The following is a 41,694-nucleotide window of genomic DNA, read 5'->3' as shown; positions in this document are numbered from 1 at the left end:
TTTGAATGCTTGTCCGTATCGAGCCACTGTCGTCCTTCATCGCCGCCCCCAGGTTCTTGGTTCTATCGGGGCGACAACTATTCTGACGCGGGGGGAGGGCGACTCTTCACTGCAACCCATACAAGCACGCTTGCGCCGATTCTCCTCGGCAAGCCTTGCAATTTCTCTGTTCAACCAACGGATTCCACAAATGGCCAACAGGATTCCAACAAGCATGAATACCTTGAGCAGATCTGGCGCCGACATTTGAACTCCTGGTTGAACACAATCGTTGAAAAATATTCTAGGCGTCCATGCTCAGAAAGCAAGCTAAGCGCAGCGGAAAAGCGTGCTCCTGCGAATGTCATCGCAACTTGGTTTGTTGAGCATTGGCAACGGGCCCCTAGATTTTTCATTCACCCGATGTACTCCGCTTGCCAGCGGCCTGCAGGTCGAGCTGCAGTCGACGAAACATTGACCGCGCGGCCTTGACATCAGGGCCTCTTGTGCGAACTTGGTCTGACCAATCCACACGCAAGAGGAACGAATGACTCCCACTCTCCAAGAAGCGATTCGGGCCACGGCCTGGCGCCAAACCCTCAGACAGCACTTCGACGTTGCCGCGCTGAATCGATCTATCACCGGGGCGCCCCACTGGCTCTTGAAGTCGGTGTGCGGACGCAACCTGCTCGTGCAGAAGCTGCGTCAATTGCGGCCCGGCCTGGGATTCTCGCTCTGGGCAACCCGCAGTGCATTGGATCCCCTGCTCGAGGCCATGGTCGACGAGCTTGGGCTGCGCACGATGCCGGAACCTAGCAACCTGCATGAGCAGATCTGCTTTCTGCGTTGGGCCGCTGCACGAATTATCTCGAGGGAGCCACTGCGCTTGCTTGGCCGAGGTTCCCTCCTCACAGGAGCTCGGGCATGAACTCCACTACCTGGCTGATGCTCGGATTCTTGATTTTTGTTGTCTGGATCGCGTATCAAGGCAACAGCAGCGCGAGAGGCCGATCATCACACTCTGATGACGACGATGACGACCCCTACAAGCAGATTCAGGATCAGATGGAGGAGGACCACTTGTACCGCCTCTGGCAGGACAGCGACTACTGATTCAGCCATGACAAAACCATCACACATCAGCACAAGCCAGGTGACATCTGACTTGGTTCCTGCGAAACATGCCACCGTCCGGACCGCAGGGATGCCATGAAAGAAGAACGGCAATCACTGCTCGTGAAGTGTTTAAGCGAGATGCAACAGGGAAGCCAGACCAGGGGTGCAGGGCGCACAGCCCTTCAAACAGGCGAAAACGCGATGGATCCCGGCGTACAAACCGCAGAGGATCTGGACCAACTTGCCGTCACGGCGACCCGGCTGGCCTACCGGCACCGCCAAAAAGTCACCTTCAATGACCTCCTGGCAATTCCCGTGCTGTTCTGCGAGACGGACCATGTGGTCGTTAATAACGGCCCAGCTCTGCGGCCGCGCTCAACACATTGGGACATGGTTCAGGAGGCCCTGCAAAATTGGGCACCCGAAGGCGTACGCACAAGTGTCCTGCACCGGCTACCGTGGGTAACCGATCTTGAGCACTGGGAACCTGAGACCACCCGCTTCTTGCTGGAACACGCGCTGCCCGGAGGTGCGACGTTTCAGCATGAGCTCGCACTACCAGCACATCAACCTGCACAAAGCCCAGCATCGCGCCTTGGCTTCATCCTGCTGGTGGCAAGCAGTGAACGAGGCTGGCCAACGCGATGGCTGCGCCGTGTGCAGGAGGGCGCACGTCTCAAAGCTGTCCTGAAATTTTTGCTCGAATTCGAAGGGGCATGTGTCGCGCAAGTGGGTGCGGTGTTACCCGCATCGGAAGCACTGACACAGGGAATCTGCGACTGGTTGACGCTGGAGGTCGAGCTCTCAGGCCACAACGCCTGGGACCTTCATCTCGACCGATACGACGCGGATCGCAGGTGGATCCATCTCGCGCGAGCAGGCGAGCCAGCGTCCCAGCTTCGCGTCCCCCTCCGGTCCCATCTGATTGGTTCGACCGGCCTGTCACGAATCGCGTCCCACATGGGCCTACTAGCCCCACGCCACCCAGAGGTACGGCAGTGAAGCGCAGTCTTGAGATGTATCTGCTGGCGATTGGCATCTGTGGACTTACGCTTGGCTATGTGGCTTGGCCGGGGACTGCATGGGGAGGCGCCCTCAGCGTCGTGCTGCCTTTCATGTGCGGACTTCAGCCAACGCGGCTGCGAGCTTTGGCAATCTCCGCTGGCTATTACCTTGGCGCGCTCGGCCCGTACCTTTGACCAAGCTGCAGGGCGCTTCATTGAAGAGAATGCGCATATGGCGTCAGTGGAGTCGTCTGGCTATCACCTGAAGGCCGTGATGCCCTACATTGGCGACCTTCTGCTTGAGCAAGTTCATTCAGGAACACTGCAGCCTTTCATTGATGCTCGACGCGAGGCAAAGATCTCACACAAATCGATCAATTTGAGCCTGGGCGCGGTGCGTCGAGTCCTCAATCTGGCAGCGGGAACTTGGCGCGATCCCGAGTCGGGCAAACCTTGGCTGGTCTCTGCCCCCCTGATCACCATGTTGCCTTTGATAGGTCATCAGCGTCCTCCACGGCCGATCACTTGGGACGAGCAGGCGCATTTGCTGAAGGAGTTGCCGAAGCATCTTCACGACATGGCGCTGTTTACTCTGCACAGTGGCGTGCGAGACGATGTGGTTTGCAATCTCCAATGGGCTTGGGAGATCCCAGTGCCGGAGCTCAACATCTCAGTTTTCGAGACCCCGCCAGAAAACGTCAAGGGGCGCCGCACTTCAAAGCTGGTGGTGTGCAACAGCATTTCCCAGGCCGTGATTGAAGAAGCGCGGGGGCACCACCCGACCCACGTTTTCGCGATGTCTTGGCGCCACCGTGAACTTGGACCAATCAAGGCCATGAACAACAGCGCGTGGCAAGCAGCGCGCTCAAGGGCGGGTCTGGGCGATCTGCATGTCCACGACCTTCGCCATACGGTGGGCATGCGACTGCGTGAGGCTGGCGTCAGTGAGTCGACCCGGCGGGACGTCCTGTGGCACAGCAATCGCTCCGTTACGGACCACTACTCCATGGCCCAGATCCGAGAGATTCACGAAGCTCTGGAGAAGATCACAAAGCCGACCAACGGCTGGAACAAGAGCCTCCAGGCGCTGAAAGCGGAGCATGCGCTGCGGAAAGCCGGCACACGAACTTGAGCCTCGGATGCTGATGATCAATTCCGAGTCCCGCAAAAGTCCCGCAGCAAAGAAAAACGGGCTAGCTCTTTTGGAGCTAACCCGTTGTTCTAGAACGATGTTCTGGTGCGGCTGGCAGGAATTGAACCCACGACCCCTTGGTTCGTAGCCAAGTACTCTATCCAACTGAGCTACAGCCGCGAAGCCTTGAATTATAGCAGCATTTTTTGCGCTTCCCTACCTGGCGTAACTCAGCGGAAGCGCTGTCGTGAATTTGAGCTGTTCCATGGCGAAGCTGGAGCTGACATCCGAGACCTGATTGCCTGCGATCAGACGCTTGTAGACCTTGTCATAAGCGGCGATGTCAGGGACGACGACCCGAAGCAGGTAGTCGACATCACCGCTCATCCGATAGAACTCCACCACCTCCGGAATCAGCGAAACGGTCGCCCGGAAGCGCTCGAACCATTCCTCGGAGTGAATGCTGGTTCGCACAGCAACGAAGACGGTCACCCCCACGTTGACGCGCAGCGGATCGAGCAGCACGACGTTCTTCGCGATCACACCGCTTTCCTTGAGACGCTGGACACGCCGCCAGCAGGGCGTCTGTGTGAGGCCCACCTGCTCTGCGAGATCGGCGATCTGCATCGTCGCGTCCTCCTGGAGCAGGGCAAGAAGCTTGATATCTATGGAATTCAATTTCATGATTTCTATTATCAGAAGAATTTGATTCCATTTTTTCAACCATATAAAAGAATTTTGCACTCAGTTTCTCCAGCAGCACTTCGACAATGCCGGCCATGGACATCTATCTCGACTCCAATGCGACCACCGCCGTGCTGCCCCTGGCTCGTGAAGCGGCCATGAAAACCATGCAGGATGCGTTCGGCAACCCGAGCAGCGTCCACAGCGCTGGGTTGCGAGCCCGTTCGGTTCTGGACGCGGCACGTACCAGCGCGCGTCGCGTTCTCGGCATGCCAACGGGCCGCATCCTGTTCACGAGTGGCGCCACCGAGGGCATCCAGACCGCTGTCCTTTCATGCCTCAACGCCTGGCGGGAGAAGCGCGACAGCGGAGAAGCACTGCCAGGGTTGTTGCTGTATGGGGCAACCGAACACAAGGCAGTGCCTGAAGCGCTCAAACACTGGAACAAGGTCCTTTGCCTGGGGCTGAACGTCCAGCCCATTCCCGTGGATCGCAACGGACGCCATGCACTGGAATGGCTGCGGCATCACGCTCCGCAGGCCGCCATGGTGTGCACGATGGCGGCCAACAACGAAACCGGGGTCGTGTCTGATCTCGACGGAATCGCGTTGGCAATGAATGGGAGCCCCGCCTTGTGGCTCGTGGACAGCGTGCAGGCTCTGGGCAAGCTGGATCTCCGGCTGGCCGAGCGGCGAATCGACTACGCGCCCTTCTCCGGCCACAAGCTTTACGCCCCCAAGGGGGTCGGCATGCTGTACGTGCGCGAAGGTGCACCCTTTACACCCTTGATGGCGGGTGGCGGCCAGGAGAATGCCGCGCGGTCGGGCACTGAAAACATGGTCGGCATCGCCGCACTCGGCGCGGTGCTGAAGGAGCTGGAACGCGGCCGGGCATTTCACCCTTCGTCCGTCCTCGAAGCCTATCGGAAGCAGCTCGTCCATGCATTGCGCACCGCCTTTCCCGATCTGGTGCTGAACACACCTCTGGCAATGGCGCTGCCGACCACGGTCAATTTTTCCGTGCCTGGCGTGACATCACGTCTGCTGCTGGAGGTCTTCGATGCTGCCGGGCTGCGCATGAGTGCTGGCTCAGCCTGTGGATCGTCACGCGCGCAACCGAGCTACGTGCTGGAGGCCATGGGCCTGGAAGCCTGGCGCGCAGCATCTGCAGTGCGGCTCTCCTTTGGAGCCGCCGATACCGAAGACACCATCGAAGAGGCCTGTAGACGCATACGCCAGTGTGGGCTGGCACTCAAGGCCAGCCGCCTGCTTCCCGACGTTGCGGCGGGAACCGATGCACACAGCGTGGTGACACGCTTCGCCGCAGAGGGTGAATGCACCTACGTCGTGACAGACCCGGGCCAACGGCGTTGCGTCGTCATCGACCCGCGTGCCGAACAGGTTGAACCCATACTGCAATGGATGAGGTGTCGTGGTTGCTCGCTGGTGGCCGTGCTCAATACGGCACACGATGACGGCAAGCAGTCGGGGGCCGCTTCGCTGAAGCATGCCGCCCGAGCACTGGCGCAACCGGCCCCTACCCCCTGCGACCCGCTGGGTTGGCCGCTCGCCCAGGACCTCATTGCGCTCGGTCCATGGCAATTGAGACGCCTCCAGGACGGCGTTCTCGAACTGTGGGAGCACGGTGCGCTGCGCTACAGGTTCGGTGCTGACGCAGCCAAGGCGATAGATGTGGACGGCGACATCGTCTTCGATTTGCCGCGCCACGACCCCGACGCCCGATTGGCCATTGTGGCGGGCCGGTCGATCACGGAGCCGTCGTCCGAGCCCCTCGAGCTCTCGGTGAGCGGACTGCACACCTTGCTTCAGCAGGCACCCGCCATCCGGTTGGTGGATGTGCGCGAGCGGGTGGAACAGGCCGTCGGAGCCCTGGTGCCGGGAGATACCAGGCTTCGCGTCGATCGCGCGCCCATGAGCGAAATCATCAACGCGTTGCCTGGCTGGCTCGGACAAACGGCGGAAATACCGCTCGTCCTGGTCTGCCGCAGTGGCAACCGCAGCGCTCAGGCGGCCAGAGCCTTGCGCGGCATGGGACGGCAAAACACCTGGAGTCTCGCGGGCGGCGTCGCGCTGTGCGGACAGGATCTGTTCAACACCGCCATGCCGGAACAGGAAACAGGGATTGGTAGGCCGTGTTGGACTTGAACCAACGACCAAAGGATTATGAGTTGGCTTGCAACGGTGTGTACCTAGGGAAGTGTACCGGAAGCAACCGTAGCCAAGAAGAGCTGAAAGTACTTTGGTGACAGTAACTTAGCGAATTCTTCCGAAGGCAGCGTTAGCTGATGGCTGTACCGCTCGCGTACCTCAAGAACACAGGCCACCCAGGAGCCTAGGCGGATGGCATCAGAGGCGAAACAGCTTCCTGATCTCACCTTCGGCCTTGAGCGGCAAGCCCTCAGCCTCGTATCGCTTGGCGTTCTGGACGATGACCTTGGCGCGAGTGATCTCGTTGTTGACCCTCTGCGTGTACGAGAAGTCCGTGCTCAGGGCATCGATCACCGCGAAGAAGTAGTCCCGCTGGTTCGATGCGAACCAGAACGACAGGCCACAGACCCACTTTTCCATCTCGAAGGATGGAAAGACGTAGCCACTGGCCGCGTTCCAGAACTTGAACAGACGGATCGTCGGCTTGATCAGCGAGCGGTGCTCTTTGTTCTTGGATTCCAGCGTCGTGTTGAAGTCGTTGGGATTGGTGACCTGCCAGCCACCTGAACCGTTCGGGATTTGCAATTGGCCGAACCAGTCCGTGGTGGCCGGCACCAGGTCGAACTTGATATGGTTCAGCTCCAGGACGATGGTCGGCTGTGACTGGTAAATCTCGGAGGTGCCGTAGCGCCGTTCAACGAAGGACCGGAGGCGGTTCAGGTACGTCTGCGGCGTGGCGCTGGCATCGTTGAACACGATCATGTAGTCGACATCGGACTGCTCATCCATCGACCTCGGTAGGATGGTCCCGCGCGTGGACGACCCGAAGCGGAAGTGCTGCTTGATGGCGCCAGCTTGGAAGTGCAGGCCGAGTCGGCTCTCCAGCGTGCTCACCGAGGTATTGATGGACTGTTGCTCGGTGCCGGACAGCACCGCGCTACTGGCCAGGTCGGTCAGAAAGCTCAGGACGGACATCGCTCAAACCCCTTCATCAACTTTGTGCGTGGCTTCGCCCTCCTCAATGCCCTTGCGGGCAGCGACGAACGCACGGCGAGGGATGCTGGGGCTCTTCTGGTTCAGTTCATTCCTGGCGGCTGAGAGTGCCCTTAGCTTGTCGGGTAGCTCGGCCAGGCGATCGAGCTGCAGCAGTTCGATCTCCCGAAAGAAGCGAGCCTCATTGCGAAGGGCTAGGAACTGACCCGCTGCGGCCCGATGCAGTGCAGCACGCTCATTGGGCTTCAGGAAGGTCATCAGGCCGGTCAACAGGGAGGCGAGCAGCGTCATCGCCATGGCCCACTCGGGATAGCTCTTGATCAGCGATGCGCCCGCGATCACTCCCAGCACCGTGGCCGGAACACCGAGCCAGTAGTTGCGCTTGACCCAGGTGTCTTCGGCGTTGAAGTGGCCCTTGCTGGAATAGGTGGCGTCCTCTTCGATCCGCTGCGCTTCGCGCCGAAGTGCCTCGATGGTCGCGGCGTCAGTCCCGCTGCCAGCCTTGGTGTCCGTCATTTCATCTTCCCTGATGTGTTGTTGATCTGTTGCTTCAGCATCCCGTCTTCACAGGTGGGCTGTCAGCCTCAGATTCCAGTTGCCGCCATGTCGGCACATAGGCGCTCATCAGCGCCTTGAAGACCCGCCCGTGGTTGGCATATCGCATGTGCAGCAGCTCATGCACGATCACGTAGTCCTGGAACTCGTTGGAACGGTCCACGAGGTCATGGGCCAGCGTGACGGTGCCTTGGGACGTGCAGGATCCCCACTTGTGCCGCATGTCCTGCACCCGGATGACACGCGGATTGACCCGCAACTTCACGGCCCAAGCCAGGGCGCGCTGCCTCAGGTCCTGAACGGGGTAGCCCGAGCCCTTGCGACGGCGCTGGGCGGGTTGCTTGCGATGATTTGCCGTCGCCATGTCAGCCATCCGAATCTTTCAGCAGCACCGCGATCATGGCGTCCACCACGCGCGCGCGCGCTGTGGCAGACAGCTTGAGCAGCGGGTGGTAAAGCGATGCCCGCAGTCGGCGCTTCTCGTCGGAGTTCACTACCGAGTTCGGGAATTTTCCAAGTTGGATCTCGGCCTCCCGCGCCAGCGCCATGGGATCGATGCTGGCCTCCTTCAGGTCTGCATCCGCCCGTAGCGTCCAGTAGACGTTGAAGGCCCGGCCGGACAGTCCGCTGTCCGCTGCGGCCTGCATCGCAGCCTCCTTCTCGGCCGCCAGCGCGGCGAGCTGGTCCATCGCGGCCAGGCCGGTGGTGCGCCTCTCCTCCATGTCCTTCAGGATGCGCTCGGCGCGGTCCTTCAGCGGCTGCAGCACGGGGGCTGCGTTGGCGTCGTCGTCAATCTCCTTCTGTAGGCCGCGCACCAGGTTGAACACCTTGCCCTCGTCGGTACCCGCGTCGCCACGCAGCGACTGCAAGGTCTTGGTGTCGAAGGTGATGCTCTTGGTCAGCCGCCCCAGGCCCTGCTGGGTGGCGTTCTCCTCGATCAGCCGGCGGGTCTTGTAGGCCAGGTCCGCGACGAAGCCAACCTTGTCGGCGTAGGCGTTGCGCACGGCGGCGTACAGCACAGAGAGCTGCTTGTACGTGGCGATGTGGTCACGCAGCTCAGGCGACGGCGACAGGATTTCCCACAGCGCTTCGATCTCCTTGTAGCGCTCGAAGAAGGTCTTGCGCACGTCGGTCGCGAGGAATCGACCATAGACCACCTTTTCCAGCTTTTCGTCGGCGCCGCCATCACCCACATCTACCAGATAGTCCGCCTTGACCAGGACGATCTTCTGCTGGAAGTCGGCCATCAGCACGTCCAGGTCCTCGATGACGCCGCTCACATCATCAGAGTCGAACTTCAGGGCCTTCTTCAGCTCGCGCAGCACGCCCACGAAGTCCACCACCAGGCCGACCTTCTTGCTGACGCCCTGGGCATCCACATAGGGGCGGTTGACCCGTGCAATGCTCTGCAGCAGCACATGGTCGCGCATGGGCTTATCCAGGTACAGGCAGTACAGCGGCGGAGCGTCGTAGCCCGTGAGCAGCTTGTCCGTGACGATCAGGATCTTGGGCTCGCGGTCCGCCTTCTTGAACAGCAGGCGCACATCCTCCTCGCGCTCGGGGCTGATCTGCAGCTCGGCCACCAGCGGCCGGTCCACGATGTCGGCCGCGTTGTCGGTGTAGACCGGCACGGTCCACTCGGGGGGCAGCAGCTTGTCCAGGGCGCGCTTGTACTTGGCGCAGGCCTCGCGGTTCACCGCGACCACGAAGGCCTTGTAGCCTAGCGGCATCACGTTTTCCTGGAAGTGCTGCGCCACGAAAGCCGCAACGTTCTCGATGCGATCGTCAGCACACAGGAAGGTGCGCAGGCCGACCGAGCGGTCCAGCACCTTGTTGAGTTCATCGATGTCGGTGATGCCCTCAGCTTCGGCCAGCTCGAAAAACTCTTTGTCCAGCCGTTCCGCAGGAACGGTCATCTCGGACGGCGCCATCACATGCTTGATCGGCAGCGTGGTCTCGTCCTCGATGGACTCTTTGATCGAATACTTGTCTAGGTAGCCCAGGTCATCCTGCGCGCCAAAGATCTTGAAGGTGCCTTCGCCCTGTGCGTTGTTGGCGATAGGGGTGCCGGTGAAGCCCAGGATGGTGGCGTTGGGTACCGCAGCCATCAGGTAGGTACCGAGGTCCTTGGCCACCGAGCGGTGTGCCTCATCGATGAACACATACAGGTTGTCGCGGGTGCAGCTCGCCTTGGAGATGCCCTCGAACTTGTGGATCATCGAGACGATCAGGCCCCGGAAGTCAGCGTCCAGCAACGACTGCAGCTCGGCCTTCGAGTTGGCCCGCTTGGTCGCGATGTCCTGTTTCTGCATCTCGCCCAGCAGCCGCTCCACCCAGCCTTTGAGCTGGCCTTCCAGTTCGGTGCGGTCCACCACGAGGATGACGGTGGCGTTCTGGAATCGGGCCTTGTCCTCCAGGATGCGCTTGGCCGCCGTCAGCAGCGTGAAGGTCTTGCCGGAGCCCTGGGTGTGCCAGATCAGGCCACGCGTCTTGGCGGGATCGGCGCAGCGGTCCAGCACGGCCTGGATGGCGCGCTGCTGATGCTGCCGCAGCACCGACTTGCGCGTTTCGCCATCCTGCACGTAGAACAAGATCCAGTGCTGCAGCGTGCGCAGGAAGTCGGTCGGCTCGAAGAATGACTGCACAGCGAATCGGTAGGTCTCCTCGGGCACCTGCTTCCACCGCGCCATGTCGCGGCGCGTGACGTTCCAGGTCACGCCGTACCAGTAGTCCAGCAGGTGCGTCACGTTGAAGAGCTGGGTGCTGGCCAGCAGCTCGGGCGTCTCCAGCTCGTAGCGGCGCAGTTGCTTGATGCCGCGCTCGATGGCGTCGCCGTCCTTCGGGTTCTTGTGCTCGACGATGCACACCGGCACGCCGTTGACGACGAACATCACATCGGCCCGGTTACCCTTGCGGGCAGGCGGCTTGATCCGCCACTCCCAGGTGACATGGAAGTCGTTGGCGCCCGGCGTGCCGAAGTCGATCAGCGTGATGCGACGGTGGCGCTTCTCGGCCTCGTCATACCAGCCATGCTCGCCACGCAGCCAGGCCAAGAGCTGGCGGTTGCCCTCGATGGTGGGCGGCAGCGCCTCCAGCGCGTCGATCACGCCGCGCACACCCTCATCACTGAGCCACGGGTTGAACTCGGCCAGCTTGTGGGCGAGCGTGCCGCGCAGGAAGCTGCCGGCCTCCCCGCCGCGTCGGTACAGCGCCTCTTGCGGCGTCAGCGGTGTCCAGCCGATCTCGACCGCGTGGTCCACCATCGGAAACTGGACGCTGCCGGCTTCACTGATCTTGAGTTCACTCATGGGGCAGGAGCTTTCAGGTTGCAGGCCGTCACTTCTTGGGGCTGGCCAGCTTGGAGGTCTGCTTCGGCAGCTTCTTCGCCTCTGACTTCAGGCGGCGCTCCAGCTTCTTCACGTCCTCGGCGGCCGGTAGCTCCTCTGGAACGATGTCGCGGTCGGTCAGGAGTTTGCGCACGTCGCGGTTGTTCTTGACGTGCTCGTGGGTGATGCTGGCCTCGCCGCGCAGGTCACGCTGCTTCACCTGGGTGTTGGTGATTTCGTTGGCGAAATCCTTCGCCTTGATGGTGATGGTGGGCAGAAAATCAGCCAGCGGGCGGCCCTCCGGTACAGCCAGCCTGCCCTTCATGTTCTGCGTGCTCAGGCCGCCGAACAGGGCCGCGTCGCCCTTACTGAGGATGCGGCCGAAGCCTTGGCTGTCGATACCGCGCTCGTACAGCACGCCGGACAGCTCCTTCTGCGACAGCGTGAGCTTCTCGCGCGCCTGAAGCCGTTCCCACTCGGCGATGCGGGTCTCGATCAACTCCTGCTTGCGCGTCTGCACCGCGAAGTAAGTCATCGCGAAAGCGATGGCATCCTTGCGCGGGTCGCCGTTTTGCGCGATCAGATAGCAGGCGTAGCGCGTGAGGGCGATGTCCTCCACCGGGCGCTCGGCCTGAGAGCCGATCTCGACCATTTTGCTGACGTCAGCAAAATGGTCGGCCACCGGCTGCCCCGCGTTCTGGCAAGCGATCTTGGCCTTCTCCACCACCAGCTCGAAGTTGCGCCACTGCGCGTAGCCCAGCAGCTCCTGCAGCTCGCGCGCCAGCCAGAACTCCACGCCATCCTTCTGATGGGCGCAGTCCTCGAAGCTCTTGTGCAACTTGGTGATCAGTTCCTTCTTCATCTTCTTCTCTCCCTTCGGCTAGTCGGTTCAGGTGGCAGGCTGCAGGGCGCTGAGGTCCAGATCGTTGACATCGATCTCGCCGGTCATCAGCTTGTGTAGCAGTGCCTTGAACAGTTCTTCGAGGACGGCTTGCTTCTGCTGATGCAGGGCCATCTTTGCGTCGATTGCGTCGAGGACTTCAGCGATTTCGTTCTGCTCTGCCAACGGCGGCAAAGGGACTGGCAAGCTGCGCAGGAACGCACAGGTCAACGCACCTTTAGTGCTTCCGCCACCAGCGCCGACTTGCCGCAGATAGTCGTACTGCGTTTCCAGGTAGCCACGCAGGAAGACCGGATTCGCGCGGGTCGTATCGGTCTGCACATATGCGACATGTTGACTGACCGTGGCCTCGGTGCGTAGAACTGCGCAATGTCCTAGCGTCTTGCCTTGGCCAGTGATAGCTATCAGCAGCGCGCCGGGCTGGATCTTGGGAAGATGGCATTCCCGAAGCGCGGTCTCGGTGACGAACTGGTCCCCCTTCGTGATGTTCCGGTCGTAGACCTTGGAACTCGTCAGCCAGGGATAGGCGCCGCCATTCCAGTACTCGCTAATTGTTCGCTTCGGCGTAGACCCATTTCCCACTCGACCAAGGCTGCCAAGTGGTACAGCATCCCAGCTAGCCGGCAGCGGCCCGATTTCACTCTCAATGAGGGGGGCTCTGTGAAGGCCCTGCGCAAATAGCGCTTCGAGCGCAGACTTCTTGAGCTTTTGAGCGGCCTCCAATGCAGAGGCCTCGATTCGGAGTGCGCTTTGAACCTGTTCAAGCGATCTTGCTATGCGGTGTTGGTGGTCTGCGGGCAGGCTCGGGTAAGGCAAGTCAAGCAGAACAGCCTCAGGAACGCGTTGGCGCCCGGTCGTGCCCTCCATGCGTTCCGCGACAAAGCTACGAACCTCCGGGTGCAACAAGTAGAAGAAGGCCAGGCGGATATCAGAGGTTGGGCCCTTGGGCCGCAGCGGGATTACCTCGGTCGTTGCGTAGCCAAAATCACCTGGCAAGGCGCTCGCCAGGGCCTGCTTTCCGTTTTCGAAGGACGGTGTGATCTTTGCAACGAGTAGGTTCCCCCGCTCAAAGTAAGTGCCGCTCGAAATGTCCTCCACGCGCCTCACGAAATAGGAGTCTGGCTCGTAGGCCCCATTCTGAGGTACCGCATCCATAGGCAAAAACGTCAGCTCCTGTGCGGCGAGCGTCATTCCACGCGGCTTGCGAGTAATCTCGAAATGATCACCGAAGCGCGACCACTTCCATTGATGCGGCAGGCTGGCTTCAAACAGGCGCATCGCTCACGCCTTTCAACAAGTTTGCCAAGGCATGAGATAGGCGTGATGCCTCTCCATCAAGTTCGTTGATTTGCTTCAACAGTGCTGAGATAGAGCCGACTTCCGTCTTGTTGTTTTGGCCCACCCACCGATTCGGGCTCAGGTTGTAGTCCGCATCAGCCGCCTGCGCCTGTGTGATGACGGTCACCTCCCCTTCAACAGCCTCGCCCTTCAGATACATCGCCGCCAGAGGCTTGATTTCCTCTTCAGGCAGGTAGTTCTTTGGCTTGCCCTTCTTGAAGCGCTTGCTCGCGTTCAGCAGCACGATGCGGCCCTGGCGGGCGGCGGGCTTGCGCTTGTTGAGCAGCACGATGACGCCGGCCGCCGTGGTGTTGTAGAACAGGTTGTCGGGCAGCAGGATCACCCCGTCGATCAGGTCCTGCTCGACGAACCACTTCCGAATGTTGCGCTCCTTGTCTTCATTTTTGGAGCCGCTGCCACGCGTCACCGCGCCGGTGTCCAACACCACGGCCGCGCGACCATGATCGTTCAGGCAGGCCAGGGTGTGCTGCAGCCAGGCCCAGTCGCCCTTGCCGCTGGTGATGCCGCCGGCCGTGCGAAAGCGGTCATAGGGGTCGTTGGCGAAGGTGGTGTCCGCATCGAACGGCTGGTTCCACATCGGGTTGGCGATCACGATGTCAAAGGCCTGGATGCGGCCATCCGGCGTGCGGAACTTGGGGTTCAGCATGCTGTTGCCCCGCGCCAGCTCGATGTCCATGTCGTGGATCTTGGCGTTCATGTGGGCCACGGCGTAGCTGGCGCCCTCCAGCTCCTGACCATAGAGCTTGAGCGGCACCTTGGCCATCGGGTCCAGCTCGCGCGAGACGAGCTGCAGCTTGATCAGCAGGCCACCGGAGCCGCAAGCGAAGTCGTGGCACGTCTCGCCAGGACGGGGGCGCAGTAGGTGCGCCATCAGGAAGCCGGCTTCGGTCGGGGTGAAGAACTCACCGGCACTCTGCCCCGAGCCTTCGGCGAACTTGCGTAGCAGGTACTCGTAGGCCCGCCCAAGGAAGTCGGGCTGCACATCGGCCAGGCCCAGGCGGTAGCGAGGGTCCGAGAAAGTCTCGATCACCTCGCGCAGTTTGGCGGGGTTGATGTCGCGCTCGCCGTTGCGCTCGGCCGCGAAGTCCACCACGTCGATCACGCCGGACAGGCTGGGGTTGTGCTTGACCACGCCGCGCAGGGCACGGGTGAGGTGCTCGCCAGCGTCTTTGGGCGCTGTGCTGCGGCCTTTGTCGTCCAGCGGCCAGTCGAAGGCCTCGCGCCCGCTGATCACGCCCCAGCGGGCTTCAGGGGGCAAGTAGAAGCGGAGGAGTGAGTGATCGGCCTCGGCGATCTCCAGCGCGGTGGCCTTGTCGCCGTAGTCTTCGGCCAGGCGGCTCACCTCGTCGTCGAACACATCGGACAGGCGCTTCAAAAAGACCAGAGGCAGCAGGTAGTCCTTGAACTTGGCCGCGTCCTTCTCGCCCCGGATCGAGCACGCGGCATCCCACAGCATCTGCTCCATGGGTTTGGTGGTCAGCGCCTGATCGCCCGACTTCGGTGACCGCGCCCGGCGGCGGCTGACCTCGACAGCGGCTGCCTGGGAACTGAGTTCTTCCGTTGAGATGCCGGCCTCCACGGCGAGAGCCTGGATGGCGGCGGCGGCAGCCTTCTGCGGCTTGGAGAGCCCGCCTTCCCATCGGTTGACGGTGGCAAAGGACACGCCCAGGCGTTCACCCAGTTGTTCCTGGGTCAGGTTGAGGGTAGCTCGAAGCGTGCGCAGCGCGGCAGGCAAGTCGTTCAAAAATGTCATGTTTGTTATGTTTGCAATAACGTGACATTTTGTCAAGCCTGTGCCGAACCCTTGAGGCGGAAGGGAAAGGACCGCGACGCCGAAGCGCGCCCAGCGGCAGGCACACGCGAATCAGCGCTGCCGTCACGCGCCCATCGCCCCACCAGACAGGTGGCGCCAATTCAGGCCATGGGACAGGAGCGATCGGATGTGCCTGGACGGGGAGTGGTAGGCCGTGTTGGACTTGAACCAACGACCAAAGGATTCCGGTTTGTGTCCATTTCTGGACTCCCTGGACTATGCCTTCGCCATAGGCCAATGGCCTGAAGGCGGGCGCCGTCTAGTCTCTACACCTTCCCGATGTTCCGGGCTTGGCTCGGCATTGCCTTGCGCCTTGCGGCCGTCAGGTTTCACCGAATTTGACGCCATTCACGCACCCGGTTTCCCTGGGTGGTGCACAACTTTCGCTATGAGTCCTCTGCTCTGACCAACTGAGCTAACGGCCCACTCAGCCGAGATTCTACCGTGCTGGTTACAGCAGTCCGTTGCGTTTCGCCTGCGCGAAAACGTCAAACCGCGCCAGCAAGAAGGCGTTCAACGCGCGCCAAAACCTCTGACGCGGGCAAGCCAAGACCACCCGCAATGCGCAGCATCAGCGCCAAAGATGGCTGGCGTTCTCCACGCTCCAGCTTGCCGTAGTACGACCGGTCGACATTCGCCAACAAAGCAAACTGATCCTGCGCGATGCCCTGTTTCAAGCGCTCGGCTCGGATCACTTCGCCGAAGGCCGCCGCAGCCTGGGGCTCGAACGAGGTTGCCCGCCTTGCTGGCGAGGGGACCGTTCGTTTTGATGGGGCAGGCTGAGACACGCGGCGAGGATGCCGACAGTGCTATGTTCCTGGCCACGGCATATATGCCTCTAGCTGCGGTGCCGCACAACCAAGATCTCCCATCGAACAGGCCAACCATGAACAGTTCCGACTTTGCCGCGTCCGATCTCGCACAGCTCACGCGGGATGTGCTGTCGCGCTCCTTCGAGGCGGCACTTCCCGCCAACCTCAACGAATCATGGCTGCGCAGCATTGCGCGTGACCTCGCTTGCGGGTTTGGCGAAATTGACGCAGGCGGCAGTGCTTGCGACCACCTGGCCGCCCCGTTGGCGCTCGTTCTCCATCTGCTGCGAGGCCAAGGTCGAACTCAGGAACTCATCTCACACGATGAGCTGATGGCTTGCCTCAACGATTACCGGGTTGAAATCGCCTTGGAGATGGTCAACCGCACGACGCCGGCTCAGTCCACACCAGCCACCATCGAGACCATCTTTCGTGACCGTGAGGTCGCAAGTTGGTCTCGCGATGACCTCAACCCTGCGTGATTGCGGTGGCTCGGTACGCGCGGATCTCCTGCCCGTAATCCAGGCGGATGCGTTCGATGCTCGCGGTGTCCGTCACATGCAGCCGACGCAGTTCAGCGGCGAGATCGGCCAAACGCCGTTCGATGCGTTCGGCGTGGTCGGCACAGACATCTGCAGCCCCTTCCAAGTCAGCCAGCTCTGCGCTGCAGATGCCCATGAGGTCAACGATGCACTCGCGAGCGCACTCGAACGCCACCGCCTCGTCTTGGCTCCATTTCTGCATTCCGCTCTCCTTGTCATCGTTCGGCCTGCCCACCGCATGAAGATCATGTCACGAAACCACCAAGCACCAAGCAGGAGGGAGGTTTGACATTGCATCGGCGGAAAGCGCGGTGTATGACAAAAGCGGCCCGAAGGCCTATCCTGCCCTAGTCCTCAGACCTCCCTCGATACCGCCAACGTGCCAGGCCGAACAGAACAACTTCGGGACAGATACTGGCCAAGTCAAGAACAACGCCAGAGCATCGGCGGGTCGCGATCAGAACACCCACAGTTCACTAACAGAGCAAGGCGGGACACTTCAGGTACAGGATCGGGACCGCAGTTGCTTTTGACACCTGAATCAGGTGATGCGAACACTGGCAGGGACCGTTCCGACGGCTACAAGACCCCTTCGGGCTTTCGGTGGAATCGAAGATCACCAGCCCCTCCATCAAGACCAAACAGACAGGCGCGACGCTCAATCGATGGCCCAAGCTTGCCCCTCCCGCGTGCAGCCATCGACAAGCAGCGCTTGTGCCCATCACCGTGCCCACTTATCCACAGAACCGTGCCTCTTACTAGATTAGAAAGAGATTAAAGAAGATTAGGTGCCACAGCCTCGCGAACGCAACCCATTGATCCCAATGGAGTTTTTGCCGATTCTGGCTGTGGACAATGTAGGCGCTGTGACGGTAATGCGCATGCGCTGTGACGGCAACCCGTATGCGTCGTGACGGTACTGTGGATAGGCTGTGGAAGGCGCTGTGACGGTATCAAGCCAGCGGCAGCAAGGCGGGCTCGGCCAACGGTGGCTCCGTCGAGATCTCGCCTGGGGCCTGTAGCCGCCATCGACTCAAGCCGTGCCGTACATGCAGCAAATCGCCCACCAGGCTCGCACTGACCTGGCTGCCATGCTTCTTGGCCGCAATGCCCCACTCGGCGGCTGCGTGCTTCAGCAACTGCCGAAAGCTGCGCATGCACGCTGTGTCGCTGCCGGACAGCTTGTGCAGAAACTGCACCGTCAATGGGTACGGTTGGTCATGCGTTGAATAGAACCCGTGCAGCCACTGCGCCAGAGGCTTGCCATCCAGCTCATTGCGAATGACCCAATCGATGTACGTGAAATGGGCGGCCTCGAAGAACGGGCGCCAGGCCACATTGATGACGACGACATACCGCTTCGTGCGATCGTCCTGAATGGCGTCATGGATCAGGCTGCCGATGTACGTCACCCGCCGCCCCTGTACATTGCATGACAGCTCCAGGGCGGTGGCCTTCAACCGCAGGATTCTTCTGTGAAGGGTGCGGCGGTTGCCCCCAGTGTCGGTCTTGCAGATCAACCGCAGCAGTTGGTAGGCCGTGAATTCGCATTGAACCCCCAACGGCTGGCGTCGCGCGAGATGCAAGATGGCCTCCCAGACATCCAAGTCACCCTGATCCAGGCGCTGACCCGTGTAGAGGATCTGAGCGTCCCCCGTGGTGGCGACTTGCACCTGCTCAAGGTAGCGGCGGGCACCCTTGCCAAAGACGCCGAACAAGGCGGAACGCAGCGCCACATTGGGCACTCCGCGCGCTTGCTCAGGCCATGGTTCCGGCCACATCGCCTTGGACATCGTTGCCAGCAGAGAAGTCGATCAGGCCGCAGCCCCTTCAATGCAACCGCAGTCGATCAACCTGGCGATGAGGCCGGCTTTGAAATGAACACGTCGACCGATCTTCACTCGCGCCATGGCGAGCTGCCGCCCCAGGGCGTTGTTGCCCCGGATGGTGATTCGCAACCCTTCAGGGCTTCGATCCAGCAACTCCGCCACCTGCAACAAGGTCATCAACGGGCCGTACTTCTCAACAAGCGCTTGCTCCGTGGTCATTCGTATTTCTCCGCAATCAACACTGAAGATTGCGCAAGATTACGGATGAGGCGAGAATGATTGGTCGATGTTTTCTGAACAAATACTTCCGACCACGTTTGAGCCGTGCACGACCAAGAGAACCTCATCACACCCGGCACGGATGCACGCGTTGCCAAAGCGATTCAGCACTGCATGGCCAGGATCACAGAGAAGCACTCTGTGACATCGCGACGGCACGCCATCACGACGCTGCTCAAGGCTGAAGTGGATGGGGAAGTGGCGCGCGTCCTTGCGTCCTATCGGGGCAGCTGGAAGCGGGAGCTTCTGCAAGGATTCGTTCCATCAAAGGCCTGGCTTCAAGCGCCAGAGGGTGACAAGCCCGTTGCCGGCGCCACAACAGTCCTCACGGCGATAGGCTGCGCCGAGAGGTGGCGAGCGCGGCTTAGGCACGCTGTCCGCAGCGCACAAGGCGACGCAGGATCGCCACCGAGCAAAGCCTGCCTAAGGTTCTGCCGCACCCTGGACACCCTGATGCGACTGATCGACACGCTCAGCCGCAAGCAGCCAGAGCACACTGGCGGCCCAACCGGACGGGTCTATCTCAAGGCCAAGGGGCGTTACGCGGACTATTGCGACCTGTGCTGGCGGCCGTCGGAGGTGACGGCAAAAGGTGATCAGCGTGATGAGGACAACCGAAAGCTGAGCACCAGCCGACGTTTTTGCAGCGAGCACAACCCTCAGACATCGGCATCGAACTACAGACGGGATCTCAAGTTCAAGGCCGACTTCTGGGCAGAGATGGAAAACATCCGCAAGCTCGGCCTCGCTCGGTATGACACGAAGTTCAAGTTCATACCGGATGAGACCACGCCATCGGGGTGGGAGCTGCACCTCGTGCCGGTCAGCGCACACCCAGAGGATGTGCGGCGAGCTGCTTATGCGCTTGTGCACAGCAAGCTGCGAGGCACACCTGCGCAGTGCCTGGCCATGAAGATGCAAGGGCTCAGTCCGCAGGAGACGGCGGTACGGCTCGGCATTACAGACCGCACTGTGCGGCTCGCCTTGTCTGGCGTGATGCCAAAGCTCAAACAGGCCGAAGTGATTCGGTGGGGTGAAGCGCCACGGAGCAGGATTGCTTCACGCATGGCACCTCAGACCTGCGTTTTGTAGTCAGTCAGTATCGCGACTTACGATCCTTCGGGATTCAGTTCGAAGCAGGTAGTGTTCAGGCCATAGCCACCACGCTATCAGGTACTGCGGGGGAAGGGCCGACAAATAGCGGAGGCGCTCGAGCATAAAAAAACTCTCACGTGAGGTCCAGATTAATTTTGCCCTGATAGATTCTGATTCGTTTCTTCGCACGCTCAATCACGTCATCGAAATGCAGGATTTCGAAATACGTTTCCCCGAGCGGCTGCCGACTATACGGATCGATCAGGGGGTTGGAGTAAAACCACCCCTTTCCTTGGGAGAATGGAGTCCAACCACTCAGGCGCAACGGATTAACAGTGTCACCAATCAAGTAGCCATATATCTTCCGAATTTTGCCGCCAGACTTTGAAGCAAGGAGATATGCATATTCTGATAGATCTCCAATGTGCTCATCCACATTTACTCCGGGCGCCTTGAACTCAACTATGACTGCAGAGCCTTCGCTGTTGAATAGAGCAATGTCTGGGCGCTTGGCTTTATTATCTTCTACGCGCTTGGATAGAAGCTTCTGAAACTCAACATCAATATCACCATCAAAAACTTTACCTCCACCACTCCAGGATATATCAGCCAAAGGCACATCAGACGCAATATAATTGTAATAGTGATACTCTTCACTCAGAAGCCACATATCGTGGTCGCTGACCTCATCGCTATCCTTACGCATCGGAAAAAAGATGCTATGGATTATGCGTTCATCTTTGCGGCGAACTCCTTCCTTAATGGCCTGCATAGCAAGATTCTTTCCGCATGCAAGATCGAGCACCTCGACAATCGCAGCACGGCGGACGACGAGCTGCGACAAGTTTGCCATATCAAACTTCTTAAGCGACGAAGTGTATTTCCAGGCTAACTCGTTGATTTTTTCTCGAAATTCCTCTGTATCAGGCTCCGTCTTCTTTATTTCTTCCTTTAGCTCGAAAATGGCGCTCGTCTCATCAATCACCTGCTCTTGATACTTTTTCAGAACCCGTTCCGCCACGACCTGGGCGGTCTCGCCGTAGCGAATTCTTGTCGATGTATCCTGAAGCATTGCCTCACTAATGCCAAATTGATTGACAATATTGTGTAGCACAGCATCTCTGCTCCAGTTTGAGGGGTCAACCATCTCGACGATGACGGGGTCGATAGCCTCGTGAATCGCCGCATAAGAAATCTTCTCCGTGGAGAAAAGATCCCCGCTTGGGATGTCATCCGGAATTCCATTAAAATCATCGCGCTGCTCGTTTACGCGAACATCCAAATACTCACTCTCGATAAGCACAAAGTGGTAGAAGCCCCCTACTGGGTTGATTTGCTCCGCCCGCGTCCGAAAATATTTCGACGTGACATCCTTAACTGGAGATGACTTGGCGCAGAACGCCACCGCGTTATTCGGTAGGTTGTATTTTGTTGCATCAAGTTGATAATGGGATAGATTGAAGCTTTGGTGCGTACCCAACCGTTCTCCCGTGGCGGGATCGCACTCTTCAACAGACACCATTTGCTGCCTAGTAACATTCGGCAGGTCTGCACGTTTTAAGGAGTCACTTCGCTCTGACGATTTGACCAAATCTCCGTTCTTGCGTTGGCGTGTAACGAAATTGATCTCGAAGTCTCCAATTTGGTCACCAAGTCCGACAAGTCTTTGCAGGAAAGTTAGGAGCATCTGTTGCTTGAGCGTCGGCGCGGAATACAGATCAACTGGTGAAGTCTTCCTGAGGATGCGGTCACGAACTGGCGCCCTCAGATTTTTCAGAAAAACTTCTGTTCCGAGATTGCTTGCTGCTCCTGGAATGGATGAAAAATCCTGAGGAGTAATCTGTTTCGTTGGCTCGGAGTAGCTCACCTGACGTCTAAAGAAGCCATCTCCGGTGCGGTAGGTGCTGTCTAGTGTGAGCGTGGAGAAATGATGGAAAAATTGAATTCGGCCTGCCCCCATACATTTTCCAATGCCAGGAATAGGCAGATCATCCTTGTAAGACGTATCTTTCGTTAGAAACGCTTCGAGCTGATCATCCCCCAGGCCGCAACCATTATCTCCACAGGAAATCGACATATCATCCAGATCGCCGATTAAGTTTGTGGAAAAAAACTCGACCGCAATATCAATATGCAGATTTTTTGCGGAGGCGTCGCTGTTTTTGCGAATCAAAAAGGAGTCAATCGCATTGGAGATCAATTCCTCAAATACGACATAAGGATTTCTGCTGAGCTTTGTGCTTTTTAAGCTGCCTCTGATGTCGAGTGTCATGATGATTATTGAATTTGATTCCGTCGATGAATGATAGGCGGTCTGCACCCAAATGGCATTACGTCGCGTCGGATAAACGATCCAACTTAGCCACCAGATCCTCCGCCCTGAGATGGGTGTAGCGCTTGAGCATCTGCATCGACTTGTGCCCACTGATGGTCGACACCTCCTGGTCGCTAAGGCCGGCCTCGACAAAGCGGCTCACAGCTTCGTGCCGCAGGTCGTGGAAGTGCAGATCCGACATCCCCGCTTTCGCCTTGATCTCCAACCAAGCCTTGTTGAAGTTGTATGGCCGGCGCTTGCCATCCTTGCCCGGTTCGCCAAAGAACACCAGATGCGTTTCCCTCTTCGGGCGCAGTGGGTTGTCCACGGCCTCCTGAAACAAGGCCGACGCCTTGAGGCTGAGCGGCACCGTGCGTGGCATGGTGTTCTTGGTGTGTTTGAGCATCACCACCCGTCTCGCCAGATCGACCTGGTCAACCTTCAGTGAGGTGATCTCAGACGAACGCATGCCTGTCTCGACAGCGATGCGCACGATCCACCGCAGCATGGGATTGGAATACTGGTCGATCAGCTGCATCAAGCGCTGTTCTTCCTGAGCGCTCAGGCGACGGTTGCGCCCTGCACCGGGTGACGGCCGACGGATGTTGAGGACCGGGTTGTAAACCAGGCCGACGCCCCACTCCTTGATGGCCACGGTAAACAGGTGCCCGAGCAAGGCAAGCTCCAGGCGCACCGTGTTGGGCTGAAGCGGCTGAGGGTTGCCCTTGGCGTCCTTGCGGTGAACACCCGCCAGTCTGTCATCTCGGTACTTGGCGACCAGCTCTGATGTGATGCCCGCCAGCGCGTAGGCGCCAAAGTGAGCCTTGAGGGTGGCCGCTCGGGGCTTCTCGCCCTGCTGGGTGTACGGACGCTTGTGGATCGTCACTTCGCGCAAGTAGCGATCCATGGCGTCCGAGAAGAGCATCTTCTCGGCCTGGCTTCGCTTGACGTACATGCCGCGCACCATCTCGTCTTCGGTGGAGCGCGCCCAATCCTCGGCGTCGCGCTTGAGGCGGAATGTCTTGCTGGTGGTGGGGAAGCCGGTCTTGCGGATGACGGCTTTCCAGGTCCCTGATGGTGTCTTGACGATGGTTGGCATTCGAGGCTCTTGATGGGTCGTCTCTTAGCACTGTACCGAATTTGTACCTTTGGGCACTTTTCGGAGGCTGATGGTGACACACCAATCGCTTGCCAACCTCGATGAATAAAGGGGCCCCAGGATTTAGGCCCTGGCAGGCGCCACAGGATTATGAGTCCTCTGCTCTAACCAACTGAGCTAACGGCCCGAAGCACGCGATTGTAGAGGGCCCTACTTGTGATGGCTGAGGGCGTTTCCAACCAGTTTGGCCGTGACGTCAACGATCTGGATCATGCGCTCGTACGACATGCGCTGGGGGCCGATCACACCCAGCGTGCCCACGACCTGGCCGTCCACCTCGTAGGGAGCTGTGACGACCGACAGGTCTTCGTAGGGCACAACCTGGCTTTCGCCACCGATGTAGATCCGCACACCGTCGGCCTGCGCGGAGACATCCAGCAGACGGATGAGCTGGGTCTTCTGCTCGAACAGATCGAACATGCGGCGCAGATTGCCCATATCGCTGGAAAATTCGCTGACGGACAGCAGGTTGCGCTCCCCCGACACAACCACCTCATCCTGAGCCTGGTTGGGGTCGGCACCAATCTCCACCGCCGCTTTCATCAGGTCGGCGATCTCACCACGCAAGGCCTCGACCTCGGTCTTGAGCCGTTCGCGCACGGCCTCCATGGTGAGTCCCGCGTAATGGGCGTTGAGGAAATTGGCGGCCTCCAGCAACTGGGGCTGGGTGAAGCTCACCTGCGTGTGGATGATGCGGTTCTGCACATCACCTTCAGGCGAGACGATGATCACCAGTACACGCCGCTCGGACAGGCTCAGGAATTCGATGTGCCGAAACACCGAGGCACGGCGCGGTGCCACCACCACCCCCACGAACTGAGAAAGGTTGGACAGCATCTGAGCGGCGGTGCTGATCACGCGGTGCGGCTGTCCTGCCTCGATCCCGGGAGAAGCCATCTCGTTCATCGCCGACAGGCTCTCACGTCGCACGGTAAGCATGGTGTCGACGAACAACCGGTAACCGCGGGCCGTCGGAATGCGGCCGGCGGACGTGTGTGGGCTGGCAATGAGGCCGAGCTCCTCGAGGTCGCTCATCACGTTGCGGATCGTGGCTGGCGACAACTCCAGACCTGCGGCCCGGGCCAGGGTGCGTGAACCCACGGGCTGGCCGTCGGCGATGTATCGCTCGACGAGGGCCTTGAGCAGCAACTTGGCGCGGTCATCCAACATGGCTTCATTCTAAGTAAGGACGCGCCCGGCAGCACCGCGAGCACACAGGGTTTTATGCCATTCCTGCACAGTTGAGCTGTGTTGTAATTTCCGCATGACCATGCCAATCGACACACGGCCGACGACCGCCCGCTGGAACCGGCCCCTGCGCTTCGCGCATGTCGTCATTGTGGGCAAATACCAGGCCCCTGGCGCCCGCAACGCGGTTGACGAGATTGCCCACTTCCTGCATGGCGAAGGTTGTGACGTGTCCCTGGACAAGGACACCGCCGCCAACACCGGGCTGCCATATCCGGCGCTGGACGTGCCTGCGATGGGCGAGGCCTGCGACCTCGCCCTGGTCGTGGGTGGTGACGGCACGATGTTGGGCATCGGGCGCCAGCTCGCACGCTATGGCGTGCCGCTGGTGGGCATCAACCAGGGACGCCTGGGCTTCATCACCGACATCCCCTTTGACGGTTACCAGGACAAGCTGCGCCCCATTCTCCGCGGAGAGTTCGAGGAAGACGCCCGTGCGCTGATGGCGGCCACGGTGTGGCGCGATGGGCGCTGTGTGTTCGAGGCCACTGCGCTCAACGATGTGGTGGTGAACCGCGGTGGTGCCGCCAGCATGATCGAGCTGCGCGTGGAAGTGGATGGGCATTTCGTGGCCAACCAGCGGGCAGATGGCCTCATCATCGCGACCTCCACCGGTTCCACGGCCTACGCGCTTTCGGCAGGTGGTCCCCTTCTCCATCCGGGCATCGGTGGCTGGGTGATGGTACCCATTGCCCCGCACACACTGTCCAACCGCCCCGTGGTGATTCCCTCTCACAGCGAGATTGCGGTGGAGATTGTTTCCGGCCGGGAGGCCAGCGCCAACTTCGACATGCAGTCCCTCACCAGCCTGCTGCACGGCGACCGCATCGTGGTGCGCCGTTCAGAACATGCGCTGCGCCTGCTCCACCCCGTGGGGTGGACCTACTTCGACACCTTGCGCAAAAAGCTGCACTGGAACGAAGGAAGCTGAAAGCCGGGTCAAAATAGCGGTTTGTCCTTTTCTTCTCCAACGCCGCGCCCCGCACATCCATGAGCCTCAGACGCATCGTTTTGCGCGACTTCGTCATCGTGCAGTCCCTGGAAGTGGAGCTGGGCTCCGGTTTCGGCGTCCTCACCGGGGAAACCGGTGCCGGCAAATCCATCCTGATCGATGCGCTGCAGCTTGCCCTGGGTGCGCGCTCAGACAGCGGCGTGGTGCGCGAAGGTGCAGCGCGCTGCGACATCGCGGCAGAATTCGACGCACCCGCCTCCCTCGGGCCTTGGCTCGAGGAACAGGGCTTCCCGTCCGAGGAGGGGCTGCTGCTGCGCCGCACAGTGGATACCGAGGGCCGCAGCCGCGCCTGGATCAATGGCATCGCCGCCACTGTGGCCCAGCTGAAAGCCCTGGCAGACGGTCTGGTGGACATCCATGGCCAGCATGCCTGGCAAAGCCTGACACGGGCCGACGCTGTGCGCGACCTGCTTGATGCGTATGCCGGCGTCGACACCGGCCCAGCCACCCGCGCGTGGACCGCATGGCGGCAGCAGCGCAAGGCACTCGATGCCGCGACCGAGAAGCAGAATACGCTGCAACAGGAAAGCGAGCGCCTGTCCTGGCAGATCGCCGAGCTCGACAAGCTCGCACCGCAGGCCGGCGAATGGGAAGACCTCAACGCACAGCACAGCCGGCTGGCGAATGCCCAGGGCCTGCTCCAGGCCGCACAGACTGCGCTCAACGCGCTGGATGAAGACGAAGCGAATGCGGCCACCCTGCTCCACCGCGCCGCCGCGGCCCTGCAGGCACAGGCGCACATCGAGCCGCAATTCGCCAGTGCCATCGAAGCACTCGAGGCAGCGCTTGCTCAGGTGCAGGACACCGTACACAGCCTGCATCAATACAGCCGCCATACAGAACAGGACCCATCCAGTCTGGAGGCGCTGGACCAGCGACTCTCGCTCTGGATGTCGCTGGCCCGGCGCTACCGCCGCACACCCGAAGATCTGGCCGAAGTGCATGCGCAGTGGAAGACTGAACTGGCCCAGGTCGACGCTGCGCTGGACCTGGAGGCATTGCAGCGCGCGGAGCGCGCCGCGTGGAAGATCTTCACTTCCGCGCTGCAAGTCATCACAAAGGAACGGCAGAAGGCAGCGCCCAAACTGTCCAAGGCGGTGACCGCCAGTATGCAGACCCTGGGCATGCAGGGGGGCGTCTTTGAGGTGGCGCTGCTGCCGCTGGATGAGCCCCAGGCACATGGCGCCGAACAGGTCGAATTCCGGGTGGCCGGGCATGCGGGCGCCACGCCCAAACCCGTCGGCAAGGTGGCATCGGGCGGTGAACTCTCCCGCATTGCGTTGGCCATTTCGGTGGTCACCAGCCGCCTTGGCCAAGCTCCCACGCTCATCTTTGACGAGGTGGACTCTGGTATCGGCGGTGCGGTGGCCCATACCGTCGGCCAGTTGCTGCGCCAGCTGGGCAAGGACCGCCAGGTGCTGGCCGTGACCCACCTGCCGCAGGTCGCCGCATGCGCCGACCAGCATCTGCTGGTGAGCAAGCAGGCGGTCGGTCGCCAGACCCAGAGCACCGTGCAGCCGATTGCCACCGAGGCGCGCGTGCGCGAGCTCGCCCGCATGCTGGGCGGTGGTGAGCAATCTGAAATCTCGCTAGCGCACGCCCGCGAAATGCTGGCCGCCTGACATGCCCGATCCGACGATGGCCCAAGAGGAAGGTCCCTCCATCCACCTTGTCCTGATCACCGGCATGTCCGGCTCAGGCAAATCCGTCGCGCTGACTGCCTTGGAAGACGTGGGCTTCTACTGCGTGGACAACCTGCCGCCCGAGCTGCTCGAGTCCTTCATCGAACTGGAGCAAAGCAACCAGGCGGCCCGTGTGGCAATCGCCATGGATGTCCGCAGCGCAGCCTCACTGCCTGGCCTGCCCAAGCGCCTCGCCCAGCTGCAACGCCGCCCCAACCGCCCCGTGCACCTCACCACGGTTTTCCTGGATGCCACCACCGAAACGCTGGTGCGCCGTTTTTCGGAAACCCGACGCCTGCACCCGCTCTCGCTCAAGCAGGCCCACGACCAGCACCGTGCGCTGACTGACGCCATCGAACACGAGCGCGAACTGCTGGCCGAATTGCGCGATCAGGCGCTGGTTCTCGACACCAGCCTTACACGGCCCTCGCGTCTGCGCAGCCAGATCAAGGACCTGCTCGGCGCCACCCAGGCACCATTGACGCTGGTTTTCGAGTCGTTCGCCTTCAAGCGCGGCATCCCCATGGACGCCGACTTCATGTTCGACGTCCGCATGCTACCCAACCCGCACTACGAGCCGGAACTCAAGCCACTGAGCGGGCTGGATGCGCCCGTAGCCACCTACCTCGCCGCGCAGCCCGAAGTGGCACAGATGGAGGAGCAGATCACCGCGTTCCTGCGCCACTGGCTGCCGCAGATGCTGCGCGACCACCGCAGCTACGTCACGGTGGCGATCGGCTGCACCGGTGGCCAGCACCGCTCGGTCTATCTCGTGGAACGGCTGGCCAGAAGCTTCGCGGCGGACTGGTTCACTCGCGCGCGGCACCGCGAGGATGACAACTGGCCAAGGCCAGCCGGTCAGGCCGTGGAGCCGGGCTGATCAAGGCCGGAGAGCATCTGGCGCACAGGGGCCGGCAGGCCGTGATCGGCCAAGGCTTGCACCGATACCCACTGGCCTGGCGGCAAGCCGTCCTCAGTCGCGACCGAAGGCACATCGAGCAACAAAGGATGCAACCGAAGCTCGCGATGCGTGAGGCTGTGGGCCACCGGCGCCAGAGCATGGAGCGCGCCGCCGAGCGTTGAGTGCACCGCAGCCTGCAATGCTTTGTCATCCGCGAACACCGGCGGGCAATACAGACCCGCCCAGATGCCGCTGTCGGGTCGGCGCGCCAGCCAGAAACGCACCTGCCCATCCCCACCAACGTGGCGCACCAGCAGCAACCACCAGTTTTCGAAGCGGCGTTGCAGACGGCGGGTCTTCACCGGAAAGCGCTGCGTCTCGTTGGCCGCGTGAGCCCGGCACTCGGCACGCACGGGGCATCGGCCACAGAGGGGTTTGGAACGTAGGCACACCGTCGCACCCAGATCCATCAATCCCTGCGTGTAGGCGGTCATGTCATCGCGCTCGGGTGCGACCGGCAACAACGCCTGCGCCAGCCTCCAGAGTTCGCGTTGCGGGCCGGCCTGCGCCAGATCGCCCTCGAACGCCAACAACCGGGACAACACCCGGCGCACATTGCCATCCAGGATGGAGATGCGCTCACCATGGCAGAAGGCCGCTATCGCCGCGGCGGTGGACGCACCGATGCCTGGCAACGTTTCCAGTTGGGCTGCCGTCGTGGGGAAAGCGCCGCCGTGTTCGTTCACCACCACCTGCGCACATCGGTGCAGGTTGCGCGCGCGGCTGTAGTAACCCAGACCACTCCACAGCGCCATCACGTCGTCTGGCGATGCCGCCGCCAATGTGCGGACGTCCGGAAACCGCGCCAGGAAACGAGGGTAATAGGAGAGCACCGTGCTGACCTGGGTCTGCTGCAGCATGACCTCGGACAGCCACACGCGGTACGGTTCACGCGTGAGCTGCCAGGGCAGGCCGCTGCGCCCCGAATGGCGCTGCCATTCGATGAGCAGGGAAGCGAATGCGATGGGCAACCCCCACCCCGTCGGTGCCTGCGAGCCGGCAGTTCGGCTCATGCCACCAGAGCTTCGTCGGATGGCTCTTCTTCGGGCGCAGCCAGCAGGTGGTCCGTCAGTTCCGCCAGCTTGGACTCCAGCTGATTCAGCTCGGACTGGTGCTCCTGCAACTCGCGGATGCGTTCATCCAGCCCGCCAGCGGCCTGCTGGATGCGCGAGACGGCCTCGATCCGGCGGCTGAAGTTGCGGCGACGTTCGCGCAGCTGGGCATCGAGCTGGGCGGCAGCCGACTTGTTCCAGAGTTCCACCTCGTTGACCGCTGTGTCGTACACCACGCGCAACCGGCTCATGAGCGCACGCGCAAGCCGCTCCGCGAACTCGGGCTGGGCCAGTCGCAACGCGTTGCCCAGGCTGAGGTACTGCAGGTGGCTTTTCTCGATCAGATCGAGATCCTTCAGATACTGGGCCAGCCGTGGCGGGCTGGGTGCCTGGAGCGAAAAGCCGTACTCGGCATTGAGGTTCTTGAAACTGCCTTCCAGCATCGACTGGATGTCACCCGCCATGCGGTCCGCCTTGCTCATGTCCGCACGCAGACGGTCGAAGGTGTGGTCGTACGCGCGACGCACGCCGAGCTTGATACCCGGCTGCTTCAGGGCCTTGCCGAGGGTCGCCACCTCGGCCTTGAGGTGCGAGGAACTGAGCATGGCAAAAAGGTCCTTGAGCAATCGCAGATGCACCGAGCGCACGGCCTGGATCTTGGCGCCACTCGCATCGAAGTCGGCCTGTTCCTGCTCGATGCGCAGACGCATCTGCTTGATCACCCCGGCGTTCTTGCCGCGCAGACCCTCGAGTTCCTGAATCTGCTCCACGAGATCGCGCGCTCGGGTGTGCACCATGCGCCCCGTCTCCGTGCGCAAGGCCTGGATGCCTTTGGCCACCGCCGCGCCCAGGATCTGGCGACGCTGGCCGAGCAGGTCGACGCCCAGCGCGGTTTCCAGTTCCATGAGGTTGCTGGCAGCCAGCAGTTTCTTGTCGCGATGCACCTTGGCGAGCAGGCCCTTCTGGGCCGACACAGCCAGCACCTGGCTCGGAGACATGCCCAGGATTTCAGCAGAGTCGGTGCGCTGCGACGCGATCTGCAACTGCACCTGCTCGGGCGAACTCAACGCGTCCCACATGGTGTCAATCTTGTTGAGCACCACGAGACGCGATTCGCGCCCCTCGCCCAGCACCGCCAGATGCTGGCGCCAGATCGTGAGGTCGGACTTGGTCACGCCGGTGTCCGCCGCCAGGATGAACACGACCGCGTGCGCCTGCGGCAGCAGGCTCACGGTGAGTTCAGGCTCCGCACCAATCGCGTTCAGGCCGGGGGTGTCCAGGATCACCAGACCTTGCTTGAGCAAGGGGTGGGCCATGTTGATCAGGGCGTGCCGCCACTTCGGCACTTCGATCAGGCCATCGGCGCCCGGCAATGGGTTGTCCTCCGGCACTTCCTCATGCCAGAAGCCGAGCGCAGCGGCTTCCGATTGCGTCACGCGGCGCACTTCGGCCACCTTCTGGATGGCCCGGGCCAACTGCCTGGGGTCGTTCACATCCAGGTCGACGCGCTCCCACTTGTCCAATGCGTTGCGCCAGTCCAGCAACGATTGCGGCTGCAGCCTGGTCTCGATGGGCAACAGGCGCAGGCAGGGCGGCACTTCCGCGTCATAGCCCAACTCGGTCGGGCACATCGTCGTGCGACCCGCACTGGCCGGCATGATGCGGCGGCCGTAACCAGCGAAGAACACCGCGTTGATCAACTCGGACTTGCCGCGCGAGAACTCGGCCACGAAGGCCACCATGATCTTGTCGTTCTTGACCTGCGCATGCAGCTGGTCCAGACGTTCGCGCACGCCCGACTCCATGAGATCGTGGTCCGTCAACCATTCGGACAGTAGCTTCAGGCGCAAGGCAAACTGCTTGCGCCATACACCATGCTGATCGAATTCCTGATTGAAGCTCATGGGCCTTGTGTCTCTGTCAATCGGTCAATATAGCATCGGCACACGGCAGAAACCCGACCGGTCGGAAAGGCCGACAGCCGGGCGAGCCTGCATTCGCCCGGCCCGCCGGGGGGGCATCACTTCTTCTGGCAGGCCGGGCAGAAAAAAGTGGATCGCTGCCCCTGGCGGATGGCCCGGATCGGCCCACCGCACAGCCGGCACGGCTGCCCCTCCCGGCCATAGACCATCGCGTCCAGCTGGAAGTAGCCGCTCTGGCCCTCGGCGCTGGTGAAGTCCCGCAGCGTGCTGCCACCCAGCGCCACGGCCCGCTGCAGCACCGACACGATGGCCGAATGCAGCCGCTGCGCCCGCGGTCTGCTCAGCCGGTCGGCACGCAAAGCCGGGTGAATGCCCGACATGAACAACGCCTCTGACGCGTAGATGTTGCCCACCCCAACGACGATGTCCCCCGCCAGCAGCACCTGCTTGATGGCGGACCGGCGCAACTTCAGGGCACGATGAAACGCCAGGGGATCGAACCCCGCCTCCAGCGGCTCGACACCCAGGGCTCCCAGCAGCTTGGTCACCCGGCTATCGTCCAGGGAATGGGCATAGACCACCGCGCCGAATCGCCGGGGGTCGTGCAGACGCAGAACGCCATGGCTGGTCGACAACTCGAAGTGGTCGTGCACGCCACGCGGCGGCAATTCGGGAGCGAACTGCAAGCTGCCCGACATGCCGAGGTGCAACAGCAAAACACCCTGGTCGAGATGCACCAGCAGGTATTTGCCGCGCCGGGCCACGGAGGATACCTTCCTTCCAGCGAGGCTGGCGGGCTCGCAGCCAAGAGGCCAACGCAACGGCTTGCCCATGGACAGCGCCCGCACCTCGGCCCCCTGGATGCGGTCGGCAAAGCTGCGGCGCGTGACTTCGACTTCGGGCAGTTCGGGCATGTAACGAGCAGTTTTCTTCGGGGCACCGGAACGCCGGCGCGGTCTTGAGATCACACACCGGTGCCCTCGGACCCTTCCCATTATCATGACCCGATGAATACCCTGCACCGCACCGCGACCCTGGTTCTGTTGGGCTTGGCCTTTGGCGCGGCTGCGCAGCCCGCGCCACCCGGCGCCCCTCCCGCAGCGGCCTCACAGCCCGCCACGGCGGCCACCAACTCCACACTCAACGCCCCCCTCTTCTATCAGTTGCTGCTGGGCGAACTCAATGTGCAGGCGGGCGAGCCGGGCACGGGCTACTCCCTCATCCTCGACGCCGCGCGAAGGCAGCGCGACCCGGAGCTGTATCGCCGGGCGGTCGACGTCGCGCTGCAAGCCCGCTCTGGCGAGGCCGCACTGACGGCCGCACGCGCCTGGGCCCAGGAAATTCCAGGCAGTCCCGAAGCCAACCGTTTCGTGCTGCAGATCCTTCTGGCGCTCAATCGGGTAGCGGAAACCGCTCCGGTGCTGCAGGCCATCCTGCAAGCCAGCCCCGTGACCGAGCGGAACGACACCATCAACGCGATTCCGCAGACCTACGGCCGCGTCCCCGACAAGGCCCTGGCCTCGGTGGTGGTGCGAGAGGCCCTGGCCCCCGCGCTCAAGCAGCCCTTTCACGCGGCTGCGGCCTGGACCACCGTGGGACGCATGGAACTGGCAAGGAATCAGATGCCCCAGGCCATGGCCGCAGCGCGCGAAGGACATGCCATCGATCCGGCGTCGCCTTACCCTGCCCTGCTCGCTCTCGAACTGATGGAGCGTGGCGAGGTCGACGCAGAACCCCTGGTGCGGCAACAACTGCAAGCCGCCACTGCCAACGGCCCGGGCGACATCGCGGTGGCGCTGGCCTACGCACGCATCCTGCTCGACCTCCAGCGCAACAGCGAGGCCAGGGCCCAACTGGAAGCGCTCACCGCGCGCCAGCCGGATCAGGCCGAACCCTGGCTGCTCCTGGCATCGCTGCAAACGCAGGACAACGCCCTGCCGGCGGCCACCACGTCACTGCAGAAGTACATGGCGCTGGCCCGCCAGTCCAGCGACGAACGCATCGCCCGCGGCCTCACGCAGGCCTACCTGCTCATGGCCCAGATTGCGGAGAAACAGAACGACCTGCCCGCCGCCAACGCCTGGCTGGACCGCATCGAGAATGCCGACGACATCATGGCCGCCCAGGTGCGGCGTGCCTCGCTGCTCGCCCGCCAGGGACAGATGCCCCAGGCCCGCGCACTGCTGCGCGACCAGCCCGAGCGCCGCCCCGAAGACGCACGCCTCAAACTCGTGGCAGAAGCCCAGCTGCTGCGGGACTTCAAGGCCTATCAGCAGGCCTATGAGGTCTACAACGAAGCGGCCGCCCGCTTCCCGGATGACACCGACCTGATCTACGACCAGGCCATGATGGCCGACAAGGCGGGAAAACCCGCCGACATGGAGCGCCTGCTGCGCCAGCTGATCGTTGCCAAGCCCGACTACCACCACGCCTACAACGCGCTGGGCTATTCGCTGGCGGACCGCAACCAGCGCCTGCCCGAGGCCAAGCAACTCATCGAAAAGGCGGTGGCCCTTGCGCCCGGTGACGCGTACATCCAGGACAGCCTGGGCTGGGTCGAGTTCCGTATGGGCAACATGGATCGCGCGCTGTCCATCCTGCAGGCGGCCTACCGCAAACGGCCGGATCCCGAAATCGCGGCTCACCTGGGCGAAGTGCTTTGGGTGCAGGGTCAGCGTGAGCAGGCGCTGAAGGTCTGGCGCGAAGGCCTGCTGCTGGCCGCCGACAACGAAACACTGCAAGACACCCTCAAACGCCTGCAAGTCAAGCCATGACGACACACCCGTTTGCTGCATGGCGCCTGCTGTGCGCCCGTGTCGGCACGCTTGCGGCGGTCATGCTGCTCACCGCCTGCGCAACGACCCAGCGACCGGCACAGCCGGGCGAGACCGTCTGGAGCGGCCGACTCGCCCTCCAAGTGGACAGCACGCCAGCCCAATCGTTCTCCGCCGCCTTCGATCTGCGCGGTGCCCCTTCCGCTGGCGAGCTCCAGTTCACGTCTCCACTGGGCAACACCCTGGCCACCGTCACCTGGACCCCGGGCAGTGCCGAGCTGCGCCAGGGCGGGCAGATCACGCGCCGCGGCAGCCTGGACGAACTCACCGCCGAACTCAGCGGCGCCGCCGTGCCGGTCACGGCGCTGTTTGGCTGGCTGCGCGGCGAGCAGGGCGACGTGCCGGGATGGCAGGCCGATCTCTCCCGCCAGGCCGAAGGCCGGATCACGGCACGCCGCTCAGCCCCCTTGCCGACCGCCGAACTGCGCGTCGTCTTCCAGCCATGAGCCGCTCCATACGGCCCAAGCGTCTGCTTGAAGTCCCTGCGCCGGCCAAGCTCAACCTGTTCCTGCACATCAACGGCCGCCGCGCAGACGGCTACCACCTGCTGCAGTCGGTCTTCATGCTGGTCGACTGGTGCGACCACCTGCATTTCGAACAACGCCCCGATGGCGTCATCAGCCGGGAAGACCTGTCAGCGACCCGGCTGCCGACCGACGACCTGTCCGTGCGGGCCGCCCGCGCGCTGAAAGAGGCCACCGGGTGCGCTCTGGGCGTGCACATCGGCCTGGACAAACGCCTGCCCGCCGAAGCCGGCATGGGCGGCGGCTCGTCGGACGCGGCCACCACCCTGATCGCTCTCAACCGCCTTTGGGGACTCGGTCTGACCCGCCCACAACTGGCCACCATCGGCCTGCAACTGGGTGCCGACGTGCCCTTTTTCATTGGCGGGCGCAACGCCTGGGTCGAGGGCGTGGGCGAGCAACTGACTCCTGTGTCGGTGCCGTCCGCCCGTTTCATCGTGGTCAAGCCCCCTGCTGGCGCTTCCACGCAACGCATATTTGCCTCGCCAGAGCTCAAGCGCGATTCAAAAACTGCTACAATCCAAGGCTTTGCTGCAAACGATTCGCGTGACGGCACGGTGATCGATCTCCAGAAAATCCTGGTGCTCGGGCACAACGACCTTCAACCCGTGGCACAAGCGCTCTGTCCCGATGTGGGGCGTTGCATTCAGTGGCTCCAGGGCCATGGATTGCAGGGGCGCATGACCGGTTCAGGAACCGCGGTGTTTGCACAACTGCCGCATGCGATGAACCCGGCAGACGCCCCTGGCGACTGGACGGTTCGGGAATGCAGCAACATGGATGCACATCCATTGCTCGACTGGTGCACCGATTAGAATCGGCGGCGCACAGCCCAGGCAGTGGTTGCGCAACCTGCGACGTTTTTGGTTGGTTGTCCGGCACTCGTTGAACAACCGACCTGCGTAGGGGAGTCGCCAAGTTGGTAAAGGCACTGGATTTTGATTCCAGCATGCGAGGGTTCGAGTCCTTCCTCCCCTGCCACCCGTTCAACCACAACCTGTACCGGAACGGCCATCCCCGGATGGCCTTTTTTGACGGCGGTCCTCCGACGCCGTTCAGATCGCTGGGAACACCATGCAAGTTCAGCCCCCGGATTTCATGATCTTCACCGGCAATGCCAATCCGGTGCTGGCTGCCGAGATCGCCCAACATCTGGGCACGCAACTCGGCTCGGCCAATGTGGGCCGCTTCTCCGACGGTGAAGTCACGGTCGAGATCACCCAGAACGTGCGCGCACGGCACGTGTTCGTGATCCAGTCCACCTGCTCGCCCACGAACGAGAACCTGATGGAGCTGCTCATCATGGTCGACGCGCTCAAGCGCGCCTCGGCCGAGCGCATCTCCGCCGTCATCCCCTATTTCGGCTACGCCCGCCAGGATCGCCGCCCGCGTTCGGCCCGCGTGCCCATCTCCGCCAAGGTCGTTGCCAACCTGCTGCAGACAGTTGGCGTGAGCCGCGTGCTGACCATGGACCTGCACGCCGACCAGATCCAGGGCTTCTTCGACATCCCCGTCGACAACATCTACGCCTCGCCGGTGCTGCTGGGCGACCTGCGCCAGAAGAACTACCCGGACGTGCTTATCGTCTCGCCCGACGTCGGTGGCGTGGTGCGCGCCCGTGCGCTGGCCAAGCAGCTCAACTGCGACATGGCCATCATCGACAAGCGCCGCCCGAAGGCGAACGTGTCGGAAGTGATGCACGTGATCGGCGATATCGAAGGCCGCAACTGCGTGATCATGGACGACATGATCGACACGGCAGGCACGCTGGTCAAAGCCGCCGAGGTTCTCAAGGAACGCGGTGCGAAGAACGTCTATGCGTATTGCACGCATCCCATCTTCTCGGGTCCGGCCATCGAACGCATCGCCAAGGGCAGCGCCCTCGACGAAGTCGTGGTGACCAACACGATTCCCCTTTCGCAGGCCGCACAGGCCTGCTCCAAGATTCGCCAGCTCTCCGTGGCGCCGCTGATGGCCGAGACCATCGCGCGCATCGCCTCGGGTGAGTCGGTCATGAGTTTGTTTGCCGATCAGGACAACCTCTTCTGAGAGACTGAAGGCAACAAAAAGCGGGCGTCCTCCATGGTGGGGGCCGCTCATTTGAAACAGAGGCGTTCTGGTCGCGGAACCCCTCCACAGGAGTTAGTCATGCAATTCGTCGCTTTTGAGCGCGCCAAGCAGGGTACGGGTGCGAGCCGCCGTCTGCGCAACACCGGTCGCGCGCCCGGTATCGTTTTCGGCGGTGACACGCCGGCCGCCACGATCGAACTCGATCACAACGCCCTGTGGCACGCCCTGAAGAAGGAAGCGTTCCACTCGTCCATCCTCGACATGGAACTCGCTGGCAAGGTGCAGAAAGTGCTGCTGCGCGATGTGCAATACCACCCGTACAAGCCGCAAGTGCTGCACGTGGACTTCCAGCGCGTGGACAACAAGACCCGCCTGCGCAAGAAGGTGCCGCTGCACTTCGTGAATGCGGACAACTCGCCGGCCGTCAAGACCGACAAGTGCGTGATCAGCCACGTGATGAACGACATCGAAATCGAGTGCTTGGCCACCCAGCTGCCCGAGTTCATCGAAGTCGACCTGGGTGAAGTCGTCAAGGGCGCCACCGTGCACACCGGCGATATCAAACTGCCCAAGGGCATCAAGATCGTGACGCACGGCCGCAAGAACATCACCGTGGCCACTGTGGTCGAACCGGTGGAAGAAGTGGTGGCCGCACCCGTGGCAGCCGCTCCCGCCGACGACAAGAAGAAGGGCAAGGGCAAGAAGTAAGCCGTCCCCGGACGACCGAGTGCCTTGAAACGGCCCGCCTTGGCGGGCCGTTTTGTTTGCGGTGTGCCACACCCTGTCGATAATCCCGCTCATGATCAAACTCATCGCCGGACTGGGCAACCCGGGCCCGGAATACGAACACACGCGACACAACGCCGGCTTCTGGTGGGTCGACGAGGCCGCGCGCCTGCTCAAGGTCTCACTGCAAATGGAGCGAGGGCACTTCGGCCTGGTGGCAAGGGCAAACGTGAACGGCCAGAGCCTCTGGCTGGTGGAGCCCCAGACCTTCATGAACCTGTCAGGCAAATCCGTGGGCTCGCTGGCGCGCTTCTTCAAGATCGCACCGGAGGAGGTGCTGGTGGTGCACGACGAACTGGATATCCCCCCCGGCGAGGTGAAGCTGAAAAAGGGCGGTGGGCACGCCGGCCACAATGGGTTGCGCGACATCCACGCCCAGCTGGGCAGCGCCGACTATTGGCGTCTGCGGGTGGGCATTGGTCATCCGGGCAACAAGAACGAGGTGGCCAACTGGGTGTTGAAGAAGCCGTCACCGGATGACCGCATTGCCATTGCACAGGCACTGGACCGTTCGCTCAAGGCGCTGCCCCAGCTCATGGCGGGGGAAATGGACAAGGCCACGGCACTGATACACACCAGCAAGCCGCCGCGGCCCAAGCCCCCTCGGCCGGCCACCCAGACGGCGTCTCAGACGGCCGCAGGCGGTGGCGTGGAGGCTTCCCCAGCCGAAGACAAAGGCTGACCGGCCTTCTGCAGCCGCTGGTACTTCTGCCACAGCGTTTCCTGCGATTCGGTGTGGGCGGGGTCGACCGGGATGCATTCGACCGGGCAGACCTGCACGCACTGTGGCTCGTCAAAATGGCCCACACACTCGGTGCACCGCGCCGGGTCGATCTGATAGAAATCCTCACCCATCGAGATGGCCTGGTTCGGGCATTCCGGCTCGCACACATCGCAGTTGATGCATTCGTCCGTGATCAGAAGGGCCATGGGAGATGCTCCTACGCCTGCAGGGACGGGGGCGCCAGGCGCGCAGCGACGGCCCCGCTCACCATCTGCGACGCATCACCACCCAGTTGGGAAATCTCCCGCACCAGCGTGCTCGAGATGCATTGCAGCTCGGCCTGCGGCAGCAGGAACACGGTCTCCACACCGGGGTGCAGCTTGCGGTTCATCGCTGCCATCTGGGCTTCGTAGTCGAAGTCGGTGAGGTTGCGGATGCCACGCACCACGGCGGTTGCGCCGTTCTGGCGGCAAAAGTCCATGATCAGGCCTTCGAACGGCAGCACGCGCACGCGGCCAGGCATGCGAGCGGCAGCCTCGGCGGCCATGTCAAGCCGCTCCTGCAGGGTGAAGCGCGTCTTCTTGTGGTGCGCGATGGCCACCGCGATGATCACGTCGTCAAACAACAGGGCAGCACGGCGCGCCACGTCTTCATGGCCCAGCGTGATGGGATCGAAGGTGCCGCTGTAGACCGCCACGCGGCCCGTGCCACCGGTTGAAGCAAGCGCAGAACTCATGCCCGGGATTATGCGCGAGGGGTTCCTCGCCCCGCTTCACTGTGCGGACAATGGCCGCAACAGGTGAAAGGCCACCGCGCCAGCCCTGCCCTGACGGTGGATCTGCAAGCCCATCTGGGCCAGTTCGTCCTCACCCCAGACCCGGGGCGCCTCCAGATAGATGAGGCCATCCTCCCGCACCGCCTGCCGCGCCGCCGCCAGCGCGGCGAGGTACAGGGTTTCGTTCTGGCCGTCGCCAAACGGTGGATCGAGAAACACCACGTCCAGCCCCTGGCCGGACCGCTGGCGCAGCGCGGCCACGCCGTCACCACGCTCAACGCGCACGCCCTGCGCCTTGAGTTGCGTGACGACGCGGCCGAGGTTGCCGAGCAAGGCGCTGTCCTGCTCCACCAGCGTCACGTCGACCGCCCCGCGCGAGGCCGCCTCAAGGCCCAGGGCACCGGTGCCTGCAAAGGCGTCGATACAGCGCCAGCCGCTGAGGTCCTGCCCGAGCCAGTTGAACAAGGTTTCCCGCACGCGCGAGGGTGTGGGCCGCAGGCCCGGGCGGTCGGCCACCGGCAGCCTGGTGCGTTTCCACAGGCCACCGATGATGCGGACCTCGTGCGGAGCGTTGGCGGCGGTCCGCGCGGCGCTGGGAGCTGGCTTCTTCATGCGGAGAGCTTACCGCGCGAAAGAGCCCCCCTGGGGAGATCAGGGCCGTGCGCCCACCACGACAGTGACCATGCGATCAGGCTGCAGCACGCGGGCGAACGCACGCCGCACATCGGCCACGGTGAGGCGCTCCACTTGCTGGGTCCAGGTATCGAGGTAATCCAGCGGCAGGTCGTTCCAGGCGATATTGGCCACGTTGTCGAGCAGCTTGCGGTTGCTGTCCAGCCGAAGGGCTTCGCCGTTCACGAGGTAGTCTTTCGCAGCCTGCAATTCGGCTTCGGTGGGGCCGTTGGTCACGAACTCGCGCACCACGTCGCGCACCACATCCACCGCCTGCGCGGCCTGGTCGGGCCGGGTGGTCAGGGCAATCTGGAAAGCACCGGGCTGGCGCGCGGTCAGGAAATAGCTGGACACACCGTAGGTCAGCCCGCGCTTCTCGCGCACTTCGGTCATGAGACGGGAGACGAAACCGCCCCCACCGAGCACATAGTTGCCCACGAACAGCGCGAAGAAATCGGGATCGGCCCGCGCGATGCCGGGCTGGCCGATGATCACCTGCGCCTGCGCTGCGCTGAACGGCAGACGCTCGTCCACCGCCTTCTGCAGCGGCTGCACGGGTGGCATATCGGGCAACGGGCTGCAGCCATGAGGTTGCACGGCGGCCATGAGTTGCCCCACGATGCGATCGGCGATGACGCGGTCGACCGCCCCCACCATCGACACCTGAGCACGGCAACTGACCACGTGACGGCGGTAGAAGGCACGCATGTCGGCCATCTTGATCGCACGGTAGGTATCGGCTTCGGCTCGGAAACCATACGGATGGCTGCCATACACCGCCCGGCCAAAGGCGCGGTTGGCCTGGGTCCCGGGACGGTTCTCGGCTTCCTTGATCGCCGCCAGCAATCGCTCACGGTCGCGCTGCCAGACCCGCTCGGGCCACGCTGGCGCGGCGAGCTGGCGCGCCGCGAGCGCCACCGCGCGATCCAGCAGGGCGGGCTCGGTCAGGGTCCGCAGGGACAGACTGAAGCGGTCCATGGTGGCCTGGGCGCCGAACTGGGCGCCCAGATCGGCCCAGGCCTCGCTGAGCTGGTTCTCATCGAGTGCGGGCAGTCCCGGCTGCGCGGCCACGCCTCCCGAGAGCAGGCCGGCCGTCACACTGGCCAGGCCCGCCAGCGCCTCGGGGTCGCGACGGCGGCCTCCATCGAAGTCGACCTGCACGTCCAGCATCGGAATGGAAGGACTGGCAATGAGATGCACGCGCGCGCCACTGGCGTGGGTCCATTGTTCGATGGGAATGATGGCGTGGGCGGTGCCCATGCCCACCAGCAGCGGCAGGGCCAGCAGGGTGCGTCGGAACAGGGAAAACAGGGTCATGGCGGGCCTCACCAGCGGCGTCAGTGGCGGGTCAGCGCGGGGCGCGGACCGGCAGGCACGGCGGGAGCCGCTTCGCGCCGCGAGGGATCGGGCATCAGCACACCGGTGGTGAGCTGCTCGTCGGAAAAATAGCGCTGCGCAACCGACTGCACCTGGGCCGCGGTCACGGCGCGCAAACGGGCCATGAGGCGGTCGCCGGTATCCAGCGCCATGCCGTTGACCCAGTAGCCGCCAAGCTCCCGAGCCTGATTGGCCACGGAATCGAGTTTGTAGATTTCGCCGGCCATCCACTGTGTCTTCACCCGCTGCAACTCGGCTTCCTGCACACCGTCACGGGCAATGCGGGCCACTTCGGCTTTCAGGGCAGCCGATGCCATCTCGGGGGTCACGCCGCTGGCAGGCACGGCCGTGAGCATGAACAGCTGGGGGCCGCGGCCCATGAGGCCATAGGACGATCCCGCGCTGTCGGCCAACCGTTTGCCACCGGTGCCCACGCCCTGCACGAGCGCACGGTCCAGCCGTGCGCCGTCGTAGCCATCGAGCACGGCCGAGAGCACCGTCAGCGCCAGGGCATCCCGGTCGGTTTCGCTGTCCACCTCGGCGCCACGCCATGGCGGCACCTTGTAGGCCAGCGCCACCAGCGCCTGATCGGCCACGGCTCGGTATTCCAGACGACGAGGCCCCGCCTGCACAGGTTCTTCGCGGGGTTTGCGCGGGGGCACGGCAGCCGAAGGAATCGCGCCGAAGTGCTTCTCGGCCAGCGCGCGCACCTGCGCTACGTCCACATCGCCTGCAATGACGAGTGCCGCGTTGGCAGGCACATACCAGCGCCGGTAGAACGCACGCGCGTCATCCGGGGTCATGGCCTCGAGGTCGCTCATCCAGCCGACGACGGGACGGCGGTAAGGGCTGGCCTGGAACACCATGGCGCTGAGGGCCTCGAACATGAGCGCGCGCGGCGACTCTTCCGTGCGCTGGCGCCGCTCTTCCTTGATCACCTCGATCTCTCGCCGGAACTCGTCGTCGTCCCACTGGTTGCGCGCGAAGCGGTCGGC

Annotated in this window: 38 protein-coding genes and 3 tRNA genes (1 of these 41 only partly in view); 16 read left to right on the top strand and 25 right to left on the bottom strand. The window is 62.4% G+C overall.

Features of this window, described 5'->3' with window-relative positions:
• Positions 1–903: 903 nt before the first annotated feature.
• From J2X09_RS14555 to J2X09_RS14545, 3 genes are all read left to right on the top strand, one after another.
• The gene (locus J2X09_RS14555; RefSeq protein WP_204733935.1) at positions 904–1,092 is read left to right on the top strand and encodes a hypothetical protein; all 189 of its coding nucleotides are present in this window, start codon (positions 904–906) and stop codon (positions 1,090–1,092) included.
• A 96-nt stretch (positions 1,093–1,188) separates the two neighbouring features.
• Positions 1,189–2,097 (top strand): hypothetical protein, encoded by a 909-nt coding sequence (locus J2X09_RS14550; protein ID WP_204733936.1) that lies wholly within the window; start codon positions 1,189–1,191, stop codon positions 2,095–2,097.
• 171 nt (positions 2,098–2,268) lie between these two features.
• A complete protein-coding gene (locus J2X09_RS14545; protein WP_204733937.1) occupies positions 2,269–3,231 on the top strand; it encodes a tyrosine-type recombinase/integrase in 963 nt (320 codons plus the stop codon).
• Between the two features lie 103 nt (positions 3,232–3,334).
• On the opposite strand, the gene J2X09_RS14540 is transcribed toward J2X09_RS14545, so the two are convergent.
• Both J2X09_RS14540 and J2X09_RS14535 read right to left on the bottom strand, forming a co-directional pair.
• Positions 3,335–3,411: transfer RNA gene (locus J2X09_RS14540), tRNA-Arg, on the bottom strand.
• A gap of 36 nt (positions 3,412–3,447) precedes the next feature.
• The gene (locus J2X09_RS14535; RefSeq protein ID WP_204733938.1) at positions 3,448–3,915 is read right to left on the bottom strand and encodes an Lrp/AsnC family transcriptional regulator; all 468 of its coding nucleotides are present in this window, start codon (positions 3,913–3,915) and stop codon (positions 3,448–3,450) included.
• 95 nt (positions 3,916–4,010) lie between these two features.
• Between J2X09_RS14535 and J2X09_RS14530 the strand changes: the two genes are divergently transcribed.
• Positions 4,011–6,080, top strand: a complete 2,070-nt coding sequence (locus J2X09_RS14530) for an aminotransferase class V-fold PLP-dependent enzyme (RefSeq protein ID WP_204733939.1) — start codon at positions 4,011–4,013, stop codon at positions 6,078–6,080.
• Between the two features lie 201 nt (positions 6,081–6,281).
• Here the strand turns inward: J2X09_RS14530 and J2X09_RS14525 are convergent, their stop codons facing one another.
• From J2X09_RS14525 to J2X09_RS14490, 8 genes are all read right to left on the bottom strand, one after another.
• Positions 6,282–7,058 carry an SMODS domain-containing nucleotidyltransferase gene (locus J2X09_RS14525; protein ID WP_204733940.1) on the bottom strand — a complete coding sequence of 259 codons (777 nt, stop codon included), beginning with the start codon at positions 7,056–7,058 and terminating at the stop codon, positions 6,282–6,284.
• Between the two features lie 3 nt (positions 7,059–7,061).
• On the bottom strand, positions 7,062–7,592 hold the full coding sequence (locus J2X09_RS14520) for an SLATT domain-containing protein (RefSeq protein WP_204733941.1): 531 nt from the start codon (positions 7,590–7,592) through the stop codon (positions 7,062–7,064).
• A 34-nt stretch (positions 7,593–7,626) separates the two neighbouring features.
• Positions 7,627–7,995, bottom strand: a complete 369-nt coding sequence (locus J2X09_RS14515; RefSeq protein ID WP_204733942.1) for a M48 metallopeptidase family protein — start codon at positions 7,993–7,995, stop codon at positions 7,627–7,629.
• A 1-nt stretch (position 7,996) separates the two neighbouring features.
• The gene (locus J2X09_RS14510) at positions 7,997–10,939 is read right to left on the bottom strand and encodes a type I restriction endonuclease subunit R (RefSeq protein WP_204733943.1); all 2,943 of its coding nucleotides are present in this window, start codon (positions 10,937–10,939) and stop codon (positions 7,997–7,999) included.
• A gap of 28 nt (positions 10,940–10,967) precedes the next feature.
• Entirely contained in the window at positions 10,968–11,819 is an 852-nt protein-coding gene (dinD, locus tag J2X09_RS14505; RefSeq protein WP_204733944.1) for a DNA damage-inducible protein D, read from the bottom strand.
• 27 nt (positions 11,820–11,846) lie between these two features.
• Positions 11,847–13,136, bottom strand: coding sequence for a restriction endonuclease subunit S (locus J2X09_RS14500; protein WP_204733945.1), 1,290 nt, complete (start codon positions 13,134–13,136; stop codon positions 11,847–11,849).
• The gene (locus J2X09_RS14495; RefSeq protein ID WP_204733946.1) at positions 13,123–14,970 is read right to left on the bottom strand and encodes an N-6 DNA methylase; all 1,848 of its coding nucleotides are present in this window, start codon (positions 14,968–14,970) and stop codon (positions 13,123–13,125) included. Before J2X09_RS14495 ends, J2X09_RS14500 begins: the two co-directional genes overlap by 14 nt.
• A 548-nt stretch (positions 14,971–15,518) precedes the next feature.
• The gene (locus J2X09_RS14490) at positions 15,519–15,725 is read right to left on the bottom strand and encodes a helix-turn-helix domain-containing protein (protein ID WP_310308613.1); all 207 of its coding nucleotides are present in this window, start codon (positions 15,723–15,725) and stop codon (positions 15,519–15,521) included.
• Positions 15,726–15,916: 191 nt separating this feature from the next.
• Between J2X09_RS14490 and J2X09_RS14485 the strand changes: the two genes are divergently transcribed.
• Positions 15,917–16,324, top strand: a complete 408-nt coding sequence (locus J2X09_RS14485; RefSeq protein WP_204733948.1) for a hypothetical protein — start codon at positions 15,917–15,919, stop codon at positions 16,322–16,324.
• On the opposite strand, the gene J2X09_RS14480 is transcribed toward J2X09_RS14485, so the two are convergent.
• The 3 genes from J2X09_RS14480 to J2X09_RS14470 form a co-directional block, all read right to left on the bottom strand.
• Positions 16,311–16,586 (bottom strand): hypothetical protein, encoded by a 276-nt coding sequence (locus tag J2X09_RS14480; RefSeq protein WP_204733949.1) that lies wholly within the window; start codon positions 16,584–16,586, stop codon positions 16,311–16,313. The genes J2X09_RS14485 and J2X09_RS14480 overlap by 14 nt on opposite strands.
• A 751-nt stretch (positions 16,587–17,337) precedes the next feature.
• Positions 17,338–18,165: a plasmid replication initiator TrfA gene (gene trfA / locus J2X09_RS14475; protein ID WP_310308611.1), complete on the bottom strand. Its 828-nt coding sequence runs from the start codon at positions 18,163–18,165 to the stop codon at positions 17,338–17,340.
• A 33-nt stretch (positions 18,166–18,198) separates the two neighbouring features.
• Positions 18,199–18,432 carry a DNA-binding protein gene (locus J2X09_RS14470; RefSeq protein WP_204733951.1) on the bottom strand — a complete coding sequence of 78 codons (234 nt, stop codon included), beginning with the start codon at positions 18,430–18,432 and terminating at the stop codon, positions 18,199–18,201.
• A gap of 513 nt (positions 18,433–18,945) precedes the next feature.
• Between J2X09_RS14470 and J2X09_RS14465 the strand changes: the two genes are divergently transcribed.
• Positions 18,946–19,584, top strand: coding sequence for a helix-turn-helix domain-containing protein (locus J2X09_RS14465; protein WP_204733952.1), 639 nt, complete (start codon positions 18,946–18,948; stop codon positions 19,582–19,584).
• A gap of 136 nt (positions 19,585–19,720) precedes the next feature.
• Here the strand turns inward: J2X09_RS14465 and J2X09_RS14460 are convergent, their stop codons facing one another.
• The 4 genes from J2X09_RS14460 to hrcA form a co-directional block, all read right to left on the bottom strand.
• Positions 19,721–21,859 (bottom strand): hypothetical protein, encoded by a 2,139-nt coding sequence (locus J2X09_RS14460; RefSeq protein ID WP_204733953.1) that lies wholly within the window; start codon positions 21,857–21,859, stop codon positions 19,721–19,723.
• 58 nt (positions 21,860–21,917) lie between these two features.
• Positions 21,918–23,000 (bottom strand): site-specific integrase, encoded by a 1,083-nt coding sequence (locus J2X09_RS14455; RefSeq protein WP_204733954.1) that lies wholly within the window; start codon positions 22,998–23,000, stop codon positions 21,918–21,920.
• 110 nt (positions 23,001–23,110) lie between these two features.
• Positions 23,111–23,187, bottom strand: a tRNA-Ile gene (locus J2X09_RS14450).
• A gap of 23 nt (positions 23,188–23,210) precedes the next feature.
• Positions 23,211–24,230: a heat-inducible transcriptional repressor HrcA gene (hrcA, locus tag J2X09_RS14445; protein WP_204733955.1), complete on the bottom strand. Its 1,020-nt coding sequence runs from the start codon at positions 24,228–24,230 to the stop codon at positions 23,211–23,213.
• Between the two features lie 100 nt (positions 24,231–24,330).
• Between hrcA and J2X09_RS14440 the strand changes: the two genes are divergently transcribed.
• Genes J2X09_RS14440 through rapZ form a run of 3 tightly spaced genes read left to right on the top strand, consistent with a single transcriptional unit; the run spans position 24,331 to position 27,882 of the window.
• Positions 24,331–25,239, top strand: coding sequence for an NAD kinase (locus J2X09_RS14440; RefSeq protein ID WP_204734142.1), 909 nt, complete (start codon positions 24,331–24,333; stop codon positions 25,237–25,239).
• A gap of 59 nt (positions 25,240–25,298) precedes the next feature.
• A complete protein-coding gene (gene recN / locus J2X09_RS14435; protein ID WP_204733956.1) occupies positions 25,299–26,942 on the top strand; it encodes a DNA repair protein RecN in 1,644 nt (547 codons plus the stop codon).
• Position 26,943: 1 nt separating this feature from the next.
• A complete protein-coding gene (rapZ, locus tag J2X09_RS14430) occupies positions 26,944–27,882 on the top strand; it encodes an RNase adapter RapZ (protein WP_310308597.1) in 939 nt (312 codons plus the stop codon).
• Here rapZ and mutY read toward each other — a convergent pair.
• The 3 genes from mutY to mutM all read right to left on the bottom strand — a co-directional run bounded on the left by mutY (position 27,861) and on the right by mutM (position 31,851).
• Positions 27,861–28,976: an A/G-specific adenine glycosylase gene (mutY, locus tag J2X09_RS14425; RefSeq protein WP_204733957.1), complete on the bottom strand. Its 1,116-nt coding sequence runs from the start codon at positions 28,974–28,976 to the stop codon at positions 27,861–27,863. The two genes, rapZ and mutY, sit on opposite strands and share 22 nt — an antisense overlap.
• The gene (locus J2X09_RS14420; RefSeq protein ID WP_204733958.1) at positions 28,973–30,919 is read right to left on the bottom strand and encodes a dynamin family protein; all 1,947 of its coding nucleotides are present in this window, start codon (positions 30,917–30,919) and stop codon (positions 28,973–28,975) included. The genes mutY and J2X09_RS14420 overlap by 4 nt, the downstream gene beginning before the upstream one ends.
• Positions 30,920–31,035: 116 nt before the next feature.
• The gene (gene mutM, locus J2X09_RS14415; RefSeq protein WP_204733959.1) at positions 31,036–31,851 is read right to left on the bottom strand and encodes a bifunctional DNA-formamidopyrimidine glycosylase/DNA-(apurinic or apyrimidinic site) lyase; all 816 of its coding nucleotides are present in this window, start codon (positions 31,849–31,851) and stop codon (positions 31,036–31,038) included.
• A 93-nt stretch (positions 31,852–31,944) separates the two neighbouring features.
• On the opposite strand from mutM, the gene J2X09_RS14410 reads away from it, so the two are divergent.
• From J2X09_RS14410 to pth, 7 genes are all read left to right on the top strand, one after another.
• On the top strand, positions 31,945–33,711 hold the full coding sequence (locus tag J2X09_RS14410) for a tetratricopeptide repeat protein (protein WP_204733960.1): 1,767 nt from the start codon (positions 31,945–31,947) through the stop codon (positions 33,709–33,711).
• Entirely contained in the window at positions 33,708–34,217 is a 510-nt protein-coding gene (locus J2X09_RS14405) for a lipoprotein insertase outer membrane protein LolB (protein ID WP_204733962.1), read from the top strand. The genes J2X09_RS14410 and J2X09_RS14405 overlap by 4 nt, the downstream gene beginning before the upstream one ends.
• Positions 34,214–35,110: a 4-(cytidine 5'-diphospho)-2-C-methyl-D-erythritol kinase gene (ispE, locus tag J2X09_RS14400; protein ID WP_204733963.1), complete on the top strand. Its 897-nt coding sequence runs from the start codon at positions 34,214–34,216 to the stop codon at positions 35,108–35,110. Before J2X09_RS14405 ends, ispE begins: the two co-directional genes overlap by 4 nt.
• Before the next feature lie 89 nt (positions 35,111–35,199).
• A tRNA-Gln gene (locus J2X09_RS14395) sits at positions 35,200–35,276 on the top strand.
• A 93-nt stretch (positions 35,277–35,369) separates the two neighbouring features.
• Complete coding sequence (locus J2X09_RS14390; protein WP_204733965.1) at positions 35,370–36,344, top strand: ribose-phosphate pyrophosphokinase; 975 nt, start codon at positions 35,370–35,372, stop codon at positions 36,342–36,344.
• Positions 36,345–36,443: 99 nt separating this feature from the next.
• Positions 36,444–37,073, top strand: coding sequence for a 50S ribosomal protein L25/general stress protein Ctc (locus tag J2X09_RS14385; protein ID WP_204733966.1), 630 nt, complete (start codon positions 36,444–36,446; stop codon positions 37,071–37,073).
• 91 nt (positions 37,074–37,164) lie between these two features.
• A complete protein-coding gene (pth, locus tag J2X09_RS14380) occupies positions 37,165–37,833 on the top strand; it encodes an aminoacyl-tRNA hydrolase (RefSeq protein ID WP_204733967.1) in 669 nt (222 codons plus the stop codon).
• On the opposite strand, the gene J2X09_RS14375 is transcribed toward pth, so the two are convergent.
• The 5 genes in view from J2X09_RS14375 to J2X09_RS14355 are tightly spaced (at most 39 nt apart) and all read right to left on the bottom strand, a layout consistent with a single transcriptional unit that may run on beyond the window.
• Positions 37,779–38,081: a YfhL family 4Fe-4S dicluster ferredoxin gene (locus J2X09_RS14375; RefSeq protein ID WP_204733968.1), complete on the bottom strand. Its 303-nt coding sequence runs from the start codon at positions 38,079–38,081 to the stop codon at positions 37,779–37,781. The two genes, pth and J2X09_RS14375, sit on opposite strands and share 55 nt — an antisense overlap.
• Positions 38,082–38,092: 11 nt before the next feature.
• Positions 38,093–38,611 carry a pantetheine-phosphate adenylyltransferase gene (gene coaD / locus J2X09_RS14370; protein ID WP_204733969.1) on the bottom strand — a complete coding sequence of 173 codons (519 nt, stop codon included), beginning with the start codon at positions 38,609–38,611 and terminating at the stop codon, positions 38,093–38,095.
• Positions 38,612–38,647: 36 nt separating this feature from the next.
• On the bottom strand, positions 38,648–39,262 hold the full coding sequence (gene rsmD, locus J2X09_RS14365; RefSeq protein ID WP_204733970.1) for a 16S rRNA (guanine(966)-N(2))-methyltransferase RsmD: 615 nt from the start codon (positions 39,260–39,262) through the stop codon (positions 38,648–38,650).
• 39 nt (positions 39,263–39,301) lie between these two features.
• Positions 39,302–40,639, bottom strand: a complete 1,338-nt coding sequence (locus J2X09_RS14360; RefSeq protein ID WP_204733971.1) for a M16 family metallopeptidase — start codon at positions 40,637–40,639, stop codon at positions 39,302–39,304.
• 20 nt (positions 40,640–40,659) lie between these two features.
• Positions 40,660–41,694, bottom strand: partial view of a M16 family metallopeptidase gene (locus tag J2X09_RS14355; protein ID WP_310308591.1) — the 3' portion only. Its footprint extends 441 nt past the window's final position; the window shows 1,035 of its 1,476 coding nt (coding positions 442–1,476); the start codon falls outside the window, past its right edge; the stop codon is at positions 40,660–40,662.

This window comes from Hydrogenophaga laconesensis (assembly GCF_031457235.1).
Lineage (GTDB): Bacteria > Pseudomonadota > Gammaproteobacteria > Burkholderiales > Burkholderiaceae_C > Hydrogenophaga > Hydrogenophaga laconesensis.
This window is presented reverse-complemented; position numbering and strand designations above follow the sequence as displayed.

Coding starts and splice junctions, on each gene's coding strand:
- J2X09_RS14555 (WP_204733935.1), top strand. CDS start 904: ATGAACTCCACTACCTGGCTGATGCTCGGATTCTTGATTTTTGTTGTC.
- J2X09_RS14550 (WP_204733936.1), top strand. CDS start 1,189: ATGAAAGAAGAACGGCAATCACTGCTCGTGAAGTGTTTAAGCGAGATG.
- J2X09_RS14535 (WP_204733938.1), bottom strand. CDS start 3,915: ATGAAATTGAATTCCATAGATATCAAGCTTCTTGCCCTGCTCCAGGAG.
- J2X09_RS14530 (WP_204733939.1), top strand. CDS start 4,011: ATGGACATCTATCTCGACTCCAATGCGACCACCGCCGTGCTGCCCCTG.
- J2X09_RS14525 (WP_204733940.1), bottom strand. CDS start 7,058: ATGTCCGTCCTGAGCTTTCTGACCGACCTGGCCAGTAGCGCGGTGCTG.
- J2X09_RS14520 (WP_204733941.1), bottom strand. CDS start 7,592: ATGACGGACACCAAGGCTGGCAGCGGGACTGACGCCGCGACCATCGAG.
- J2X09_RS14515 (WP_204733942.1), bottom strand. CDS start 7,995: ATGGCGACGGCAAATCATCGCAAGCAACCCGCCCAGCGCCGTCGCAAG.
- J2X09_RS14510 (WP_204733943.1), bottom strand. CDS start 10,939: ATGAGTGAACTCAAGATCAGTGAAGCCGGCAGCGTCCAGTTTCCGATG.
- dinD (WP_204733944.1), bottom strand. CDS start 11,819: ATGAAGAAGGAACTGATCACCAAGTTGCACAAGAGCTTCGAGGACTGC.
- J2X09_RS14500 (WP_204733945.1), bottom strand. CDS start 13,136: ATGCGCCTGTTTGAAGCCAGCCTGCCGCATCAATGGAAGTGGTCGCGC.
- J2X09_RS14495 (WP_204733946.1), bottom strand. CDS start 14,970: ATGACATTTTTGAACGACTTGCCTGCCGCGCTGCGCACGCTTCGAGCT.
- J2X09_RS14485 (WP_204733948.1), top strand. CDS start 15,917: ATGAACAGTTCCGACTTTGCCGCGTCCGATCTCGCACAGCTCACGCGG.
- J2X09_RS14480 (WP_204733949.1), bottom strand. CDS start 16,586: ATGCAGAAATGGAGCCAAGACGAGGCGGTGGCGTTCGAGTGCGCTCGC.
- trfA (WP_310308611.1), bottom strand. CDS start 18,165: ATGTGGCCGGAACCATGGCCTGAGCAAGCGCGCGGAGTGCCCAATGTG.
- J2X09_RS14470 (WP_204733951.1), bottom strand. CDS start 18,432: ATGACCACGGAGCAAGCGCTTGTTGAGAAGTACGGCCCGTTGATGACC.
- J2X09_RS14465 (WP_204733952.1), top strand. CDS start 18,946: ATGCGACTGATCGACACGCTCAGCCGCAAGCAGCCAGAGCACACTGGC.
- J2X09_RS14460 (WP_204733953.1), bottom strand. CDS start 21,859: ATGACACTCGACATCAGAGGCAGCTTAAAAAGCACAAAGCTCAGCAGA.
- J2X09_RS14455 (WP_204733954.1), bottom strand. CDS start 23,000: ATGCCAACCATCGTCAAGACACCATCAGGGACCTGGAAAGCCGTCATC.
- hrcA (WP_204733955.1), bottom strand. CDS start 24,230: ATGTTGGATGACCGCGCCAAGTTGCTGCTCAAGGCCCTCGTCGAGCGA.
- J2X09_RS14440 (WP_204734142.1), top strand. CDS start 24,331: ATGCCAATCGACACACGGCCGACGACCGCCCGCTGGAACCGGCCCCTG.
- recN (WP_204733956.1), top strand. CDS start 25,299: ATGAGCCTCAGACGCATCGTTTTGCGCGACTTCGTCATCGTGCAGTCC.
- rapZ (WP_310308597.1), top strand. CDS start 26,944: ATGCCCGATCCGACGATGGCCCAAGAGGAAGGTCCCTCCATCCACCTT.
- mutY (WP_204733957.1), bottom strand. CDS start 28,976: ATGAGCCGAACTGCCGGCTCGCAGGCACCGACGGGGTGGGGGTTGCCC.
- J2X09_RS14420 (WP_204733958.1), bottom strand. CDS start 30,919: ATGAGCTTCAATCAGGAATTCGATCAGCATGGTGTATGGCGCAAGCAG.
- mutM (WP_204733959.1), bottom strand. CDS start 31,851: ATGCCCGAACTGCCCGAAGTCGAAGTCACGCGCCGCAGCTTTGCCGAC.
- J2X09_RS14410 (WP_204733960.1), top strand. CDS start 31,945: ATGAATACCCTGCACCGCACCGCGACCCTGGTTCTGTTGGGCTTGGCC.
- J2X09_RS14405 (WP_204733962.1), top strand. CDS start 33,708: ATGACGACACACCCGTTTGCTGCATGGCGCCTGCTGTGCGCCCGTGTC.
- ispE (WP_204733963.1), top strand. CDS start 34,214: ATGAGCCGCTCCATACGGCCCAAGCGTCTGCTTGAAGTCCCTGCGCCG.
- J2X09_RS14390 (WP_204733965.1), top strand. CDS start 35,370: ATGCAAGTTCAGCCCCCGGATTTCATGATCTTCACCGGCAATGCCAAT.
- J2X09_RS14385 (WP_204733966.1), top strand. CDS start 36,444: ATGCAATTCGTCGCTTTTGAGCGCGCCAAGCAGGGTACGGGTGCGAGC.
- pth (WP_204733967.1), top strand. CDS start 37,165: ATGATCAAACTCATCGCCGGACTGGGCAACCCGGGCCCGGAATACGAA.
- J2X09_RS14375 (WP_204733968.1), bottom strand. CDS start 38,081: ATGGCCCTTCTGATCACGGACGAATGCATCAACTGCGATGTGTGCGAG.
- coaD (WP_204733969.1), bottom strand. CDS start 38,611: ATGAGTTCTGCGCTTGCTTCAACCGGTGGCACGGGCCGCGTGGCGGTC.
- rsmD (WP_204733970.1), bottom strand. CDS start 39,262: ATGAAGAAGCCAGCTCCCAGCGCCGCGCGGACCGCCGCCAACGCTCCG.
- J2X09_RS14360 (WP_204733971.1), bottom strand. CDS start 40,639: ATGACCCTGTTTTCCCTGTTCCGACGCACCCTGCTGGCCCTGCCGCTG.